At 68.4% G+C, this 44124-nt stretch carries 46 protein-coding genes and 1 pseudogene (1 of these 47 cut by a window edge); 35 read left to right on the forward strand and 12 right to left on the reverse strand.

Annotated elements, in window-relative coordinates:
• Nucleotides 1-305: the 3' portion of a Dps family protein gene (locus tag AC5Y5B_RS16300; protein ID WP_500005959.1), read on the forward strand. It extends 244 nt beyond the left edge of the window; the window shows 305 of its 549 coding nt (coding positions 245-549); its start codon lies beyond the left edge, outside the window; it ends in the stop codon at nt 303-305.
• A gap of 3 nt (nt 306-308) precedes the next feature.
• Here the strand turns inward: AC5Y5B_RS16300 and AC5Y5B_RS16305 are convergent, their stop codons facing one another.
• Nucleotides 309-2198 carry a chloride channel protein gene (locus AC5Y5B_RS16305; RefSeq protein WP_500005960.1) on the reverse strand — a complete coding sequence of 630 codons (1890 nt, stop codon included), beginning with the start codon at nt 2196-2198 and terminating at the stop codon, nt 309-311.
• Nucleotides 2199-2593: 395 nt separating this feature from the next.
• Between AC5Y5B_RS16305 and AC5Y5B_RS16310 the strand changes: the two genes are divergently transcribed.
• The 7 genes from AC5Y5B_RS16310 to AC5Y5B_RS16340 all read left to right on the forward strand — a co-directional run bounded on the left by AC5Y5B_RS16310 (nt 2594) and on the right by AC5Y5B_RS16340 (nt 10378).
• Nucleotides 2594-3586, forward strand: a complete 993-nt coding sequence (locus AC5Y5B_RS16310) for a pirin family protein (protein ID WP_500005961.1) — start codon at nt 2594-2596, stop codon at nt 3584-3586.
• A 2-nt stretch (nt 3587-3588) separates the two neighbouring features.
• The gene (locus AC5Y5B_RS16315) at nt 3589-4224 is read left to right on the forward strand and encodes a TetR/AcrR family transcriptional regulator (RefSeq protein ID WP_112632079.1); all 636 of its coding nucleotides are present in this window, start codon (nt 3589-3591) and stop codon (nt 4222-4224) included.
• 72 nt (nt 4225-4296) lie between these two features.
• Nucleotides 4297-5238, forward strand: a complete 942-nt coding sequence (locus AC5Y5B_RS16320; RefSeq protein ID WP_112632080.1) for a class I SAM-dependent methyltransferase — start codon at nt 4297-4299, stop codon at nt 5236-5238.
• 16 nt (nt 5239-5254) lie between these two features.
• Complete coding sequence (locus AC5Y5B_RS16325) at nt 5255-6196, forward strand: class I SAM-dependent methyltransferase (protein ID WP_112632081.1); 942 nt, start codon at nt 5255-5257, stop codon at nt 6194-6196.
• A gap of 111 nt (nt 6197-6307) precedes the next feature.
• Entirely contained in the window at nt 6308-7873 is a 1566-nt protein-coding gene (locus tag AC5Y5B_RS16330; RefSeq protein ID WP_500005962.1) for an LCP family protein, read from the forward strand.
• A 150-nt stretch (nt 7874-8023) separates the two neighbouring features.
• A complete protein-coding gene (locus AC5Y5B_RS16335) occupies nt 8024-9457 on the forward strand; it encodes an aldehyde dehydrogenase family protein (protein ID WP_165821754.1) in 1434 nt (477 codons plus the stop codon).
• A 57-nt stretch (nt 9458-9514) separates the two neighbouring features.
• On the forward strand, nt 9515-10378 hold the full coding sequence (locus AC5Y5B_RS16340; protein WP_500005963.1) for an SDR family oxidoreductase: 864 nt from the start codon (nt 9515-9517) through the stop codon (nt 10376-10378).
• Nucleotides 10379-10381: 3 nt separating this feature from the next.
• Here the strand turns inward: AC5Y5B_RS16340 and AC5Y5B_RS16345 are convergent, their stop codons facing one another.
• Nucleotides 10382-11206: a tyrosine-protein phosphatase gene (locus AC5Y5B_RS16345; protein WP_112632085.1), complete on the reverse strand. Its 825-nt coding sequence runs from the start codon at nt 11204-11206 to the stop codon at nt 10382-10384.
• Complete coding sequence (locus tag AC5Y5B_RS16350; protein WP_500005978.1) at nt 11203-12420, reverse strand: acyl-CoA dehydrogenase family protein; 1218 nt, start codon at nt 12418-12420, stop codon at nt 11203-11205. The genes AC5Y5B_RS16345 and AC5Y5B_RS16350 overlap by 4 nt, the downstream gene beginning before the upstream one ends.
• A gap of 115 nt (nt 12421-12535) precedes the next feature.
• On the opposite strand from AC5Y5B_RS16350, the gene AC5Y5B_RS16355 reads away from it, so the two are divergent.
• From AC5Y5B_RS16355 to AC5Y5B_RS16370, 4 genes are all read left to right on the forward strand, one after another.
• The gene (locus tag AC5Y5B_RS16355) at nt 12536-12997 is read left to right on the forward strand and encodes a nuclear transport factor 2 family protein (RefSeq protein WP_112632086.1); all 462 of its coding nucleotides are present in this window, start codon (nt 12536-12538) and stop codon (nt 12995-12997) included.
• 226 nt (nt 12998-13223) lie between these two features.
• A complete protein-coding gene (locus tag AC5Y5B_RS16360) occupies nt 13224-14372 on the forward strand; it encodes a Re/Si-specific NAD(P)(+) transhydrogenase subunit alpha (protein WP_500005964.1) in 1149 nt (382 codons plus the stop codon).
• A complete protein-coding gene (locus AC5Y5B_RS16365; protein ID WP_112632088.1) occupies nt 14373-14702 on the forward strand; it encodes an NAD(P) transhydrogenase subunit alpha part 2 in 330 nt (109 codons plus the stop codon).
• Complete coding sequence (locus tag AC5Y5B_RS16370; protein ID WP_112632089.1) at nt 14699-16123, forward strand: NAD(P)(+) transhydrogenase (Re/Si-specific) subunit beta; 1425 nt, start codon at nt 14699-14701, stop codon at nt 16121-16123. Before AC5Y5B_RS16365 ends, AC5Y5B_RS16370 begins: the two co-directional genes overlap by 4 nt.
• A 63-nt stretch (nt 16124-16186) precedes the next feature.
• Here the strand turns inward: AC5Y5B_RS16370 and AC5Y5B_RS16375 are convergent, their stop codons facing one another.
• The gene (locus AC5Y5B_RS16375) at nt 16187-16312 is read right to left on the reverse strand and encodes a hypothetical protein (RefSeq protein ID WP_003874194.1); all 126 of its coding nucleotides are present in this window, start codon (nt 16310-16312) and stop codon (nt 16187-16189) included.
• Between the two features lie 158 nt (nt 16313-16470).
• Here AC5Y5B_RS16375 and AC5Y5B_RS16380 point away from each other — a divergent pair, with 158 nt between their 5' ends.
• A complete protein-coding gene (locus tag AC5Y5B_RS16380; protein WP_112632090.1) occupies nt 16471-17106 on the forward strand; it encodes a TetR/AcrR family transcriptional regulator in 636 nt (211 codons plus the stop codon).
• On the opposite strand, the gene AC5Y5B_RS16385 is transcribed toward AC5Y5B_RS16380, so the two are convergent.
• On the reverse strand, nt 17103-18002 hold the full coding sequence (locus tag AC5Y5B_RS16385) for an alpha/beta hydrolase (RefSeq protein ID WP_500005965.1): 900 nt from the start codon (nt 18000-18002) through the stop codon (nt 17103-17105). The genes AC5Y5B_RS16380 and AC5Y5B_RS16385 overlap by 4 nt on opposite strands.
• A 111-nt stretch (nt 18003-18113) precedes the next feature.
• Between AC5Y5B_RS16385 and AC5Y5B_RS16390 the strand changes: the two genes are divergently transcribed.
• From AC5Y5B_RS16390 to AC5Y5B_RS16400, 3 genes are all read left to right on the forward strand, one after another.
• Entirely contained in the window at nt 18114-19214 is a 1101-nt protein-coding gene (locus tag AC5Y5B_RS16390; RefSeq protein WP_112632092.1) for an NAD(P)H-dependent amine dehydrogenase family protein, read from the forward strand.
• Nucleotides 19215-19231: 17 nt separating this feature from the next.
• Nucleotides 19232-19972: a glucose 1-dehydrogenase gene (locus tag AC5Y5B_RS16395; protein ID WP_112632093.1), complete on the forward strand. Its 741-nt coding sequence runs from the start codon at nt 19232-19234 to the stop codon at nt 19970-19972.
• A gap of 274 nt (nt 19973-20246) precedes the next feature.
• Entirely contained in the window at nt 20247-21587 is a 1341-nt protein-coding gene (locus AC5Y5B_RS16400) for an FAD-binding oxidoreductase (RefSeq protein ID WP_112632094.1), read from the forward strand.
• Here AC5Y5B_RS16400 and AC5Y5B_RS16405 read toward each other — a convergent pair.
• The 4 genes from AC5Y5B_RS16405 to AC5Y5B_RS16420 form a co-directional block, all read right to left on the reverse strand.
• Entirely contained in the window at nt 21584-22129 is a 546-nt protein-coding gene (locus AC5Y5B_RS16405; RefSeq protein ID WP_112632095.1) for a TetR/AcrR family transcriptional regulator, read from the reverse strand. The genes AC5Y5B_RS16400 and AC5Y5B_RS16405 overlap by 4 nt on opposite strands.
• A 52-nt stretch (nt 22130-22181) precedes the next feature.
• Nucleotides 22182-23012: a thioesterase family protein gene (locus AC5Y5B_RS16410; RefSeq protein WP_500005966.1), complete on the reverse strand. Its 831-nt coding sequence runs from the start codon at nt 23010-23012 to the stop codon at nt 22182-22184.
• A gap of 15 nt (nt 23013-23027) precedes the next feature.
• On the reverse strand, nt 23028-23846 hold the full coding sequence (locus AC5Y5B_RS16415; protein WP_500005967.1) for an SMP-30/gluconolactonase/LRE family protein: 819 nt from the start codon (nt 23844-23846) through the stop codon (nt 23028-23030).
• Between the two features lie 73 nt (nt 23847-23919).
• Nucleotides 23920-24396, reverse strand: coding sequence for an SRPBCC family protein (locus tag AC5Y5B_RS16420; RefSeq protein ID WP_500005968.1), 477 nt, complete (start codon nt 24394-24396; stop codon nt 23920-23922).
• A 130-nt stretch (nt 24397-24526) separates the two neighbouring features.
• On the opposite strand from AC5Y5B_RS16420, the gene AC5Y5B_RS16425 reads away from it, so the two are divergent.
• Genes AC5Y5B_RS16425 through AC5Y5B_RS16435 form a run of 3 tightly spaced genes read left to right on the forward strand, consistent with a single transcriptional unit; the run spans nt 24527 to nt 27523 of the window.
• Complete coding sequence (locus AC5Y5B_RS16425) at nt 24527-25417, forward strand: acyl-CoA thioesterase (RefSeq protein WP_112632125.1); 891 nt, start codon at nt 24527-24529, stop codon at nt 25415-25417.
• 4 nt (nt 25418-25421) lie between these two features.
• Nucleotides 25422-26342, forward strand: coding sequence for an LLM class F420-dependent oxidoreductase (locus tag AC5Y5B_RS16430; protein ID WP_112632099.1), 921 nt, complete (start codon nt 25422-25424; stop codon nt 26340-26342).
• Nucleotides 26342-27523, forward strand: a complete 1182-nt coding sequence (locus AC5Y5B_RS16435) for an acyl-CoA dehydrogenase family protein (RefSeq protein WP_112632100.1) — start codon at nt 26342-26344, stop codon at nt 27521-27523. The genes AC5Y5B_RS16430 and AC5Y5B_RS16435 overlap by 1 nt, the downstream gene beginning before the upstream one ends.
• Here the strand turns inward: AC5Y5B_RS16435 and AC5Y5B_RS16440 are convergent.
• Nucleotides 27507-28193 carry a DUF427 domain-containing protein gene (locus AC5Y5B_RS16440; protein ID WP_112632101.1) on the reverse strand — a complete coding sequence of 229 codons (687 nt, stop codon included), beginning with the start codon at nt 28191-28193 and terminating at the stop codon, nt 27507-27509. The genes AC5Y5B_RS16435 and AC5Y5B_RS16440 overlap by 17 nt on opposite strands.
• A 101-nt stretch (nt 28194-28294) precedes the next feature.
• On the opposite strand from AC5Y5B_RS16440, the gene AC5Y5B_RS16445 reads away from it, so the two are divergent.
• The 10 genes from AC5Y5B_RS16445 (at nt 28295) to AC5Y5B_RS16490 (ending at nt 37436) form a co-directional block, all read left to right on the forward strand.
• Nucleotides 28295-29473: a CoA transferase gene (locus AC5Y5B_RS16445; RefSeq protein WP_112632102.1), complete on the forward strand. Its 1179-nt coding sequence runs from the start codon at nt 28295-28297 to the stop codon at nt 29471-29473.
• Between the two features lie 160 nt (nt 29474-29633).
• Nucleotides 29634-30197 carry a hypothetical protein gene (locus AC5Y5B_RS16450; RefSeq protein ID WP_112632103.1) on the forward strand — a complete coding sequence of 188 codons (564 nt, stop codon included), beginning with the start codon at nt 29634-29636 and terminating at the stop codon, nt 30195-30197.
• 3 nt (nt 30198-30200) lie between these two features.
• A complete protein-coding gene (locus AC5Y5B_RS16455; protein WP_500005969.1) occupies nt 30201-30905 on the forward strand; it encodes an NIPSNAP family protein in 705 nt (234 codons plus the stop codon).
• A 62-nt stretch (nt 30906-30967) separates the two neighbouring features.
• Nucleotides 30968-32143: a cytochrome P450 gene (locus AC5Y5B_RS16460; protein WP_165821756.1), complete on the forward strand. Its 1176-nt coding sequence runs from the start codon at nt 30968-30970 to the stop codon at nt 32141-32143.
• Nucleotide 32144: 1 nt separating this feature from the next.
• Complete coding sequence (locus AC5Y5B_RS16465) at nt 32145-33113, forward strand: zinc-binding dehydrogenase (RefSeq protein WP_112632105.1); 969 nt, start codon at nt 32145-32147, stop codon at nt 33111-33113.
• A gap of 4 nt (nt 33114-33117) precedes the next feature.
• The gene (locus AC5Y5B_RS16470; RefSeq protein WP_500005970.1) at nt 33118-33876 is read left to right on the forward strand and encodes an HpcH/HpaI aldolase family protein; all 759 of its coding nucleotides are present in this window, start codon (nt 33118-33120) and stop codon (nt 33874-33876) included.
• Nucleotides 33873-34274 carry a nuclear transport factor 2 family protein gene (locus AC5Y5B_RS16475; protein WP_112632107.1) on the forward strand — a complete coding sequence of 134 codons (402 nt, stop codon included), beginning with the start codon at nt 33873-33875 and terminating at the stop codon, nt 34272-34274. The genes AC5Y5B_RS16470 and AC5Y5B_RS16475 overlap by 4 nt, the downstream gene beginning before the upstream one ends.
• Complete coding sequence (locus AC5Y5B_RS16480) at nt 34271-34999, forward strand: SDR family NAD(P)-dependent oxidoreductase (protein WP_500005971.1); 729 nt, start codon at nt 34271-34273, stop codon at nt 34997-34999. Before AC5Y5B_RS16475 ends, AC5Y5B_RS16480 begins: the two co-directional genes overlap by 4 nt.
• Nucleotides 34981-36501: a flavin-containing monooxygenase gene (locus tag AC5Y5B_RS16485; RefSeq protein ID WP_112632109.1), complete on the forward strand. Its 1521-nt coding sequence runs from the start codon at nt 34981-34983 to the stop codon at nt 36499-36501. Before AC5Y5B_RS16480 ends, AC5Y5B_RS16485 begins: the two co-directional genes overlap by 19 nt.
• Nucleotides 36498-37436: an alpha/beta hydrolase gene (locus AC5Y5B_RS16490; RefSeq protein WP_112632110.1), complete on the forward strand. Its 939-nt coding sequence runs from the start codon at nt 36498-36500 to the stop codon at nt 37434-37436. Before AC5Y5B_RS16485 ends, AC5Y5B_RS16490 begins: the two co-directional genes overlap by 4 nt.
• Here the strand turns inward: AC5Y5B_RS16490 and AC5Y5B_RS16495 are convergent.
• Complete coding sequence (locus AC5Y5B_RS16495; protein WP_112632127.1) at nt 37433-38545, reverse strand: alcohol dehydrogenase catalytic domain-containing protein; 1113 nt, start codon at nt 38543-38545, stop codon at nt 37433-37435. The genes AC5Y5B_RS16490 and AC5Y5B_RS16495 overlap by 4 nt on opposite strands.
• A gap of 14 nt (nt 38546-38559) precedes the next feature.
• On the opposite strand from AC5Y5B_RS16495, the gene AC5Y5B_RS16500 reads away from it, so the two are divergent.
• The gene (locus AC5Y5B_RS16500; RefSeq protein ID WP_112632111.1) at nt 38560-39036 is read left to right on the forward strand and encodes an acyl-CoA thioesterase; all 477 of its coding nucleotides are present in this window, start codon (nt 38560-38562) and stop codon (nt 39034-39036) included.
• 31 nt (nt 39037-39067) lie between these two features.
• Nucleotides 39068-39508 carry an SRPBCC family protein gene (locus AC5Y5B_RS16505; RefSeq protein ID WP_500005972.1) on the forward strand — a complete coding sequence of 147 codons (441 nt, stop codon included), beginning with the start codon at nt 39068-39070 and terminating at the stop codon, nt 39506-39508.
• Nucleotides 39509-39544: 36 nt separating this feature from the next.
• Here the strand turns inward: AC5Y5B_RS16505 and AC5Y5B_RS16510 are convergent, their stop codons facing one another.
• The gene (locus AC5Y5B_RS16510; RefSeq protein WP_205869052.1) at nt 39545-40222 is read right to left on the reverse strand and encodes a GntR family transcriptional regulator; all 678 of its coding nucleotides are present in this window, start codon (nt 40220-40222) and stop codon (nt 39545-39547) included.
• A gap of 184 nt (nt 40223-40406) precedes the next feature.
• On the opposite strand from AC5Y5B_RS16510, the gene fadD5 reads away from it, so the two are divergent.
• From fadD5 to AC5Y5B_RS16530, 4 genes and pseudogenes are all read left to right on the forward strand, one after another.
• Entirely contained in the window at nt 40407-41993 is a 1587-nt protein-coding gene (fadD5, locus tag AC5Y5B_RS16515; protein ID WP_500005979.1) for a fatty-acid--CoA ligase FadD5, read from the forward strand.
• 302 nt (nt 41994-42295) lie between these two features.
• A complete protein-coding gene (locus AC5Y5B_RS16520; protein ID WP_112632113.1) occupies nt 42296-43111 on the forward strand; it encodes an MlaE family ABC transporter permease in 816 nt (271 codons plus the stop codon).
• A gap of 1 nt (nt 43112) precedes the next feature.
• Complete coding sequence (locus tag AC5Y5B_RS16525) at nt 43113-43982, forward strand: ABC transporter permease (protein WP_112632114.1); 870 nt, start codon at nt 43113-43115, stop codon at nt 43980-43982.
• A 6-nt stretch (nt 43983-43988) separates the two neighbouring features.
• Nucleotides 43989-44124: pseudogene (locus tag AC5Y5B_RS16530) on the forward strand (MCE-family protein MCE1A); the annotation flags it as partial.

Below are 44124 nucleotides of genomic sequence, written 5' to 3' on the forward strand. Positions count from 1 at the left end.
CGCCCGGTGCCATCATCAAGGACCGCTCGTGGGACGACTACTCGGTGGGCCGCGACACGGTCCAGGCTCACCTGGCCGCGCTGGACCTGGTGTACACCGGCGTCATCGAGGACATCCGCCAATACATCGACGAGACAGACGAACTCGACCAGGTGACCCAGGACCTGCTGATCGGCCAGGCGGGTCAGTTGGAGAAGTTCCAATGGTTCGTCCGGGCGCACCTGGAAAGCGCCGGCGGGGAGCTGGCCCACAAAGGCAAGAGCACCGAGAAGGACGCCGCGAAGACTGCGCGCACCAAGTCCTGAGGTCTAGGAACGGGATTCCGACGCGGCATCACCCGAATCGGTCTTTGGTACAAGAACATTGACGCGATCGCCTGCCGCAAGCCGCACGGTCGGCCGCGCGTCGACGAGTCGACGGTTGTGCACAACGGACACCGGGAGGTGGCCCGGGGGCCACTCCAGCTCGTCGAGGTTGCGGCCTACCGCTGCTGAATTCGCTTCCAGCGTGTATTCGATGATGCAGTAGCCGTCGAGCTCGCTACGCGGATCATGTTCGGCGTCCGGAGCTTTCAACGGGTCGGAGACATCCGCGGCCCCGCCGCCGTTGCGGTCTACGTGGGTGAAGTGCGCGCCGACCGCCCGCAGCACGTTCTGGTTGGTGAGCCAACCCTGCACGTGCCGGGCATCGGTGTCGATCACCGGCAGGCCGTCGCGTCCATAGAGAACGAGTTGACGCAAGGCCTGAGCGAGGCTGTCGTTGGCAAACAGCGCCTGGGGTTCGCGGATTCGGGTCACGGTTCCGAGCACCGCCGTGCGGTCCGGCGCGGCGTCGACCGTGGGCTTGGCGAGGTCGAGTGGTGTGGTGAACGCGTGCATGGCGTCCGCGACCGTGAGGTCGGCGAAGGCATGCGCCGGAGCGGGCCGGTCGATGTCGAAGCCGCGGCGTAAGAGTTTGGTCGTGTAGATGGTGCCGTACGAAAGGCCGCGCGACACGGTGGTGCCAACAGCAACAGCCAGCATGACCGGCAAGGTCAGGGTGAAGTCCCCGGTCATCTCGACCGTGCTGGCCAGCGCCGTAAGCGGGGCGCGTGCGGCGGAAGCGAATACCGCCGCCATCCCGACGATGGCGTAGAGCGCGGGATGGCCGACCGCGGTGCCTATGACGTGCTGCATGACGACGCCGAATGCCATGCCCGATGTGGCCCCGATGAATAGGGAGGGAGCGAACACTCCGCCGGAGCCGCCGATCCCGATGGTGAGGCTGCAGGCCAGCATCTTGCCAACGGCGAGGATCACCAGGAACCACAGAGCGTAGTGGCCGGCAAAGGCGGCGTACATCACGGGATAGCCAACGCCGTACAACTGGGGGACCGCGAGCAGCAACAGGCCAAGCACGATTCCTCCGACCGCTGGCCGCGCCCAGTTCGGACGGTCCCCCCATACCCGGTCACACAGGTCCTCGGTCCTATACAGCAGATTCTTGAAGGCGATCCCAATCAGGCCGGCGACCGCGGCAAGCGCCGCGATCAACAGGTAGTTGGCGATGTGATTCAGCTCGATACCCTGGGGGAGCTGGGTGAGGAACGGGGCAGAGCCGAAGAAGACACGGGCGATCACGTCGGCAACCATCGCCGAAAGCATGATGGTGAAGATCGCGTCGACAGAGAGTTCGCGCAGGATCAGTTCAACGGCGAAGAACACTCCCGTGATCGGAGCGTTGAAGGTTGCCGAGATGCCGCCGGCGGCGCCGCAGGCCACCAGCACCCGCAGCCGGTTCTCCGGCATCCGGACCCACTGGCCGAAGCCTGACGCCAGCGCCGCGCCAATTTGCACGATCGGCCCTTCACGCCCGACCGAGCCGCCGGTGCCGATGCACATCGCCGAGGCCAGCGCCTTCACCACCGTCACCTGGGGTCGAATGCGGCCGCCGTTCTCGGCGACCGCAATCATGACTTCCGGGACGCCGTGGCCCCGCGCCTCGGGCGCAAACCGGGCGATCAGCGGTCCGTACAGTAATCCACCGACGACGGGGACGACCGCGTAAAACCCGACTCCCAGCCATGGCAGGTGGTCGCTGACCACCCACCCTTGTTGGCCGAACTCGTCGTGTCCGGTCGCCACCCAGGTGAACGCAAAAACCAGGTAGCGAAAAGCCGCCGCACCGAGCCCGGCGCCCACCCCTACCACGACCGCCACGCAAAACAATCCGAGGCGGTTGGCGCGCAGCCAACTGGCGACCCACCTGACGGAATAGGACACCGTCCGCTTCGTCTGAACCGGATCAGTCGGCGCTCTGTCCTGCTGCATCCCCCGTCACCCCTCTACTGCGGCCGTGCCGTTCGTTGCCCGAAGCCGGGTAGGTCCAATCGAAATTCCAGAAGCCAGGGCTACCGCAAACCCTTGATGCCAGCAAATATTGCCCTCTCAAGCTATCGCCCGCATGTCCAGCGCCAGGCCCGGGGCGGACTGGATGTCGACCTTGTCCACGGTGGGGCCGGGGTGGCGCGTGAGCCAATATGCCGACCCCACACCTGCGGAATAAGTGGACCCCAGTCCGGTTATATAGGGCATCCACTATATGAGGAGGCCAGATGCCTGCAATCACCGCTGACACCCTGACGCTGCCGCGAGTGAGCGGCCCCGGCCCCGCGGACACCGAGCGGGCGGTCCGCTCGATCACCACCGGCCCACGCGGCTATGAGGGCGAGGGCTTTCCGGTCGTGCGCGCCTTCGCGGGCGTCAGCTCGGCCGCGCTGGACCCCTTCGTGCACATGGACCAGATGGGTGAGGTCGACTACCAACCGGGCGAACCCCGGGGCACCGACTGGCATCCGCACCGCGGCTTCGAAACCGTGACCTACATGCTCGACGGCAAGTTCGCGCATCAGGACTCGCACGGCGGTGGCGGCCTGATCGCCGACGGCGCGACGCAATGGATGACCGCCGGGTCCGGCATCCTGCACATCGAGACACCGCCTGCCGAACTGGTCGACAGCGGCGGGCTGTTTCACGGCGTCCAGCTCTGGGTCAACCTGCCGGGCAAGGACAAGTTCGCACCCCCGCGATATCAGGCCATCGAGGGTGCCGACGCCGCCCTGCTGGCCTCCGACGACGGCGGGGCGCTGATCCGCATCATCGCCGGCGACATCGATGGCCACCGGGGCCCGGGCGTCACTCACACCCCAATCACCCTCGCGCACGCGACGATCGAGAACGGGGCCCGGCTCAACATTCCCTGGCGGCGCGATTTCAACGCGCTGGTCTATGTGCTGTCCGGCAGCGGGTACGTCGGCCCGATCTCGCACCCGATCCACCAAGGGCAGCTGGCGGTCCTGGGGGCCGGCGATCGGATCACCGTCGGCGCTCGCCGTGCCCCGGATTCGAGTGGCGTGCCGGCCCAGGGAGCCATTGATGCGCTGCTTCTGGGCGGGCGGCCGATTCGCGAACCGGTATTCCACTACGGTCCATTCGTGATGAACACTCGGGCGGAATTGATCGAGGCGCTAGAGGACTACCAAGCCGGAAAATTTGGCACCGTTCCGCCAAATGCGCTAATGCCGCACCGCGGGGGTGGCACACTCTAGCAATGCTTCCACGGGGGAATCGCCGGCCCGGGCGTCCGCCTGCCGCGAAAGCCGACGAGACGCGGCAGCGGATCATCCAAGCTGCTCGTTTAGTGTTCAGCGAACGCGGCTACGACGGCGCGACGTTCCAGGCCATCGCTGCTCGCGCCGACCTCACCCGACCGGCGATCAACCATTATTTCTCGAGCAAGCGCGCCCTTTATCGCGAGGTTATGGACGAGACCAACGAATTTGTCATCGGGGCGGGGATTAAACAGGCCGAGGGCGAGACCACGCTGGTGGCGCAGCTGACGGCGTTCATCAACGCGGCGGTGAAAGCGAATTCGGAGAATCCCGCCGGCTCGGCATTCATTATCGGCGGCGTGCTCGAATCGCAGCGGCATCCGGAATGGAGCGGAACCGAAAACGATTCCGTGCGGATCGCGCGGGAATTCTTGATGCGCGTTGTCAACGACGCGATCGAGGGCGGCGAGATCGTCGCCGATGTGGATGCGTCGGCATTGGTCGAGACGCTGCTCGTGGTGATCTCCGGGGTCGGCCTGTATGCCGGCTACATCAAGAGCTACAAGGAGATGCTGGCGGTGACCGGCATGCTGCGCCAGGTCCTGGAAGGTGCGCTCTGGCGGCCGGAGGCGTAGCCCGTTCGGCGCAGTGAAGTTGGGCACAAAGCGTATAGGCTAACTAACTTATCCCGGTACCATGGGCGGGATATGACTGACCTGGATGCCTCGCTACCGCCTTCCGTGCGGTCTGCCGGCGACAGCTGGACCATCACCGAACTCGTCGGCGCCACCGCGCTGGGGGTCGCCGCGTCGCGCGCGGCCGAAACCGCCGGCCCCGACCCCCTGATCCGCGACGAGTTCGCCCGCCTGCTGGTGTCCTCGGCCGGTCCGGCGTGGGCCCGGCTGGCCGACCCCGAGCTCGCCTGGCTCGACGGGGATGAGCACGGGCAGCGCTCGCACCGGTGCGGCATCGACTACCAGGCCGTGCGCACCCACTTCTTCGACGAGTACTTCGCCGACGCCGTCGGCGCCGGGATCCGGCAGGTGGTGATCTTGGCCGCCGGGCTCGACTCCCGGGCGTACCGGCTGGACTGGCCGACGGGCACCGCGGTCTACGAGATCGACCAGCCCCAGGTGCTCGAGTACAAGGCCCGGATCCTGCAGCAGCACGGCGCCGTGCCCTCGGCCATCCGGCACCCCGTCGCGGTGGACCTGCGTGACGACTGGCCCGCCGCCCTGACCGCCGCCGGGTTCGACCGCACCCGGCCCACCGCGTGGCTGGCCGAAGGCCTGCTCCCGTACCTGCCCAGCGACGCTCAGGACCGGCTGTTCGAGATGTTCACCGCGCTCAGCGCGGCCGGCAGCCAGGTCGCGATCGAGATGTTCGGCATGAACTCGCGCAGCAACTCGCAGCGCTGGCTGCGGATGCGGGAACGGCTCGGGCTGGACGTCAATGTCCAGGCGCTGACGTACCACGAGCCGGACCGCTCGGACGCCGCCGCGTGGCTGGCCGAGCACGGCTGGCAGGTGCGCAGCGTGAGCAACCGCGACGAGATGGCCCGGCTGGGCCGCCCCGTGCCCGACGACCTGACCGACGAGGCGGTCCGCAGCACCCTGTTGCGGGCGCGTCTCGGCACGCCAATCACCTGAGCCAAGGAGCAACGCCATGAGTTCACTGCGCACGCACGACGACACCTGGGACATCAAGAGCAGCGTCGGCACCACCGCTGTGATGGTCGCGGCGGCCCGGGCCATCGAGACAGAGCAGCCCGACGCGCTGATCCGCGACCCCTACGCCCGGCTGCTCGTCAACAACGCCGGCGCCGAGGTGCTGTGGGAGGCCATGCTGGACCCCGACGTCGTCGCCAAGATCGAGTCGATCGACGAGGAATCCGCTGCCCGGATCCAGCACATGCGCGGCTACCAAGCGGTGCGGACCCACTTTTTCGACGAGTACTTCGCCGACGCCGTCGCCACCGGGATCCGGCAGGTAGTGATCCTCGCGTCGGGCCTGGACTCGCGCGCGTACCGCCTCGACTGGCCGGCCGGGACCACGGTCTACGAGATCGACCAGCCGCAGGTGCTGGAGTACAAATCCACCACCCTGGCCGAGAGCGGCGCCGCGCCGTCGGCCGACCGCCGCGAGGTCGCGATCGACCTGCGTGAGGACTGGCCGGCCGCGCTGCGCGACGCCGGCTTCGACCCCAGCCAACGCACCGCCTGGCTGGCCGAGGGCCTGCTGATGTACCTGCCCGCGGAAGCCCAGGACAAGCTGTTCACCCAGATCGGCGAACTGAGCCGGGCGGGCAGCCGCGTCTCCGCCGAGACCGCACCCATGCACGCCGAGGAGCGCCGTCAGCAGATGCGGGAACGGTTCAAGAAGGTGGCCGACGAGCTCGGCTTGGAGGAAACCGTCGACGTCGGCGAGCTGATGTACCGCGACGAGCACCGCGCGAACCTCGCCGACTGGCTCAACGAGCACGGCTGGCGCGCCACCGCGCAGAACTCAATCGATGAGATGCACCGCCTGGGTCGCGGGGTGCAGAGTTCCGAGATCGACGAAGACCGGGACGCCTTCTCCGACTTCGTGATCGGCGAGCGCCTGTAGCGGCGCAGGCTCAGCCGCTCCCGACCTCGTAGGCCCGCCGCACGTTCACCGTGGCTCGCGGCTGCGGTTACCGGGATTTCGCCAGGTCATCCGGGACAATGGTCACTCATTATGGGCAGCGGCGGATCGGGGCGATCGCACCGCTGGGTGCTGCTCAAAGGCCGGCTGGTCGCCAGCATCGCCTCGGCGTTCGTCATGGCCATCACCGGCGTCGGCTGGACGGGATACCACACCGCCCTGGGCAGGATCATCATTTCCCACGCGCTGCCCAACGCGGCGACGACGCTGGACGGCAATCAGAACATCCTGCTGATGGGGTTGGACAGCAGGTTGGACCAGAACGGTCAGCCGCTGCCGCAGGAGATCTACGACGCGCTGCACGCGGGCGACGAAAGCTCGGGCGGCTACAACGCCAATGTCCTTATCGTCGTGCACGTTTCGGACGGTGACGGACCCGTCACCGCGATCTCGATCCCCCGCGACGACTACGCGGAGTTGCCGGGCTGCCCGGGATCGGTCTGCGCCGGCAAGATCAAGCAGGCCTACGGGCTGGCCTATCAGCAGTCGCTGAATTCGCAGGCGGCCGGGAAATCGGGTGGGGCGGGCGCCACCAATCTGGCCGCCCGCGAGCAGACCGCCCGCGAGGCCGGGCGCAAGGCCGAAATCAGCGCCGTCAACGACTTTCTGGGCATCTCCGTCGACCATTTCGTCGAGATCACGCTGGGCGCGTTCTTCCAGATCGCCAAGGCCGTCGAGCCGATCACGGTGTGCCTCAACGCCGATACGCGGGACAGCTACTCGGGCGCCGACTTTCACCAAGGGGTGCAGCGCATCGACGCCGCGGACGCGATGGCCTTCGTGCGGCAGCGCCGCGACGAAAACGACGGCTCGTTCACCGATTTCGACCGCACGCGACGGCAGCAGGCGTTCCTGGTGTCGCTGGTCCAGGCTGCGCGCGGCGGCGGTGCGCTGTCGAGCGTAAGCGGGCTGCGCAGGCTGCTGCAGGTGGCCCGCGACAACGTCGCCGTCGACGACGGACTGGACATCATGGAATTGGCCTCGCGGGCCTCGCAATTGAGCGCGCGGCCGCTGTCGCTGTACACCCTGCCGATCTCCGGCTTCGGCAAGGACGCCAACGGGTCCGACATCAACCAGGTCGACCTTCCGACGATCCGGCGCATCGTCAACGAGCGCTTCATGTCGGACACACCGGCCGCGCTCGAGGCCGCCTCGCCGGCCACCCAGCCGGCGCCCCCGTTGACCGAACCCGTGGTCCTCGACGTCGTCAACGCGGCCTCGCGGGACGGACTCGCGGGCGCCATCGAGGAGGCCTTCGCGGCGCGTGGCTTCACCCGCGGGAGCGCCACGACGGCCGCGGCCCCGGCCGACGACAGCGTCATCGAATACGGCCCCGGGGCCGACCGGGGCGCGCAGGCCCTGGCCGATCAACTGCACGTGCCCGCGACGGCCAACAGCGCCGTGGCCGCGGGCACCGTGCGGCTGACCGTGGGGACGGGGTTTCCCGCAGCGGACTACCTAGCCCACCCCGGCGCCACCACCGACCCGTCCGGGTCCGGGCAGGTGAGCGCCGTGGCCGCCACCGGTAACGGCGACCGCGCCCCCGCGCCGACCGACCTGAGTCAGATGACCGCGGCGAACGTGCCCTGCGTCAAGTAGCGGCGCCTCCGCCGCCGGCCCGCGGCGCCACGGGCCGGCGAGACCGGGGTTGGCCGGATCCTTCCTACTGCTCTCCCAACCGGATGGTTAGTATCGCGGTTATCACCGATGAGCGGCCGCCATGCAGCGGGACTCTGCTCGGGAAGGACAATGATGACCACCGAATCGGTTGCATCGCAGACATCGCTCGCCAAGGACTCCACCAACGGGGCGGCAACGGCCGACGTTCCCGCCACGGTTGCCCGGCTCCGCCAGACCTTCGCCACCGGCCGCACCCGCGACGTCGAATGGCGCAAGCGGCAGCTGCTGCAGCTGGCGAAACTGATGGAGGAGAACGAGGCCGCCATCGCCGCCGCGCTCGCCGAAGACCTGGACCGCAGCCCCTTCGAGGCGTACATCGCCGACATCGCCACCACCGCGGGCGAAGCCAAGTACGCGGCCAAGAAGGTGCGGAAGTGGACGCGCCGCAAGTACCAGCTGCTGGAGGTGCCGCAACTTCCCGGCCGCGGTTGGATCGAGTACGAGCCCTACGGCACCGTGTTGATCATCGGCGCGTGGAACTACCCGTTCTACCTGACCCTGGGTCCGGCCGTCGGGGCGATCGCCGCGGGAAACGCCGTCATCCTCAAGCCGTCTGAGATCGCGGCCGCGTCCGCGCACCTGATGGCCGAGCTGGTGCCGAAGTATCTCGACAAGGACGCCATCGCGGTGGTCGAGGGCGACGGCGCGACCAGCCAGGAGCTCATCGCGCAAGGCTTGGACCGGGTGCTGTTCACCGGCGGCACCGAGATCGGCCGCAAGGTCTACGAGGGTGCGGCGCCGCATCTGACCCCGTGCACCCTGGAGCTCGGCGGCAAGAGCCCGGTCATCGTCGCGGCCGACGCCGACGTAGAGGTGGCGGCCAAGCGGATCGCCTGGATGAAACTGCTCAACGCCGGGCAGACCTGCGTCGCACCCGATTACGTCCTGGCGGACGCCACGATTCGCGACGAACTGGTCGACAAGATCGGCGCTGCCATAACGAAATTCACCTCGGACAAGCCCGGCGGCGTGCGGGTGGTCAACCAGCGCCAATTCGACCGGATCAGCGGTTACCTGTCCAGCGGAGACGGCAAGGTCACCGTCGGCGGGGCCTGCGACGCGGCGAACCTGCGCATCCAGCCCGCCGTCGTGGTGGATCCCGACCCCGACGGGCCGCTGATGCAGAACGAGATCTTCGGTCCCGTCCTGCCGGTGGTCACCGTCCAAAACCTGGACGAGGCAATACGTTTCGTGAATTCGCGGCCCAAGCCGCTGTCGGCCTACCTGTTCACCAAGCGGCGCGAGACCCGTGAGCGGGTGATCAAGGAGGTGCCGGCGGGCGGCATGCTGGTCAACCACATCGCCTTCCAGGTGTCGACGGCCAAGCTGCCGTTCGGCGGGGTCGGCGCTTCGGGGATGGGGGCCTACCACGGCCGCTATGGCTTCGAGGAGTTCAGCCACCGCAAGTCGGTCTTGACCAAACCCACCCGGCCCGACCTGTCGAGCTTCATCTACCCTCCGTACACCGAGCGGGCCTTCAAGATGGCCCGCCGGATGTTCTGACCCCGGCTTCACCGAAACCGTTGCCAAACCGAGTTTTTCACAGCAGAGAGGAAGCTTATGCCCGGAGTGCAGGATCGCGTCATCGTCGTCACCGGAGCCGGTGGAGGCCTGGGGCGTGAGTACGCCCTGACCCTCGCCAAGGAGGGCGCCAGCGTCGTCGTCAACGACCTCGGCGGTTCGCGCGACGGCACCGGCGCCGGCCACAACATGGCCGACGAGGTGGTCAAGGAGATCAAGGACGCCGGCGGGCGGGCGGTCGCCAACTATGACAGCGTCGCCGAGGCCGAGGGCGCCGAGAACATGATCAAGACCGCGCTCGACGAATTCGGCGCCGTGCACGGTGTGGTCAGCAACGCCGGCATCCTGCGCGACGGCACCTTCCACAAGATGTCCTTCGAGAACTGGGACGCCGTGCTCAAGGTGCACCTCTACGGCGGCTACAACGTCATCCGCGCCGCCTGGCCGCACTTCCGTGAGCAGAGCTACGGCCGGGTCGTCGTCGCCACCTCCACCAGCGGGCTGTTCGGTAACTTCGGCCAAACCAACTACGGCGCAGCCAAACTCGGCCTGGTCGGCCTGATCAACAGCCTGGCGCTCGAGGGTGCGAAGTACAACATCCACGCCAACGCGGTCGCACCGATCGCCGCGACCCGGATGACCGAGGACATCCTGCCCAAGGAGGTGCTCGAAAAGCTGACCCCCGAATACGTCGCTCCCGTGGTGGCCTACCTGTGCACCGAGGAAAACCCCAACAGCGCTTCGGTATTCGTGGTCGGTGGCGGCAAGGTGCAGCGCGTCGCGCTGTTCCAGAACAAGGGCGTCAACTACGACAAGCCGCCGACGGTGGAGGACATCGCCTCGCAGTGGGGCGAGATCACCGACCTGTCCGCGGCGAAGCAGGCCGATTTCAAGCTGGGCTGAGACTCAGGCCAGTAGCTCTGCGCGGAGCCGGTCCACCTGGTTGTCGGTGACACCGGCTTCGCGCAGATACGCGTGCAGCGAACCGAACTCGGTGTCGATGGTCTGGCGTGCGGCGTCCAGGTACTCCGGGCGCACGCCGAGGACTCCGTCGGCCAGCCGGGCCTTGGTGAATGTGACGACCTCCGGGGTCAATTCGACGTCGGAGCGCTTCTGGATCATCTCGTAGATGTGGTCGCGCAGTTGGGGCACGGCGGCATTGCTGCGCAGATAATCGGCGACGATGGTGTCGCGATCGACGTCGAGCACTTCCAGCACGGTGGCGATCACGAAACCCGTGCGGTCCTTGCCCGCGAAGCAGTGGGTGAGCACCGGGCGGCCGGCGGCCAGCAGCGAAAAGACCTGCCGCACAGCGCGTTGCGCGCCATTGCGGATCGGGAACTGCCGGTACTCGTCGATCATGTGCCGGATGGCGGCCTCGTTGACCTCTTCATCGGTCTGATCAGAGTCGCCTTCGAACAACCGGCGGAACGCGGTCTCGTGCGGCGCGTCGTTGTCGCTGGGCTCGTCGTCGCCGAGGTCGGGAAGGGGCAGCCGGTGGATCGCGACGCCGTCGGGAACCAGCCCGGGACCGCGCCGGGCGACTTCCTGGTTCGCCCGCAGGTCGGCGACGTCGGTGATGCCCAGCTCGCGCAGCGTCGCGCGTCCGGCGTCGTCGAGCCGGCTGAGCTCACCGGACCGGAACAGCCGGCCGGGCCGAATCGCGGTAGCGCCGTCGGCGACATCGCGAAAGTTCCACGCGCCGGACAGTTCTCGCAGCGCCTCGGTCATTCTCCGGTGACCGCCGCGGCGAAGGCCGACTGTTCGCGGCCGATCTCGGTGCGCGCGATGGTGCGCATGTGCACCTCGTCGGGTCCGTCGAAGATTCGCATGGCGCGGTGCCAGCCGTAGAGGCGGGCCAGCACCGTGTCGTCGCTGACGCCGGCGGCGCCGTGCACCTGGATGGCGCGGTCGATGACGTCGCACGCCACCTGCGGCGCCACCGCCTTGATTTGCGAGACCAACAGGTGGGCGGCCTTGTTGCCGTGCTGGTCGATGGTCCACGCCGCCTTCTCGCACAGCAACCGGGCCTGATCGATCTCGTTGCGGGACTTGGCGATCGCCTGCTGCACCAGACCCTGGTCGGCCAGCGGGCGGCCGAAGGCGATGCGGTTGTTCGCGCGGTGCACCATCAGCGCCAGCGCTCGTTCGGCCCCGCCGAGCGCGCGCATGCAGTGGTGGATGCGGCCCGGCCCGAGCCGGGCCTGGGCGATCGCGAAGCCACCGCCCTCCTCACCGAGCAGATTGGTGGCCGGCACCCGGACGTTGTCGTAGATGATCTCGCAGTGCCCGTGCTGGTCCTGCCAGCCGAACACCGATGTGGAGCGCACCACCGTCACGCCGGGGGTGTCCATCGGCACCAGCACCATCGACTGCTGCTGGTGGCTGGCGGCCTCGGGGTTGGTGCGGCCCATCACGATCAGGATCTTGCAGCGCGGGTCGGCCGCGCCCGAGGTCCACCACTTGCGCCCGTTGATGACGTAGTCGGCGCCGTCGCGCACGATCGAGGTCTCGATGTTGCGGGCATCGCTGCTGGCGACCGCCGGTTCCGTCATCGAGAACGCGCTGCGGATCTCGCCGGCCAACAGCGGCTCCAGCCACTGCTTGCGCTGCTCCTCGGTGGCGAACAGGTGCAGGGTCTCCATGTTCCCGGTGTCCGGCGCCGCGCAGTTGACCGCCTCGGGGGCGAGCTCGAGGCTCCAGCCGGTGAGTTCGGCCAGCGGGGCGTATTCGAGGTTGGTCAGCCCCGATTCGGCCGGCAGGAACAGGTTCCACAGGCCGCGCTCTTTGGCCTTGGCTTTGAGGTCCTCGATGACGGGCGGGACGGTGTGGTCCTGTGGGCCGGCTTCTGCGCGGTATTTGTCGTATTCGGCCTCGGCCGGAAAGACGTACTCGGTCATGAAGTCGGACAGTCGCTTGTGGTAGTCGCTGGCTTTGGCAGACATCGCGAAGTCCATGCCCGTCACGATAGGACACGTGTCGAGTCGCTGCGTTTCCGGTCGTCAGCGCAGTGCTTACGCCGCGGTGAAAGCCCGCCGGCGGGGGCGCACGATAGAGGGCATGAGTGAAGCCCGCCCCCCGTTCCCGCCGTTCACCCGCGACACCGCGATGCAGAAGGTGCAGGCGGCCGAGGACGCCTGGAACACCCGCGACCCCCACCGCGTCAGCCTGGCCTACACGGTGGATTCGCAGTGGCGCAATCGCGACGAACACGTCGTGGGCCGCGACGAGATCGTGGCGTTTTTGACGCGCAAGTGGCAGCGCGAACTCGATTACGCACTGCGCAAGAGTCTTTGGGATTTCCACGACAACCGCATCGCGGTGCGGTTCCAGTACGAGTGCCGCGACGCGTCCGGCCAGTGGTATCGCAGCTACGGCAACGAGCTGTGGGAGTTCACCGAGTCCGGGCTGATGGCGCGTCGCGAAGCCAGCATCAACGACGTGCCGATCGAGCAATCGCAGCGGCGCTTCTTCGGGCCCCGCCCGGAGTCCGAACACGGCCACGACATCCCGCTCTGGTAGCAACAACGCCGTCTTGTGACCTCACAACGGCGCGGGCGCTACTGCGGCGCCCGGCGGCGGCGAACCATCGACCCGAGCGTCGATCACCCGCTCCGGGGTATCCCGCCGTGGGCGTTGACACGTCGATGGTGAAACCTGGTTAAGGTAGCGAAGCGCGCGGCCGGGCCGCGGCCACGCCCATCGGCAGGGACAGTACGGGAAAGTACGGAAAGTAGATGTACGCGCCATGACAAATGCGCAGACGACGGTAGGAGTGGTCGCCGAATCGGGGACCGACGAGCGGCGGGTTGCGCTGGTGCCGAAGGCGGTGGCGTCGCTGGTGAACAGCGGCGTGGCGGTGGTGGTCGAATCCGGCGCGGGCGAGCGGGCTTTGCTGCCCGACGCGCTCTACACCGAGGCCGGCGCCAGCATCGGCGACGCGTGGGCCGCCGACGTGGTGGTCAAGGTCGCCCCACCCACCCAGGCCGAGGTCGCCAAGCTGCACAGCGGCCAGACGCTCATCGGTTTCCTCGCGCCGCGCAACGCCGAGAACTCGATCGGCGCGCTGAAGCAGGCCGGCGTGCAGGCGTTCGCGCTGGAGGCCATCCCGCGGATCTCCCGTGCCCAGGCGATGGACGCGTTGTCGTCACAGGGCAACGTGTCCGGGTACAAGGCGGTGCTGCTGGCCGCCTCGGAGTCGACCCGGTTCTTCCCGATGCTCACGACGGCGGCAGGCACCGTGAAGCCGGCCACCGTGCTGGTACTCGGCGTCGGGGTGGCCGGGCTGCAGGCGCTGGCGACGGCCAAGCGGCTGGGCGCCCGCACCACCGGCTACGACGTCCGGCCCGAGGTGGCCGACCAGGTGCGCTCGGTGGGCGCGCAATGGCTCGACATCGGCATCGACGCCTCCGGTGAGGGGGGCTACGCCCGTGAGCTGACCGACGAGGAGCGCGCGCAGCAGCAGAAGGCCCTGGAGAAGGCGATCAGCGGCTTCGACGTCGTGATCACCACCGCGCTGGTCCCGGCGCGCCCGGCGCCACGCCTGGTCACCGCGGCGGCGGTGGAAGCGATGAAGCCCGGCAGCGTGGTGGTGGACCTGGCCGGCGAGACCGGCGGCAACTGCGAGCTCACCGAGCCCGGGCAGACCGTGGTCAAGCACGACGTCACCATCGCCTCGCCGCTGAACCTGCCGGCCACCATGCCCGAGCACGCCAGCGAGCTCTACAGCAAGAACATCACCGCGCTGCTGGATTTGCTGCTCACCGACGGCAAGCTGGCGCCGGACTTCGACGACGAAGTGATCGCGGAATCCTGTGTCACCCGCGATCGCGCCGCCGACGATGCAGAGCGCAGCGATGCTGAGGAGCGGCGCAAAACAGCCGGAGAGGACTCCTAGATGTACGACGAACTCTTGGCCAACCTGGCGATCCTGGTGCTGTCCGGATTCGTCGGGTTCGCGGTGATCTCCAAGGTGCCCAACACGCTGCACACGCCGCTGATGTCGGGCACCAACGCCATCCACGGCATCGTGGTGCTGGGCGCGCTGGTGGTGTTCGGCTCGGTCGAGCACCCCTCGCTGGCGGTGCAGATCATCCTGTTCGTCGCCGTGGTGTTCGGCACGCTGAACGTCATCGGCGGGTTCATCGTCACCGACCGGATGCTGGGCATGTTCAAGGGCAAGAAGAAACCATTGCCCGCCAAAAGTGAGGAGCCGGTGGCCAAATGAACTACCTGGTGATCGGCCTCTACATCATCTCCTTCGCCCTGTTCATCTACGGCCTGATGGGCCTGACCGGCCCCAAGACGGCGGTGCGCGGCAACCTGATCGCCGCGGTGGGAATGGCGCTGGCGGTGGCGGCGACCCTGATCAAGATCCGCCACACCGACCAGTGGGTGCTGATCATCGCCGGCCTGGTGGTGGGCATCGTGCTCGGCGTCCCGCCGGCCCGCTACACCAAGATGACCGCCATGCCGCAGCTGGTGGCGTTCTTCAACGGCGTCGGCGGTGGCACGGTCGCACTGATCGCGCTCGCGGAATTCATGGAGACACAGGGGTTTTCGGCCTTCCAGCATGGCGAGTCGCCGACCGTGCACATCGTGGTGGCCTCGTTGTTCGCCGCGATCATCGGGTCGATCTCGTTCTGGGGCTCGATCATCGCGTTCGGCAAGCTGCAGGAGATCATCTCCGGATCGCCGATCGGCTTCGGTCGCGCGCAGCAGCCGATCAACCTGCTGCTGCTGGCCGGCGCCGTGGCCGCGGCCGTCGTCATCGGCCTGCACGCGCATCCCGGCAGCGGCGGGGCGCCGCTGTGGTGGATGATCGGGCTGCTCGCGGCGGCCGGGGTGCTGGGCCTGATGGTGGTGCTGCCCATCGGGGGCGCGGACATGCCGGTGGTCATCTCGCTGCTGAACGCGATGACCGGGCTGTCGGCCGCGGCCGCGGGGCTGGCGCTGAACAACACCGCGATGATCGTCGCGGGCATGATCGTCGGCGCGTCCGGCTCGATCCTGACCAACCTGATGGCCAAGGCCATGAACCGCTCGATCCCGGCGATCGTGGCCGGCGGCTTCGGCGGCGGCGGGGTCGCCCCGAGCGGCGGCGACGGCGGCGACAAGACCGTCAAGGCCACCTCGGCCGCCGACGCCGCGATCCAGATGGCCTACGCCAACCAGGTGATCGTGGTGCCCGGCTACGGCCTCGCGGTCGCCCAGGCACAGCACGCGGTCAAGGACATGGCGGCGCTGCTCGAAGACAAGGGCGTGGAGGTCAAGTACGCCATCCACCCGGTCGCCGGGCGGATGCCCGGGCACATGAACGTGTTGCTTGCCGAGGCCGAGGTCGACTATGACGCCATGAAGGACATGGACGACATCAACGACGAGTTCGCCCGCACCGACGTCGCGATCGTCATCGGCGCCAACGACGTCACCAACCCCGCGGCCCGCAACGACGCGTCCAGCCCGATCTACGGCATGCCGATCCTCAACGTGGACAAGGCCAAGTCGGTGATTGTGCTCAAGCGGTCGATGAACTCCGGTTTCGCGGGCATCGACAACCCGCTGTTCTACGGCGAGGGCACCAGCATGCTGTTCGGCGACGCGAAGAAGTCGGTGACCGAGGTCGCCGAGGAACTCAAAGCGCTGTAGCCATCGTGGTGATCGCAAGCGCAGCGGAGCTGGGCGCAGCGGGTCACCACGACAAAGATGGGGCTAGACGGGCGGGTACGCCGGCGGAGGGTATCCGTTTCCGTCGGTGACCCCACGCAAGCCCCAGGTCAGGTACCGCATGAAGAACTCGATCTCGTCGCTTCCGTCGTAATCCGGACTCGGATCCATCGGCCCCACCTCTCGACTCACGCGTTCGTTGAGGAGTCTAGTCGCATACGCCTGCACGTGACACCCGGCGTTTTGCTTAAACTGTCCAACCAGTTGATTGATAGCTATTCTGGGCCGAACCGGCCCTGGCCTGGCCATACCGACGATAGTGAGAACAGATGCCCACCGACAGCATCACCCCGAATGGGCTGACCCGGCGCGAAGAGCTGCTGGCGGTTGCCACCAAGTTGTTTGCTGCGCGCGGCTATCACGGCACCCGGATGGACGATGTGGCCGACGTGATCGGGTTGAACAAGGCGACGGTCTACCACTATTACGCCAGCAAGTCGCTGATCCTGTTCGACATCTACCGCCAGGCCGCCGAGGGCACGCTGGCCGCCGTGCACGACGACCCGTCCTGGACGGCGCGCGAGGCGCTCTACCAGTACACCGTCCGGCTGCTCACCGGTATCGCCAGCGATCCCGAGCGGGCCGCGGTGTACTTCCAGGAGCAGCCGTACATCACCGAGTGGTTCACCAGTGAGCAGGTCGCCGAGGTCCGCGAGAAGGAAGCCCAGGTCTATCACCACGTGCACGGGCTGATCGACCGCGGCATCGCCGATGGCGAGTTCTACCCGTGCGACTCGCACGTGCTGGCACTGGGCTACATCGGCATGACGCTGGGTGCCTACCGCTGGCTGCGGCCCAGCGGGCGACGGTCGGCCAAGGAGATCGCCGCCGAGTTCAGCACCGCGCTGCTGCGCGGGCTGATCCGCGACGAGGCCATTCGCACGACGTCCCCGCTCGGACCCTAGGCGGTCGCACCTTTGAGGTGCTTATCGAGGAACGCGACCTGGTCGGCGACCACCCGCTCGAAGGCGTCGTCGACGTAGATCGCGAAGTGGCCCTCCGGATACAGCTTGATCTCGCCGCGGGGCGCCTTGGCCGCGTGGCGCAGCGTGGCCGACGCGGGCGCCACCGAGTCGGCCTCGCACACGCAGAACAGGATCGGGCACTCGATGTTGGGCGTTTCGCGGCCGGGGCGATAGCTGAAGACCTGCAACGCGATTCGGGCGGCGACCTCGTTGCGCAACTCGGCCCCGTCGGGCACCAGTCGCAGGTAGCCCGCGTACGCGTCGGGGGTATTCATCAACGCGACCTCGCCGGGCCTGCCGGCCGTCGGGACCATCACCGGTGGCCTGCCCCGCCGGCGCGCGAGCAGGTCGCGCACCACCCGGGCGGTGATCCGCGCGGCGACCAACGGGTTGGTGATGGTGCGCGCCGACGCGAGGCCGTCGGTGAAGGGGCATTGGGCGACGCCGGCGGCGATGCCGGGCAGCCGGGCCGCCGAGGCGATGACGTGGCCGCCGGCAAAGCTGGTGCCCCACAGGGCGATCCGGTCGGGGTCGATGCCCGGCAGGGTGCGGGCGTAGGCGACGGCCGCGGCCCAGTCGGCGAGCTGCATGCCGACGTCGAGGACCTGCCGCGGCCGGCCCTCGCTGTCGCCGAAGTTGCGGTAGTCGAACACCAGGCAGGCGTAGCCGGCCGCGCTGAAACGCTCGGCGTATGCGTCCAGTCGCATGGTGCGCACCGCACCCAGGCCGTGCGCCATCACCAGCAGCGGCGCGGGTCCGTCGCCCGCCGGCCGGTAGAGCCAGGCGCTGATCAGGTCGTCGCCGGAGGGGAACCGAAGATCTTCGCGGGGTGTCATCAGCGATTGATTCTGCCCCGCGGGCCGCGGCAGTGCCGCAGGTATGCTGCCCAAATTTTATGGACTACTGTCTAGAAAAGTTGTCCAGGGTTTTCAGGGACGGAGATTGTCATGGCGATCCGCGTCGCGCACGTCGGCACCGGAAATGTCGGAGGGCTGGCCCTCGCCGAACTCATCACCAACCCGCAGTTCGAACTGACCGGGGTGTGCGTGTCGACGCCCGAGAAGGTGGGCAAGGACGCCGGTGAGTTGTGCGGCGTCGGCCTGGACTCCGGTGTGGTCACGGGGGTCGCGGCCGTCAATGACCTGGACGCCATCATCGCCGCCAAGCCCGACTGCGTCGTGTACTGCGCGATGGGCGACACCCGGTTGCCCGAGGCGATGGCCGACGTCATGCGCATCCTGGCCACCGGCATCAACGTCGTCGGGTCGTCGCCGGGGCTGCTGCAATATCCGTGGGGCGTGATTCCCGACAAGTACATCGCCCGCGTGGAAGACGCTGCCAAGCAAGGTAATTCGACCATCTTCATCAGTGGTGTCGACCCGGGGTTCGCCAACGACCTGATCCCGCTGGCACTCGCCGGCACGTGTCAGCGCATCGAGCAGGTGCGCTGCATGGAGATCCACGACTACGCGTCCTACAACGGGACCGAGGTCATGGACTACATGGGATTCGCCAAGCCCATGGACGAGATCCCGATGCTGCTGCAGCCCGGCATCCTCAGCATCGCCTGGGGAACCGCGATCCGTCAGCTGGCGGCCGGCCTGGGCATCGAGGTCGACGAGATCACCGAGTCCTACCAGCGCGAGCCCGCGCCGGAGGATTTCGACATCGCGGTCGGTCACGTCGCCAAGGGCACGGTGGCGGTGCTGCAGTTCGAGATTCGCGGCATGGTCAAGGGCCACCCGGCCATCGTCATCGAGCACGTCACCCGGTTGCGGCCCGACCTGCGCCCCGACCTGCCCCAGCCCGCATCCGGCGACGGCTCCTACCGCGTCGAGATCACCGGCGAGCCCTCGTATGCGGTCGACATCGTCCCGAGCAGCCGCAAGGGCGACCACAACCACGCGGCGATCGCGGGCGCGGCGGGCCGCGTCGTCAACGCCATCCCCGCGGTGATCGCGGCGCCGCCGGGCATCGCGACCACGCTTGACTTGCCCCTGGTTACGGGCAAAGGCCTTTACGCACCAAGCACTTTGGTGACCACCTAAATCGAAAGGAGACCCGCGTGGGTCGGGTAGACGGCAAGGTAGCGCTGATCAGTGGTGGCGCGGGCGGTATGGGAGCCGAAGACGCACGGTTGCTGGTCGAGGAGGGCGCCAAGGTCGTGATCGGCGACATCCTGGACGACCAGGGCAAGGCGCTGGCCGACGAGATCGGCGAGTCCGCGCGCTACGTGCACCTCGACGTCACTCAGCCCGACCAGTGGGACGCCGCGGTTGCCACCGCGGTGAGCGAATTCGGCAAGCTCAACGTGTTGGTCAACAACGCCGGCACCGTCGCGCTCGGCCCGCTGAAGAGCTTCGATCTGGCCAAGTGGCAGAAGGTGATTGACGTCAACCTGACCGGGACGTTCCTGGGCATGCGGGCGTCGGTCGAGCCGATGATCGCGGCCGGGGGCGGCTCGATCATCAACGTGTCGTCCATCGAGGGCCTGCGCGGCGCGCCCATGGTGCACCCCTACGTCGCGTCCAAGTGGGGCGTGCGCGGCCTGGCGAAATCGGCGGCCCTGGAGCTGGCGCCGCACAACATCCGGGTCAACTCGGTGCACCCGGGGTTCATCCGCACCCCGATGACCGCGCACCTGCCCGAGGACATGGTGACCATCCCGCTGGGCCGCCCGGGCGAGGTCCGCGAGGTCGCCACCTTCGTGCTGTTCCTGGCCAGCGACGAGTCGTCCTACTCCACCGGCAGTGAGTTCATCATGGACGGCGGCCTGGTCACCGACGTGAATCACAAGGAGTTCTAGGGCGGGCGCGTTTCACGCGCCGGAAGGCATGCTGCTGTTGCCCGCCTCTGAGCGACAACCGGTGGCGGTCACTCGTGGTTGCTCCCGGGTCGCTTCCGCGCGGATCGGTTGTCGCTCAGAGGCGGGCAACGATCCATATGCCCGATGTTTGACGGGGGTGCGAGAACAGCCATTTCGAAGAGTGTTTCCGCGCGGTCCCGCCGCCGCCGGGCCGAATCCGGACAACACGCGGCCGGTGTGATCACCGCTTGCCGGCGGTGCTATAACCGCGAGCATGCTGCGCAGCCTGGCGGGCCTGGTCGGATCGAACCACGTCGTCACCGATCCCGACGTGCTGGCGGCGCGCAGCGTCGACCACACCGGCCGCTACCGCGGCAAGGCGAGCGCCCTGGTGCGGCCGGGCACGGCCGAGCAGGTCGCCGAGGTGCTGCGGGTGTGCCGCGACGCCGGCGCGCACGTGACGGTGCAGGGCGGGCGGACCTCGCTGGTGGCCGGCACCGTTCCCGAGCACGACGACGTGTTGTTGTCCACCGAGCGGCTGCACGCCGTGGCCGATGTCGACACCATCGAACGCCGCATCGAGGTGGGCGCCGGAGCCACCCTGGCCGCGGTGCAACGGGCCGCCGCCGCAGCCGGTTTGGTGTTCGGCGTGGACCTGGCCGCCCGTGACACCGCGACCGTGGGCGGCATGGCGTCGACGAACGCCGGCGGCCTGCGCACGGTCCGCTACGGCAACATGGGCGAGCAGGTCGTCGGCGTGCAGGTGGCGCTGCCCGACGGCACACTGCTGCGCCGGCACAGCCGGGTGCGCCGGGACAACACCGGCTACGACCTGCCGGCGCTGTTCGTGGGCGCCGAGGGCACGCTGGGCGTCATCACCGAGCTGGACCTGCGGCTGCACGCCGCCCCGTCACACCGGGTGACCGCGATCTGCGGGCTTGCCGACCTCGACGCGCTGGTGACGGCCGGGCGGGTGTTCCGCGACGTGGACGGCATCGCCGCCCTGGAATTGATCGACGGCCGGGCCGCCGCGCTGACCGGGGAGCATCGCGGCGTCGGTTCGCCGGTCTCCGGCGACTGGCTGCTGCTGGTGGAATTGGCCGCCGACCACGACCAGACCGAGCGGCTCGCCGAGCTGCTCGATGACGTCCCGATGTGTGGCGAGCCCGCGGTCGGGGTGGATCTCGTTGCGCAGCAACGGTTGTGGCAGGTGCGCGAATCGCTGGCCGAGGTGCTCGGCGTGTACGGACCACCGCTGAAATTCGATGTGTCGCTGCCGCTATCGGCGATCAGCGAATTCGAGAGCCACGCAATCGAATTGGTGCACACCCATGCCCCCGACGCGCTGCCGGTGTTGTTCGGCCACGTCGGCGAGGGCAACCTGCACCTGAACGTGTTGCGCTGCCCTGCCGACCGCGAGCGGGCGCTGTATGAGCCGATGATGGAGCTCATCGCGCGGTCCGGCGGCAACGTCAGCTCCGAACACGGCGTCGGCAGCCGCAAACGGCCGTATCTGGGGATGTCCCGCGAGGCCGCCGATATCGCCGCGATGCGCACGGTCAAAGCGGCCCTGGACCCGACGGGATTCCTTAATGCCGCGGTGCTTTTCGATTAACTCCCCTTGATCCCCACCGCGTGCCGCAGCTGCGCCAAAAACTGATCGGCATCATCGCTGCGCACGATGTAGTGCGAGATCGCGATCCGGATCACGGTGGCCGCCTTCACCGCCGCGTTGGGCCCGGGCAGGTGGCGCTGCAGTCCCTCACGCATCTGCGGGATGACCCAGGAGAACTGGGCGATGGTGTGCTCGGGCTCGACGTCGACCATGCGCACACCGGAGTACGAATGCTGGTACTCAACGATGAACCGCAGCACCGCGTCCAGCTTGTCCACGCCCTTCAGGCCCGCGGTGGCCTTCACCAATCCGCTCTCGAAGATCTGGCGCTCGTAGGCCGAAAACGCCGACAGCAACTCCTCTTTCGAGGCGAACCAGCGGTACAGCGTCGGGCGGGAGACCCCGGCCTGGGTGGCGACGTCGGACAGACTCAGCTTGGTCTTGCCGTTACGGCCGAGCACCTCGGCGGTGGCCGCCAGAATCCGCTGACGGGTCGAGGTGTCGTTGTCGGCGATCGTCGTCGCCCGGGCCGGCTGGCTCATGATTCAAACTCTTCGCGGTGTCGCCGAGGTGTCATGATCATTCGCTCCCACGTTAGGCCCGAGGCGGGCGCCGGCGCACCAACACCGACTGCTGGATGGCGCCGACCGCGCCCTGCTCGTCGAACAACGTGCCGATGGTCGTCCCGATCCCGTCCGGCCCGTAGCTGGTCTCCGCCCGAATGCCGATCCAGTCGCCATCAGGAACACGAAACACATGCACCGCGAGATCGGTGTTGAGGAACGTCCATTTCGTGATGTCGAGCTTGCTGCCGATGCCGTTGGCGCAGTCGGCCACCGCGAACAGCCGCTCCAGCTGCGTCATGGACTCGCCGTTGACCAAATCGACCGTCGGGTTGATCCACGATTCGCCGGGCCCTTCGCTCAGCGGCTCGGTCAGCCACAGCCACTGCAGGCTGTGCACGTAGTTGCGGTCCCAGTCGCGCGCCTTGAGGTTGCGGTCGAAGGCCTCGGCCCGCGGCCGCGGCGGCGCGGCGGCCGCGTGCGCCAGGGACTGCGTGTCCTGGTGCTGCAACCGCCATCCGGTGGCGCGCGCCACCGAGCGCGGGGTCCCGTCGGGGCCCGGGGCCAGCATTTCGGCGCCGAGCAACTCGATCTGCTTGCCGGGGCGTTGCACCTGCGCGCGCACCCACAGGTCGCCCTCGGCCGGGACGCCGCCCAACAGGTCGATGACCACGCGGGACAACCGGGTGTCGTCGCGCTGTTCACACCGCTCCAGCGCCCGGACCAGCAGCGCGGACACCGGACCGCCGTGCTGGATGGCCGCCGACCAGGTGCCGCGCGCCAGATCGGTCGCCCGGAACCTCTCGCCCAACCCGGCGTCATCGCCGGCCGGGTCGATCAGCTCGTAATAGGCGTCGGTCATCGTCAACCTCTCGGGTCAGGGCAGGCCGGCGCCGGGGGTGGTCACCGTGACCGCATCCAGCCGGGAAAGCCGGGTGCCGGCCAGGCGCTGAGGATAGGCCTCCGTGCTCGACAACAAAAACAGGGTGCGGCGCTGCGGACCGCCCAGCGCGCAGGCGATGGCGACCCGCTCGCCCATGTCGATACGGTCGGTCACGTCGCCGCCGGCGGTGATCCGCTCGAACTGATGGGCCAGCGTCATCGACGCCCACACCCCACCGTCGGCGTCCAGTGCGATGCCGTCGGGCGGCCCGTCCAGCCCGTCGGCGAAAACCCGGCGGTCGGACAGTCCGCCGTCGGCGGCGATCGAAAAGGCCGTCAACCGCCGGCCCGTCGACTCGGCGACGATCAGCGTCGTGCGATCCGGGGTGATCGCCATGCCGTTGGGGAAGTCGAGGTCGTCGGCCACCACGCTGGCGCCGTCGTCGGGATCCAGCCGGAGGATGACGCCGCCGCGCAACGCTTGGCAGCCGATGTAGGCGCGGCCCGCGTCGTCGATGACCATGTCGCCGAGGTTGGCGGGCGCGAGGTCGGCGAGATCGGCGATGGTGACGACGGTTTCGCCGTCATAGCGCAGCACCTGCCGGTCCTCGGTCGACGCGATCAGCAGCGACCCGTCGGGCCGAAACCCCAGGCCCGACGGCGAATGCCCGGGCAGCGGCAGCGTGGTCAGCGATCCGCCCATGGTCGCGGTGTGCACGGCTTCGCCCAGCATGTCGGAGAACCAGAGCAGGCCCTCGAACCAGCGCGGGCCCTCGCCGAAGCAGAATCCGTTGGCCAGCGGCTCGGGGATCATCGGTCCCCGCCTGGCGCAACAAGCTCTGCTTTACAAAACACCGAAAAAGTGTCATGCACCGCGGGTACCGGTGTCAATCTGCCTGCCGGGCGAGCTCGCGGGCCACGGCCTCGTGGTATGCGTCGATCTTGGCCGGATTGGCCTGCATGAAGAGCTGATCGGGCAGCGGGGCGTGCTTGTACGCCTCGATCGTCATGGTCCGGGAGAACAGCGTGACGTCCTGCCCCGGCCTGGTGAAGTGGTAGGAGACCGTGATGCGCCCCTCCATGCCGCCGTTACCGTCGCGGTCATGGCCCAGCCGGCCGACCGAGGTGAACACGAACCGCGTCGGGCGCACCGCGGCGGCCAGCTGCCACGTGAAAACGCGGTCGCCGTCGGGGCCGGCTTCCTCCCAGGTATCACCGACCTTGAGCGGGAGCCGCGGCAGGTTGGCGATGTGGGCGCTGCCGGGGTAGGTCTTGGTCCAGTTCTGCGGGTTGGTGACGAAGTCGTACACCGTTTCGGCGGACTGGGTGAACGCGGTCTCCGAAGTGGTCGTCACGATGCCCAATTGCGTTGCCTCCCTGTGCTTTCGGTCGCCCCGCCGCTCGGCGGGTCCGCCGTCTTGTTAGCCAAGCTTTACAAATCCTACTCAAAGTGTCACGCTGAGCGCTGAGCTGCGAGCGCGAGAGGTGACGGGATTGACGAAGGCGTCTGAGGAATCCGCGCAGACCGAATGGACCGTGCAGGGCCTGCTGGATCTGTTTGACGTGCAGGCCGACGGGGACGACACGTTCACCGGTGAGACCGGCATCGCGGCGGGTGACGAACGCCAGGTGGTGGAGGGCACCCAGGTGCTCGCGCAGGCGATCGTCGCGGTGGCGAAGCGATTCCCCGACAAGTCGGTGCGCTCGGCGCACGCGGTGTTCTCCCGGGCCGTGGTGGTCGGCCCGCCGATAGAACTCGTCCTCGACGTCGTGGCCGAAGGCCGGTCGACGGCCACCGCGGTGGTCGCCGTGCATCAGAACGGCCGGCGCTGCCTGAGCATCACGGTGCTGGCCGACGTCCCCACCGACGACGTCATCCGTCACCACCTGCCGCGCCCCGACGTCGCCGCGCCGGCGGACGCGAACCCCTCGCCGATGCCGATGGTCGGCCGGGAGCTGCGCCTCGTCGACGTCGTCGACGTCAACAGCCCCGACGAGGTCGGCCCGCCGGAGCTCTACGCGTGGCTGCACTACGACCCGATCCCGACCCGCGACGAACTAGCCAAGGCGCTGCTCGCGTACTTCACCGGCCATCTCGGGATCTCCACGACCATGCGGGCGCACGAGGGCATCGGCACCGCCCAGGCGCACCTGACCGTGTCGACCGCGCCGATGAGCATCTCGGTCGCCTTCCACGAACCGGTGGACTGGACCGGGTGGCTGCTCTACACCCACGAGAGCACCCAGGTCGGCGCGGGCATGTCGTATGTGCGCGGGACCGTGCACTCGGAAGAGGGCGAGCTGCTGGCCTCTTTCGCCCAGGAGGCGCTGATCCGTCCGCTGCGCACCAGCGACACGGCGATCGACTCTCGCGCGCGGTTCTAAGGCCATGCGGTTCACCATCACCCACCCGATGCACAGCCATCCGTACAACCCGGAGCTGGTGAGCGGGGACGGGATCGGCAAGGTGGCCGCCGCGACCGAGGCGGCCGGAATTCACGGCTTCGGCTTCACCGACCATCCGGCGCCCTCGCAGCGCTGGCTCGAGGCCGGCGGACACGACGCGTTGGATCCCTTTGTCGCTTTGGGTTTCGCGGCGGCGACGACGTCGACGCTGCGGCTGATCCCCAACATCGTGGTGCTGCCGTACCGAAACCCGTTCGTGGTGGCCAAGTCCGGCGCCACCCTGGACCTGCTCTCGGGTGGACGGTTCACGCTCGCGGTGGGAGTGGGTTATCTCAAGCGCGAGTTCGCGGCCCTGGGGGTGAGCTACGACGAGCGAGCCGAGTTGTTCGAGGAATCGCTGCAGGTGATCCGGGCCATCTGGACCGGCGACGATATCTCCTTCGAGGGCAAGCATTTCAGCGCGCGTGGCATCACCGCGCACCCGCGCCCAGTCAGCGATCCGCACCCGCCGATCTGGATCGGCGGCAACACGTCGTCGTCGCGGCAGCGGGTCGCCCAATACGGCGACGGCTGGTGCCCGTTTCCCGCACCCCCGCAGCTGGCCCAGACGGCCGGCACCGCGGCCATCGACTCCGTGGCGAAGCTCGCCGACGGCATCGACGACCTGAAGTGCAGATGCGATGCGGCGCAGCGTGATTGGTCGTCGATCGACATTTCGTTCACCAACTTCGACGGCGGCAGCATCACCGACGATGACTTCAACGCCGACGCCTACCTGCACGGCCTGGAGAAGCTGGAGAAGCTGGGCGTGACGTGGGTCAGCATCCACCTACCCGGTGACAGCCTGACGCACGCGCTCGAAACCCTCGACCGGTTCCGCACCCTGGTTATCGACGCGGCCTGATGGACTTCTCCCGCGTCGACCTTTCGCCCGAGGATCAGAAATTCCTCGACGAGACCCGGGCGTTCATGGCCGAACACGTCACCGAGGAAGTGCGGCGGCGCGATCGGGAAACCGGCGAGAACTTCAGTGAGCCGGTGCATTTGGCGCTGGGCGAGGCGGGGTATCTGACGTCGGACTGGAAGCTGGAGTCCGAAGGGGGATTCGACCCGGTGCGCCGGCGAATCTTTCACCTCGAGATCGGCCGTGCTCACACGCCGTGGTTCCACTGGGGCACCACGGCGGTCGTCGCGCGGTTGGTCCAGCAATTCGGGGCGCCCGAACTCGCCGACGCGATCCTGCCGGGCGTGCTGTCCGGGGAGATCCGGCTCTGCCTGGGTTACACCGAGCCCGAGGGCGGCTCCGACGTCGCCACCTGCAAGACCCGGGCCGTGCGCGAGGCGGACGGATCGAGCTGGATCATCAACGGCTCCAAGATGTTCACCTCGAACGCGCAGAACGCCGAGTACGTCTTCCTGCTCACCAACACCGATCCGCAGGGACGTAAACACAAGAACCTCACCATGTTCCTGGTGCCGCTGGACTCCGACGGCATCGAGATCCAGGGCATCCGCACGCTGGACGGTGACCGCACCAACATCGTGTATTACAGCGACGTGCGGGTCGACGACCTCTACCGGATCGGTGAGGTCAACGGCGGCTGGACGGTGATGCGGTCCGCCCTCGACGCCGAGCATGGCGTTACCGACCCGCAAGACCATGGCCTGCAGAACATTTCGATGCTATCGGAGCACGGTCACCTGATGGCCGAGGCGGCCGACGGCGTCGCGGCGATCCTGTCGACACCCGATGCGGCCGGCCGGCGACCGATCGACGACGAGGCGATCAGATACCGGCTCGGGCGCAGCATGGCCCGCATCGAGGCGGCCATGTCGACTCCCGGAATGTATGGGCGTGTGGCGCTCATTCAAACCATGCGGGAGGTATCCCAGGAGTTGATGGACCTGCTGGGGACGGCATCGGCATTGCCCACCGACACACCGGGTTCGCCCGACGACGGAGCCATCGAATTCATCTTCCGGCACGCCGTGCCCGCCGGCATCTACGGCGGCACCATGGAGGTGTTCCGCAACATGATCGCCCAGCACGAGCTGGGGCTCGGGCGTCCTAGCTACGGGCGCTGACCGGCAGCTCGGCCGTCACCTCGGCGCGGGTCTCGTCGAAACTCAGAAACCCCTTGATGGGCAGGCTTTCCGGCGGCGGGCCGGGATAGCTCCAGGCGACGTCCGGCACGACGTGGTCGCCCGAGGCGAACGACCAATACGTCGCGAAGCCCTTGTAGTTGCAGTAACTCTCCGTCTGCGAGGGCCGCAGCATGTCGGTGCGCACGTGGGCCGGATCGACGTAGAGCCGCGGGGCGAGGGCGGTTTCGAAGACGATCACCGTGTCGTCGGTGTCCACCAGCGTGGTGCCCTCGACGCGCACACGCAGGCGGCGCTGGGTCGGGCGGCAATCCACCCGGTGATAGGGATTGGGCGGGTAGTGCACGAGCCGGCGCCCCTCTTCCAGCCAGGTGTCGACCGCATCCCAGGGCACCTGGACGAAACCCGGCGCCTCGGGTTCGGGCTCGCTCGGGAGGTCGCCGACCTCGTCGGCGGCGAAGGCGTAGCTCAGCGGCCTGCCCCGGCGGTGCACCATCAGCGCCCGCTCGGTGTCGATCACCACGCGCCCGTCCTTGACGGCCTGCACTCGCCGGGGATGCGGTTCCACGTAGACGACGTCGTCTGGGATGGCGGGCGCGAAGCGGCCCGCGGGATCCCCGCTGAGCGGACCCCGACCGGCCACCAGACTCATGCGTGCAAGCCTAAGGCCACCGACCGTCGCGCTAGCGTGGCACTCGGCATCCGGCGTCACGCTGGCGTGACGCTCGAACGGCAGAGAGCGGGAACTTACCCATGGCGGGACCGGTAGCAGGCGTCAAAGTCGTCGAACTCGGGGTCTGGGTGGCCGGACCGGCGGCCGGCGGCATCCTGGCCGACTGGGGCGCCGACGTGATCAAGATCGAGCCGCCGACGGGCGACCCGGCGCGCATGTTCGGCCGGATGCTGGGCTGCGACCTGGGCCTGAACCCGCCGTTCGAGATGGACAACCGGTCCAAGCGCAGCGTCGTACTGGACCTGGGCACCGACGAGGGCCGCGGCACCGCCTTCGAATTGCTTTCCGACGCAGACGTTTTCCTCACCAACGTGCGGCCCGGCGCGCTGCAGCGGCTCGGCCTGGACTTCGCGTCGGTGTCGGCGGCCAACCCCCGCCTGGTCTACGGGCTCATCACCGGATACGGCGAAAGCGGCCCCGACGCCGACCGCGCCGCCTTCGACGTGGCCGCGTTCTGGTCCCGGGCCGGGGTGGCCCACCTGCTCACCCGGCCCGGCGACACGCCGCCGTTTCAGCGCGGCGGCATGGGCGACCACTCCGCCGGGATGACGATGGCGGCGGCGGTGTGCGCGGCACTGCTCGCGCGGGAGCGCACCGGGACGGGTCAACTGGTGACGACCTCGCTGTACCGGCAGGGCGCCTACACCGTGAGCTTCGACCTCAACACCTACCTGATGAGCGGGCAACCGATCGCGATCGGCCAGCGCGAATCGATGGGCAACCCGTGCATGAACAACTACGCCGCCGCCGACGGGCGGCGGTTCTGGATCGTCGGCCTCGAGCCCGAGCGGCACTGGCCGGCGCTGTGTCGCGCGGTGGGCCGGCCCGAGTGGCGCGACGACCCCCGCTTCGCCGATGCCCGGGCCCGCGCGGCGAACTCGGCCGCGCTGATCGCCGCGCTCGACGACATCTTCGCGACGCGGCCCCTCGACGAATGGGCGCGGGTCTTCGCCGGCGAACCGGATTTCTTCTGGTCGCCGATCAACACCCTGGAGGACGTCGTCGCCGACGAGCAGTTCCACGCCTCGGGCGGAATTGTTTATGTGCCCGATGGCGCTGATGAACAAGCCGCCGTGCCGATGGTCGCGACACCGGCGGACTTCCACGGCACGCCCTGGGCACCGCGTTCTGCGGCACCGGAACTCGGGCAGCACACCGAGGAAGTCCTGGCCGACCTCGAGGCGCGCCGCGGTTCTTGACGGGCTGCCCGAAGCTTTACAAATTTCGCCGGAAGTGTCACGCTGTGCGGTGAGCCGCGTCGCCCGGTGCGTGATGCGGCTCCAGCCCCTTGGAAAAGCCCATGACAAGCGCGTGAGACCCGCCAGCGGACCGCGGCGGGTGGTGGTGAGGAATGGATCGATGGTCGCTCCGACGTTTGACATCAGCAAGAGCAGCGCTGCGGAAGCAACCCGCGCCAACGGCGAGGGCCTGCGTTATCGACTCGACGTGGTGGCGGCCAGCGCCGTCGATGTCGTGCAATCGGCGGGCGGTTGGCTCTACGACCGGGCCATGGCCGGTTGGGAAGTGACCGTGCTGCTCCCGCGGGGCTGCGACACCCGCTCGCTGCGCATCCTGGGGGTGCGGGCAGCAGACCTCGAGCCGGAACTCGCCGGGCTGGGGGAGGGCTCCACGAGCCTGGCCGTCAGCGCCGAGGCCTTCACCGCGGATGCGCGGGTGCGTGCCGTCGTCCTCGAGTCGCTGGACAGCCGGCTCACCGAGGTCGCGCTGTGGGGTGACGGCTGGCCCCTGGGCGTGGACCGCGCGACCACGCGGGCGCAGCACCTGCTCAGCGGTGCGGCGCGCATGTTCAAGGGCTATGCGCTTGCCGCGGAGGGCATTCCGGCCACGACGGTCGGCGCCACCGAGGCGCTGCTGTGCGACGTGGGTTCGGGGTCCGACTCAGAGCTGATCCGGCTCGACTAGGCCATGAAGAAGTACTTCCGACACACGCTGCTCTACCTGCACGAGACGATCTCACTGGGATCCGGGCGCAGCGCGGAGTTCGCCGGGATCTTCGCCGACACCTATCAGCCGATGATGGAACAACTCGGCGCCCGGCTGTTCGCGATCTGGGAATCCACGCCCTACAACGGTCACTGGCCGCAGGCGACGGTCATCTGGGAGATCGACGGGTTCGCCGATTACGCCAGGATCGGCGCCGCGCAGGCGCGCGGCGGCAGCCACGAGGCGGCAGCCGGGAAGTGGGCGGCGTTCCTCGCCGACATCGGTGCCTCGGGTGAGGGCCGCATCATGTACCCCGGGCCCAGCAACAAGACGCTCGCCCAGCTGCGTGAGGCCAATTTCACTGCGCCACTGGTGATTCAAGAGATCATGCAGACCAAGCCGGGCCGCCAGGACGACTACATCCGCGAACTGGAGCGGCTCTACGTTCCGTGGTCGGAACGTACCGGTAAGCGCTGGCTCGGTTCGTTCACCACGACCTTCCGCTACAACGAAGTCATCCACTACTGGGCGCTCGACGGCGGCTGGGACTGCTTCGCCGAGCACTATCCCTCGTGGAAAGAGAGCCCGCCGGCGGAAATCGTCACCTGGATGAGCGTGGCCCCCGCCTTGCGCGACGGCTGGGAGGACTCCATTCTGCAGGCCCTACCGCCCTCGCCGCTGCAGTGACGGAACAACGAAACACGGTGAATGCCACCGACTTCAGCTACGATCCGTTCGATGCTGCGGTGATGGCGAACCCGTTGCCGTACTACCGGATCCTGCGCGACCACCACCCGGTGTACTACATGCCGCAGTGGGACACCTTCGCGCTGTCGCGGTTCGAGGACATCTGGACGGTGCTGGAAGTCAACAACGGCACCTTCGTCGCCTCGGAAGGGACACTGCCGCCGGCATCGGTTCTGGCGCAACACAACAGCGGCCCGGTCGACGACCCGCCGCTGCACCCGCTGCCGTTTCATGCCATGTTCGACGCCGACCTGTACGGCGAGATCCGGCGCACCCACTCCCGGCCGTTTCGGCCACGGTCGGTCACGGACCTCGAGGGCCGCATCCGCGCGCTGGCCAACGAGCGCCTCGACGCGCTGCTGCCGGGCGGTTCGTTCGACCTGACCCAGGACTACGGCGGCATCGTGGTGGCCGCCATCGTCTGCGAACTGTGCGGTATCCCCACCGATCTCGCGCCACAGGTCCTCGCCACGGTCAACGCCGGCAGCCTTGCCCAGCCCGGCGAAGGCGTGGACACCGGGCAGGCGCGGCCCAACTACTTCGAATACCTGCTGCCCGCGGTCGCGCGCCGCCGCGCCGATCCGTCCGGGGGACCCCTCGACGTGGTCGATGGCCTGCTGGGCTATCACCTGCCCGACGGCAGCGCGCTCGACGACATGGAAGTCGCGACCCAGATGCTGTGCATCTTCATCGGGGGAACCGAGACCGTGCCCAAGATCGTCGCCCACGGCCTCTGGGAGCTCAGCCGCCGGCCCGACCAGCTGGCCGCCGTGCGCGCCGACCTGGAGAACAACGTGCGCATCGCCCGCGACGAGATGATCCGATTCTGCGCGCCGGCCCAATGGTTCGCGCGAACCGTGCGCAAGCCCTACGAGATTCACGGCGAAACCCTCAACCCGGGCCAACGCGTCATCACCCTGCTCGCCTCGGCCAACCGCGACGAGCGGGAATACCCCGAGCCCGACGAGTTCATCTGGGATCGGCCCATCCGCCGCTCGCTGGCGTTCGGCCGTGGCCAGCACTTCTGCATCGGATATCACCTGGCGCGGCTGGAAGTGGCTGTGCTGCTGGCCGAATGGCTCCGCCGGGTCCCCGACTACGCGATCAACGGTGACGCCGCCACCCGGCTGCCGTCCAGCTTCCAATGGGGCTGGAACAACATCCCGGTGGAGGTGTGACGTGTGGTCCTACCGGATCATCGCCCCCTATCTGTTCGAGCGCACCACGATTGACGACAAGACGGCCGACTGCCTGGCCGACGGACAGGTGTTGCTGCGGTTTTCGGCCGCGGGCGTCTGCGGCAGCGACCTGCCGGCCTTCCGCGGAGCCAAGGGCCGGATCCCCGGCGACGACGGCCGAAGCGGTGCCGAGAAAGACGGCTTTCCCATCCACGAGGTCGCCGGCGAGGTGATCGCCAGCCGGCATCCCGCGCACCGTCCCGGGGATCACGTGGTCGGCTGGGCGTCCGGGTTCGACGGCATGATGGAACGCGTCGTGAGCAACGGCGACGGGCTGGCTCCCTACGATCCGGCCCTGACCCCCGCGCAGGCGGTGGGGCTGCAGCCCCTGGCCTGCGTCCTCTACGCGTGCGAGCAGCTCGGCGACCTGGCCGGCCGGCACGTCGCGATCATCGGCCAGGGATCGATCGGCCTGCTGTTCTCCTACGTCGCCAAGGCGGCGGGTGCGCGGCGTGTCACCGGGGTCGATCCGATCGACCGCCGCGATCTGGCAACGGCTTTCGGCGTCGACGACCCGGTGCGCGCCACCAGTGACCGCTGGGTGAGTCAGCTCGATCCCGCCGACCGCGCCGACGTCGTCATCGAGGCCGTCGGCCACCAGGTCGCCACCCTGACCCATGCGATCGACGCGGCGGCCCCCGGCGGCACCGTGTTCTATTTCGGCGTCGCCGACGACGAGATGTATCCGATCAGCATGCGGGCGATGCTGCGCAACAATCTGACCCTGAAATCCGGTGTGACGCTGGATCGCCGGCGAATGTTGGAGCTTGCGGGCAAGTTCGCCGCCGAGCACCCGTGGCTGCTGGGCGCCTACCTGACCCACACGTTCGGAATCGACGGTGTGCAGGACGCCTTCGACCTGGCCTGCCGGCCGGACCCCGGACGCATCAAGATCGCGATCGCCGGATGAGCCGATGACGGACGCTTCGCCGAGCAATCTGCAGCAGGCGCTGAGCCGCAAGACCCCGATCTTCGGCGGCTGGGTCACCGGCCCGACTGCGCTGGGCCCTGAGGAATTCGCCCGCGCCGGTTATGATTACGTCGGCTTCGATGCCCAACACGGGTATCTCGACGACGCCGGCGTCGCCGAAATCCTGCGTCGGATCGAGCACCTGCCGGTGGGGACGGTCGTGCGCCTGCCCAACGCCGACGCCGCACCGATCGGGCGGGTTCTCGACGCCGGCGCGGACGCCGTTGTCATCGCGATGATCGAGTCGGCGGATCAGGCCGCCGCGGCGGTGTCCGCCACCCGCTATCCGCCGAGGGGCGTGCGCAGCTTCGGCCCGCTACGCGCCAGCCTGGGGCACGACCCCGCCGCACACGAGTCGCGCGTCAGCGTGTTCGCGATGATCGAGACCGCGGCGGCGCTGGCCGGCATCCACGAGATCTGCGCCGTCGACGGCCTCGCCGGAATCTACGTCGGCCCGGCCGATCTGGCCATCTCGCTGGGGGCCGGCGTCGTCGGCGCTACCCGCCATCCGGACGTGTTGGACGCGATCGTGCGCGTCCACCGGGCGGCGGTCGACGCGGGTCTGGTCACCGGCATTCACGCCGGGGACGGCAAGACGGGCCACGCCATGGCGCAGTTGGGGTTCGCGATGATCACCCTGGCCGCCGAGTCACAAGCGTTGCGGCGGGGCGCCGCCGAACACCTGCGCGAGGCGACGCAATGACGCACGACGACCACGCCGAAATCCGCGAGCTGCTCACCGGCTACGCCCTGGCACTGGACGCCGGTGACTTCGACCAGTGCGTCGCGCTGTTCGCACCCGACGGCGAATTCCTGGTGTACGGCACGACCTTTGCGGGTCGCGTCGCGATCGCGGGCATGTTCCGCGACGCGGCCCGCGGCCTGCACCTGACCGGAAGCGCGCGGATCGAGGTCGAGGGGGAACGCGCCACCGCACGCTCACAGGTGCTGTTCGTCCGCGCCGGCGACCTGCAGCTGCGGCCCGCCCTCTACGACGACGAGCTGACCCGCACCGGCGGGCAGTGGCGGTTCGCGCGGCGCCGCTGCCGCTTCATCACCAGCACCGGATTGGCCGACAGCCCCGAGGTGAGTTCAGCATGAGTCAACGCGTCGCACTGGTGACCGGCGCCGCCGGCGGACAGGGCTGGGCCATCGCCAAACGCCTTCGCGGAAAAGGGTTTTCGGTCGCGGCCTGCGACCGGCGGGCCGAGGAACTGCACGCCGGGGCGGCCGAGGCGGGCGACGACGGCCTGATGGCCGTCGAGCTGGACGTGACCTCACCCGCGCAGTGGGACTCCACGGTGGCCGAGGTCGTCGGCCGGTTCGGATCGTTGAGCACGCTGGTCAATTGCGCCGGGGTGCTGCACCGGGCGCCGTTGGCCGAGGAGACGGCCGAAGGCTTCGAAAACTCCTGGCGCGTCAACTGTTTGGGCCCATTTCTCGGAATTCGCGCAGCGCTGCAGCACCTCCGCGCGGCCCCGAACGCGTCCATCGTCAACGTCTGCAGCACCGGCGCCATCCGGCCCTTCCCGCAGCACGCCGCGTACGGGTCGTCGAAGTGGGCCCTGCGCGGGCTGACCCAGACCGTCGCGGCCGAACTCGCGCCCGCCGGCATCCGGGTCAACGCCGTCTTTCCGGGACCGATCGCCACCTCGATGCTCGACGACGCCACCCAGACGCGACTGGCCGCGGCATCGATGTTCGGGCGGATCGGCGAGGCCGGCGAGGTGGCCGACGCCGTGGCCTTCCTGGTGTCCGACGAGGCGTCGTTCATCACCGGCGCCGAACTCGTCATCGACGGTGGCCAATGCCTGCAGATCCGATGAGCGAGTTCTCCATCGGCGTCATCGGCGCCGGGCCCGGCGGCCTGGCGCTGGGAATCATGCTGTCGCGGGCCGGGTTCCACGATTTCACCATCTTCGACCGCGAGGACGGGGTCGGCGGCACCTGGCGGATCAACACCTATCCGGGGCTGGCTTGCGACGTCAAATCACACCTCTACTCCTACTCGTTCGACCTGAATGCCGATTGGTCGAGGCTGTGGTCGGGGCAACCCGAAATCCTGGACTACTTCCAGCGCTGCGCCGACAAGTACGGATTGCGGCCGCACCTGCGGTTGCGCACCGAAATCAAAGCAGCGCACTGGGATGCCGACACCCAACTGTGGTGTCTGACCACCGCGTGTGGCGACCAGCACCACTTCAACGTGGTCGTGTCGGCCGTCGGCCTGTTCACCCGGCCGCTGCTGCCCGAGCTCGTCGAAGAAGAGCCGTTCACCGGAACACTGATGCACTCGGCGCGCTGGGATCATTCGATACCGTTGGCGGGCAAGAGGATCGCCGTGCTGGGCACCGGATCGACGGCCTCCCAGCTGATCCCGGAGCTGGCCAAGGTGGCCGACACGGTGTACTCCGTGCAGCGGTCGCCGACCTGGATCCTGCCGAAGCCCGACCGGCACTACACGCCACGGGAGCGCTGGGCGTTCGCGCACCTGCCGCTCGCCAAACGGCTGTACCGCACCCGGCTGTGGCTGCGCAGCGAATCCAACATCGCCGTGATCGAGCACGGCAGCGACAAGACCGAACAATTCAAGGCCGTCGCGCTGGGGCTGCTGGAAAAGACCGTCGACGACGAGGACCTGCGGCGCAAGCTCACGCCCGATCACCCGATGGGCTGCAAGCGGCTGGTCTTCTCCTCGGACTACCTGGCCGCGCTGACTCGGCCCAACGTCGAGGTGGTGACCAGCCCCGCGCGCTACCTGCGCAGGCGCTCCCTGGTCACCGAGGACGGCACCGAGCGCGAGGTCGACGTGGTGGTCTGTGCGACCGGGTACGCCGCGGCCGACTACCTCGCCGAGCTGGAGGTGTCCGGCGAACACGAGCTCACCCTGCGCGAGGTGTGGCGCGACGGGGCGCACGCCTACCTCGGCATGGCCGTGCCGGGATTCCCCAACTTCTTCATGCTGTACGGACCCAACACCAACGTCGGCTCCAACAGCGTCATCTTCATCCTCGAGGCGCAGGCCCGCTACATCGTGCGGGCATTGAAGTACCTGCGGCGCCGGGGTAAGCGCTACGTCGCGGTGCGTCCGGCCGCACTGGCCGACTTCGTCGCCAAAATCGATCGGTGGATGGTGGGCACCGTCTGGACCACCCAGTGCAGCAACTACTTCCGCGCACCCAACGGGCGAGTGGTCACGCAGTGGCCGCGCAGCGCACGGGCCTTCTGGGGCATGACGCGCCGCTTCCGGCCGGCCGACTTCCGCTTCACCGCGCCCGCCCCCGCGGAACCCGAGGTGTTCACCGTGCCCGAGCGGGGCGCCCGGTGACGCAGCTGGACGGCGCCGAACGCCTCGATCCCGCACTGCGGGACGTCGCCACGACGCGAACCGACTTCTCGCTGGCCGCAATCGAACTCACCCGCGCACCGTTCAACGAACGCCGCCGGCTGGCCGCCGAACAGACCGACGCACACGGGGTCCGGATCGTCGAGGACAGCGTGCCGACCGAATCCGGCGGCGTCGGGGTGCGCATCTACCGCGGCGGCCCGGCCGACCGGGCGCCCGCGGTGGTGTACTGCCACGCCGGCGGTTTCGCGCTGGGCAACCTCGACACCGATCACCGCCAGTGCGTGGAGCTTTCGCGCCGCGGCCGCTGCACGGTGGTCTCGGTGGACTACCGGCTGGCGCCCGAACATCCCTACCCGGCCGCGCTCGACGACGCCGGCGCCGTCGTGCGGTGGGTGACCGCGAACGCGGGGAACCTCGGCGTCGATCCAACCCGCCTGGCCGTCGCCGGTAGCAGCGCCGGCGCCACCCTGGCCGCGTGCCTGGCGCAGCACGCCGCCGACGGGTCACTGCCGCCGGTGGCATTCCAGTTGCTGCACCAACCCGTGCTCGACGATCGGGCCAGCGGCTCGAAGGCGGAATTCCGCACCAGCCCGGCGTTCGACGGCGAGGCCGCCGAGCTGATGTGGCGCTACTACCTGGGACCGGCGGCCCCATCGGCAGCCGCGGTGCCCGCACGCCGCGACGAATTCGCCGGACTGCCACCGGCGTTGATCACCTGCGCCGAAATCGACCCGTTCCGCGACGAGGCAATCGACTACGCGCTGCTGTTACTGCGCGCCGGAGTCTCGGCCGAACTGCACGTCTTCGCCCGCACCTGCCACGGATTCGATTCGCTGCTGCCCGAGTGGCCGGGCTCGCAACGACTGTTCGCGCTGCAAGGCGACGCCCTGTCCAGCGCGTTGCACGGCGACTAACCGTCGAATCTGATCAGCTGCCGCACTGCGGTGCCGTCGGCCAGATTGTCCATCGCCGCGTTGATGTCCTCCAACGCAATCGTCGAGGACACCAGCGATTCCACCGGCAGCCGGCCCGACTGCCACAGCTCGACGAACCGGGGGATATCCCGGCTGGGTACCGCGGAGCCGAGGTAGCTGCCGATCAACGACCGGCCCTCGGCCACAAAACCCAACGGGGACAATCTGATTCGTGCCGTGGGCGGCGGTAGCCCCACGGTGATGGTGCGCCCGCCGGGTGCGGTCAATCCGATCGCGGTCTCCAGCGCGGCGGGATGGCCGACGGCCTCGACGACCACCGCCGCCTTCACCGCCGCGTCGGCGGCCTGCTGCGGTGTGTAGGTCTCGTGGGCGCCCAGGCGGCGGGCGCCGGCCAACTTTTCCGGCAACTGGTCGACGGCGACCACCCGCACATCGTCGTATGTCAGCGCGGTGAGCAGCGCCGCCATCCCGACACCGCCCAGCCCGACCACCGCGACCGTCTCGCCCGGCCGCGGATGCCCCACGTTGAGCACCGCGCCACCACCGGTGAGCACGGCGCAGCCCAACAACGCGGCGACGTCGGGCGGCACGTCGGACGGCACCGGGACCGCGCTGGCCCGATTGACGACCGCGTGTGTCGCGAAGCCCGACACCCCGAGGTGGTGATACACCGGATGCCCGGCGCGGCTGAGCCGAATGTCGCCGCCGAGCAAGGTGCCGGCGCCGTTGGCCGCGCTGCCCGGTTCACACGGCGTCAGGCCCTGGGTCGCGCACGCCGCGCAATGACCGCACCGCGGCAGGAAGACCAGCACCACCCGCTGACCCACGGCCAGGTCGGCGACCCCCTCGCCGACTCGCTCGACGATCCCGGCGGCCTCGTGGCCGAGCAGCATCGGTACCGGCCGCACCCGGTTGCCGTCGACCACCGACAGGTCCGAGTGGCAGATGCCGGCCGCCTCGACGCGGACCAGCACTTCGTCGCGGCCCGGTGGTGCGAGGTCGAGGTCGGTGACGGCGATGGGCCGCGACTGTGCATAGGGCCGGGGCGACCCGATGTGCTCCAGGACCGCGCCCCGAATTCCAGACATGTTGGAATACAACCATGGCGTCGGCTTCCGTAGTTCCGCCCGCACCGGACGGGCTGACCAGCAACGACTTTCCGGTGCTGTGGCCGGTGGGGACCCGGTGGGCCGACAACGACATGTTCGGCCACCTCAACAACGCCGTGTACTACCAACTGTTCGACACCGCGATTAACGCCTGGATCAACACGAACACCGGGTTGGACCCGATCACCACGCCCGCGCTGGGCATCGTCGCCGAATCGGGCTGCCGCTACTTCTCCGAACTGCAATTCCCGCAGCGCCTGGAGGTGGGTGTGGCCGTCACCCGGCTGGGCCGCAGCAGCGTCACCTACCGGCTGGGCGTGTTCCGGGCCGAGCCAGCGGACACCCGGGCGCGGCCGATCACCGCGCTGGGGCACTGGGTGCACGTCTACGTCGACCGGGAATCTCGCAAGTCCGTCCCGATTCCCGACGCCGTCCGCGCGCTGCTGGCGACGGCCGCCGTAGACCAATAAGGGCCCGATTTGCCCCGGATATGCTTCGCGCATGCCAGTGATGAGCAAGACCGTCGAGGTGGACGCCGACGCCGCATTGATCATGAAGATCGTCGGCGACTTCGCCGCCTACCCGCAGTGGAACGAGGAGATCAAGGGCCTGTGGGTGCTGGCCCGCTACGACGACGGGCGCCCCAGCCAGCTGCGGCTCGACACCGATTACCAAGGCATGCAGAGCATGTTCATCCAGGCCGTGTACTACCCCGGCGAGAACCAGATCCAGACCGTCCTGCAGCAGGGCGACCTGTTCACCAAGCAGGAACAGTTGTTCTCGGTCGTGCCGATGGGGGCGTCGAGCCTGCTGACCGTCGATCTGGACGTGGAAACGTCGATGCCGGTCCCGGCGCCCATGGTGAAGCAACTCCTCAACAACGTGTTGGACCACCTGGCCGAAAGCCTCAAGCAGCGCGCCGAGCAGCTGGCCGCGAGCTAGCTTGACGGCGGCGACCCGCTTCGCCCGGCTGACGGCTCAGATGATTCCGGTGCGGTCGCGCATCTCGGTCAGGCGGGCCGCCGCATCGGTGAACTGCCACACGGTGTGCTCGATCACCGCGGCGGTGTCGCGGCGGCGCAGCGCGGCGATCACCTGGCGATGGTTGTGCACGGCGGCCTCACCCCACTGCGGATCGGCCGCATAGACCAGCACCGGCATGTAGCGCGCGGCGTTGAGCAGGAACCAGGCCAGCTTGATCCGGCCGCTTGCCTGGTTGAAGACGCGGTGAAAAGCGAACTCGATACCGGCGATGGTTTCGGCGTCGGCGGACCCGACGGCCGCGGCCAGCGAGTCGTTGATCCGGTCCAGCTCGTCGATCTGGGCGTCGGTGATGTGGTCGGTGGCCGCCGCCGCCAGTTCGCGGGCGATCGACGCCTGCAGCCAGAAGATATCCTCGATGTCCTGCCGCGTCAGGGGCAGCACGACGTGGCCGCGGTGCGGTTCGAGCTGCACCATGCCCTCACCGCGCAGCTTGAGCAGGGCTTCACGCACCGGGGTGACGCTGACCCCGAGTTCGGCCGCGGTCTCGTCCAACCGGATGAACGTGCCCGGGCGGAGCGAGCCGGACATGATCGCCGCCCGCAGACGACCCGCCACCTCGTCGGACAACTGCGCCCTCCGCACCGGCCGCCGACTTCTCGGATGCATTGACATCGGTGCGTTCACGGGGAGCTGCCAGGGCTTTCGTGGGCTTGGCGGGACGGAGTTTACGTTTTGAAGGGCGTTAACCGGGACTTGTCAGTGGACGGCCAACGCCATAGTGTGACCCACACAACACTAAGTTTTATCAAATATCAACCTGGCGCAAGCGGTGCGCGAGTGAAGGGAAGTGTTGAGTTTGACCGCGCAATTGGCGAGCCATCCGACACAGGCGAACGAGCAGCCGTACCTGGCCCGGCGGCAGAACTGGGTGAACCAACTCGAGCGGCACGCGCTGATGCAGCCGGACGCGACCGCGCTGCGGTTCCTGGGCAACAGCCTGACGTGGGGTGACCTGCGCCGCCGGGTGGCGGCGCTGGCCGATGCGCTGAGCCGCCGGGGTGTCGGCTTCGGTGACCGGGTGATGATCCTGATGCTCAACCGCACCGAGTTCGTCGAATCGGTGCTGGCCGTCAACATGCTCGGCGCCATCGCGGTCCCGCTGAACTTCCGGCTCACCCCGCCCGAAATCGCGTTCCTGGTCCAGGATTGCGAAGCGCGCGTGGTCATCACCGAGCCGGTGCTGGCCCCGGTGGCCACCGGCGTCCGAGACATCGAGTCGCGGCTGGGCACCGTCGTGGTGGCCGGCGGCGCGACCGACGACAGCGTGCTCGGCTACGAAGACCTGATCGACGAGCCCGGCCAGGAGCACCAACCCGTCGACATCCCGAACGACTCGCCGGCGTTGATCATGTACACCTCGGGCACCACCGGCCGGCCGAAGGGCGCCGTGCTGACCCACACGAACCTGACCGGCCAGACCATGACCGGGCTGTACACCAATGGCGCCGACATCAACAACGACGTCGGGTTCATCGGGGTGCCGTTCTTTCATATCGCGGGCATCGGCAACCTGCTGACCGGGGTGCTGCTGGGCATCCCGACGGTGATCTATCCGCTGGGCGCGTTCGAGCCCGGGCAACTGCTCGACGCGCTCGCCGCGGAGAAGGTCACCGGGATCTTCTTGGTTCCCGCCCAGTGGCAGGCGGTCTGCGCCGAACAGCACGCGCGCCCGCGTGAGCTGAAACTGCGGGTGATCTCATGGGGCGCCGCGCCGGCTCCCGACGCGCTGCTGCGGGAGATGTCGGAGCGGTTCCCCGGCGCCCAGATACTGGCCGCGTTCGGCCAGACGGAGATGTCGCCGGTGACGTGCATGCTGCTTGGCGAGGACGCCATCCAAAAGCGTGGCTCGGTCGGCAAGGTGATCCCCACCGTGGCCGCCCGCGTCGTCGACGAGAACATGAACGACGTGCCGATCGGTGAGGTCGGCGAAATCGTCTACCGCGCACCGACTTTGATGGGCGGCTACTGGAACAATCCCGAGGCCACGGCGGAAGCGTTCGCCGGCGGCTGGTTCCACAGCGGCGACCTCGTCCGCATGGACGCCGACGGCTACGTGTGGGTGGTCGACCGCAAGAAGGACATGATCATCTCCGGCGGGGAAAACATCTACTGCGCCGAGGTGGAAAACGTCCTCGCCAGCCACCCCAGCATCGTCGAGGTCGCCGTGATCGGCCGGGCACACGAGAAGTGGGGGGAGGTACCGATCGCGGTCGCCGCTGTCGCGGGCGACAATTTAGCGCTCGAAGAGCTGGACGAGTTCCTGACCGAGCGGCTGGCGCGATACAAGCACCCCAAGGCTCTCGAGATCGTCGACGCGTTGCCGCGCAACCCCGCGGGCAAGGTGCTCAAGACTGAACTGCGAGTTCGCTACGGAGGCGGATAAATCGACTAAATCCATTCTAGGCCAAGCGGTTTTAGGAGCAGAGAGGAAAGTTGACGCGGGCTGTAACGTTTGCCAGCTGTTGGCGAAGGGTTAATTGTGCGGATGCAGTTCACACGTGGTTGGCCATCGGGTACATTCCTGTGGTCTCCGTTACTACTTGCCAGTAGGGAGCCGATGGTCACACACGTTGAGTCGGGGCGAGGCGGGGGCATCCCCAGCCGCCTCGCGGCGAGGGGGAAAGGCGTGCTTAACGATCCGCCGCGACGCCGGAAGGCGCGCGGTGACGGCGCGAGGGGGCAACGGTGACGTCAACGTCGACGAGTCGGCGGGGTCCCTACCTGGTTGGCTACGTGCGCGACCAACTGCAGCCGCCGCTGACGCTCGTCGGGGGATTCTTCCGGATGTGCGTGCTCACCGGGAGGGCGCTGTTCCGCTGGCCGTTCCAGTACCGCGAGTTCATCCAGCAATGCTGGTTCATCATGCGGGTGGCGTTCCTGCCGACCATCATGGTGTCGATCCCGCTGACCGTGCTGCTGATCTTCACCCTCAACGTCCTGCTGGCCCAGTTCGGGGCCGCTGACCTGTCCGGGGCCGGCGCGGCGATCGGCGCGGTCACCCAGCTCGGCCCGCTGACCACGGTGCTGGTGGTCGCCGGCGCCGGCTCGACCGCCATCTGCGCGGACCTGGGGGCCCGCACCATCCGCGAAGAGATCGACGCGATGGAGGTGCTCGGCATCGACCCGATCCACCGGCTGGTGGTCCCCCGGGTCGTCGCCGCGACCCTGGTCGCCACCCTGCTCAATGGCCTGGTGATCACCGTCGGTCTGGTCGGCGGCTACCTGTTCGGCGTCTACTTGCAAAACGTGTCGGGTGGCGCCTACCTGGCGACCCTGACCACCATCACCGGCTTGCCCGAGGTCGTCATCGCGACGGTCAAGGCGGCCGTCTTCGGGCTCATCGCCGGCCTGGTTGGGTGCTACCGCGGCCTGACCGTGCGCGGCGGCTCCAAGGGTCTGGGCACCGCCGTCAACGAGACCGTCGTGCTTTGCGTCGTCGCGCTCTACGCCGTCAACGTGGTGCTGACCACCATCGGCGTGCGGTTCGGGACGGGGCACTGACATGTCGACCTCCGCCGTCTTTCGCGCCCGGTTCCCCCGGGCGGCTGAAAACCTCAACCGCTACGGCCTCGCCGCGGCCCGGGGTCTCGACGACATCGGTCAGATGGCGTGGTTCGGCACCATCGCCGTGGGGCACATCCCGCACGCGCTGCGCAACTACCGCAAGGAGACCCTGCGCCTGATCGCCCAGATCGGGATGGGCACCGGCGCCATGGCGGTCATCGGCGGCACCGTCGCGATCGTCGGCTTCGTGACGTTGTCCGGTAGCTCGCTCGTCGCCATCCAGGGCTTCGCCTCGCTGGGCAACATCGGCGTCGAGGCGTTCACCGGGTTCTTCGCCGCACTGATCAACGTGCGCATCGCTGCGCCCGTCGTCACCGGCATCGCCATGGCCGCCACGGTCGGCGCCGGCGCCACGGCGGAGCTGGGCGCCATGCGCATCAGCGAGGAGGTCGACGCCCTGGAAGTGATGGGCATCAAATCGATCTCGTTCCTGGCCTCCACCCGCATCATGGCCGGGCTGGTCGTGATCATCCCGATCTACTCCATGGCCATCATCATGACTTTCCTGTCCCCGCAGATCACCACGACGGTGATCTACGGGCAGTCGAACGGCACCTACGAGCACTATTTCCGGACGTTCCTGCGGCCCGAGGACGTGTTCTGGTCGTTCCTCGAGGCCATCCTCATCACCGCGGTCGTGATGATCACGCACTGCTTCTACGGGTATGAGGCCGGTGGCGGCCCGGTCGGCGTGGGTGAGGCCGTCGGCCGGTCGATGCGCTTCTCACTGGTATCGGTACAGGTTGTCGTATTGGCCGCCGCGTTGGCGCTCTATGGCGTCAACCCCAACTTCGCGCTCACGGTGTAGCCGGCCATGTCCCGACCGATTCAGACCAACGCCCCGCGGACCCCGCCGTACAAGCTGGCCGGCGTGGCCCTGCTCGTCGTCGCCGCGCTCGCGCTGGCCCTGGTCTACGGGCAGTTCCGGGGCAGCTTCACTCCCAAGACCC

It is taken from the genome of Mycobacterium sp. NGS33 (assembly GCF_059812885.1).

Bases quoted from the DNA above. Each gene is read 5' to 3' on its own strand.
- AC5Y5B_RS16310 (WP_500005961.1), top strand. From the start codon at position 2,594: ATGCCTGCAATCACCGCTGACACCCTGACGCTGCCGCGAGTGAGCGGC.
- AC5Y5B_RS16315 (WP_112632079.1), top strand. From the start codon at position 3,589: ATGCTTCCACGGGGGAATCGCCGGCCCGGGCGTCCGCCTGCCGCGAAA.
- AC5Y5B_RS16320 (WP_112632080.1), top strand. From the start codon at position 4,297: ATGACTGACCTGGATGCCTCGCTACCGCCTTCCGTGCGGTCTGCCGGC.
- AC5Y5B_RS16325 (WP_112632081.1), top strand. From the start codon at position 5,255: ATGAGTTCACTGCGCACGCACGACGACACCTGGGACATCAAGAGCAGC.
- AC5Y5B_RS16330 (WP_500005962.1), top strand. From the start codon at position 6,308: ATGGGCAGCGGCGGATCGGGGCGATCGCACCGCTGGGTGCTGCTCAAA.
- AC5Y5B_RS16335 (WP_165821754.1), top strand. From the start codon at position 8,024: ATGATGACCACCGAATCGGTTGCATCGCAGACATCGCTCGCCAAGGAC.
- AC5Y5B_RS16340 (WP_500005963.1), top strand. From the start codon at position 9,515: ATGCCCGGAGTGCAGGATCGCGTCATCGTCGTCACCGGAGCCGGTGGA.
- AC5Y5B_RS16345 (WP_112632085.1), bottom strand. From the start codon at position 11,206: ATGACCGAGGCGCTGCGAGAACTGTCCGGCGCGTGGAACTTTCGCGAT.
- AC5Y5B_RS16350 (WP_500005978.1), bottom strand. From the start codon at position 12,420: ATGTCTGCCAAAGCCAGCGACTACCACAAGCGACTGTCCGACTTCATG.
- AC5Y5B_RS16355 (WP_112632086.1), top strand. From the start codon at position 12,536: ATGAGTGAAGCCCGCCCCCCGTTCCCGCCGTTCACCCGCGACACCGCG.
- AC5Y5B_RS16360 (WP_500005964.1), top strand. From the start codon at position 13,224: ATGACAAATGCGCAGACGACGGTAGGAGTGGTCGCCGAATCGGGGACC.
- AC5Y5B_RS16365 (WP_112632088.1), top strand. From the start codon at position 14,373: ATGTACGACGAACTCTTGGCCAACCTGGCGATCCTGGTGCTGTCCGGA.
- AC5Y5B_RS16370 (WP_112632089.1), top strand. From the start codon at position 14,699: ATGAACTACCTGGTGATCGGCCTCTACATCATCTCCTTCGCCCTGTTC.
- AC5Y5B_RS16375 (WP_003874194.1), bottom strand. From the start codon at position 16,312: ATGGATCCGAGTCCGGATTACGACGGAAGCGACGAGATCGAGTTCTTC.
- AC5Y5B_RS16380 (WP_112632090.1), top strand. From the start codon at position 16,471: ATGCCCACCGACAGCATCACCCCGAATGGGCTGACCCGGCGCGAAGAG.
- AC5Y5B_RS16385 (WP_500005965.1), bottom strand. From the start codon at position 18,002: ATGACACCCCGCGAAGATCTTCGGTTCCCCTCCGGCGACGACCTGATC.
- AC5Y5B_RS16390 (WP_112632092.1), top strand. From the start codon at position 18,114: ATGGCGATCCGCGTCGCGCACGTCGGCACCGGAAATGTCGGAGGGCTG.
- AC5Y5B_RS16400 (WP_112632094.1), top strand. From the start codon at position 20,247: ATGCTGCGCAGCCTGGCGGGCCTGGTCGGATCGAACCACGTCGTCACC.
- AC5Y5B_RS16405 (WP_112632095.1), bottom strand. From the start codon at position 22,129: ATGAGCCAGCCGGCCCGGGCGACGACGATCGCCGACAACGACACCTCG.
- AC5Y5B_RS16410 (WP_500005966.1), bottom strand. From the start codon at position 23,012: ATGACCGACGCCTATTACGAGCTGATCGACCCGGCCGGCGATGACGCC.
- AC5Y5B_RS16415 (WP_500005967.1), bottom strand. From the start codon at position 23,846: ATGATCCCCGAGCCGCTGGCCAACGGATTCTGCTTCGGCGAGGGCCCG.
- AC5Y5B_RS16430 (WP_112632099.1), top strand. From the start codon at position 25,422: ATGCGGTTCACCATCACCCACCCGATGCACAGCCATCCGTACAACCCG.
- AC5Y5B_RS16435 (WP_112632100.1), top strand. From the start codon at position 26,342: ATGGACTTCTCCCGCGTCGACCTTTCGCCCGAGGATCAGAAATTCCTC.
- AC5Y5B_RS16440 (WP_112632101.1), bottom strand. From the start codon at position 28,193: ATGAGTCTGGTGGCCGGTCGGGGTCCGCTCAGCGGGGATCCCGCGGGC.
- AC5Y5B_RS16445 (WP_112632102.1), top strand. From the start codon at position 28,295: ATGGCGGGACCGGTAGCAGGCGTCAAAGTCGTCGAACTCGGGGTCTGG.
- AC5Y5B_RS16450 (WP_112632103.1), top strand. From the start codon at position 29,634: ATGGTCGCTCCGACGTTTGACATCAGCAAGAGCAGCGCTGCGGAAGCA.
- AC5Y5B_RS16455 (WP_500005969.1), top strand. From the start codon at position 30,201: ATGAAGAAGTACTTCCGACACACGCTGCTCTACCTGCACGAGACGATC.
- AC5Y5B_RS16460 (WP_165821756.1), top strand. From the start codon at position 30,968: ATGGCGAACCCGTTGCCGTACTACCGGATCCTGCGCGACCACCACCCG.
- AC5Y5B_RS16470 (WP_500005970.1), top strand. From the start codon at position 33,118: ATGACGGACGCTTCGCCGAGCAATCTGCAGCAGGCGCTGAGCCGCAAG.
- AC5Y5B_RS16475 (WP_112632107.1), top strand. From the start codon at position 33,873: ATGACGCACGACGACCACGCCGAAATCCGCGAGCTGCTCACCGGCTAC.
- AC5Y5B_RS16480 (WP_500005971.1), top strand. From the start codon at position 34,271: ATGAGTCAACGCGTCGCACTGGTGACCGGCGCCGCCGGCGGACAGGGC.
- AC5Y5B_RS16485 (WP_112632109.1), top strand. From the start codon at position 34,981: ATGCCTGCAGATCCGATGAGCGAGTTCTCCATCGGCGTCATCGGCGCC.
- AC5Y5B_RS16495 (WP_112632127.1), bottom strand. From the start codon at position 38,545: ATGTCTGGAATTCGGGGCGCGGTCCTGGAGCACATCGGGTCGCCCCGG.
- AC5Y5B_RS16500 (WP_112632111.1), top strand. From the start codon at position 38,560: ATGGCGTCGGCTTCCGTAGTTCCGCCCGCACCGGACGGGCTGACCAGC.
- AC5Y5B_RS16505 (WP_500005972.1), top strand. From the start codon at position 39,068: ATGCCAGTGATGAGCAAGACCGTCGAGGTGGACGCCGACGCCGCATTG.
- AC5Y5B_RS16510 (WP_205869052.1), bottom strand. From the start codon at position 40,222: ATGTCAATGCATCCGAGAAGTCGGCGGCCGGTGCGGAGGGCGCAGTTG.
- AC5Y5B_RS16525 (WP_112632114.1), top strand. From the start codon at position 43,113: ATGTCGACCTCCGCCGTCTTTCGCGCCCGGTTCCCCCGGGCGGCTGAA.